The organism is Tropicibacter sp. S64 (genome assembly GCF_049803835.1).
Taxonomy (GTDB): Bacteria; Pseudomonadota; Alphaproteobacteria; order Rhodobacterales; family Rhodobacteraceae; genus Pacificoceanicola.
In genome coordinates, this window is record NZ_JBNAGK010000005.1 from 190,516 (window position 1) to 245,538 (window position 55,023).

Annotated in this window: 56 protein-coding genes, 1 pseudogene and 1 riboswitch (1 of these 58 only partly in view); of the genes and pseudogenes, 26 read left to right on the forward strand and 31 right to left on the reverse strand. The window is 65.7% G+C overall.

Annotation, left to right across the window (positions count from 1 at the left end; all coding sequences use genetic code 11):
• Positions 1–276: 276 nt before the first annotated feature.
• From ACP159_RS10075 to ACP159_RS10105, 7 genes are all read right to left on the reverse strand, one after another.
• Positions 277–603: a DUF1992 domain-containing protein gene (locus ACP159_RS10075; RefSeq protein WP_425099553.1), complete on the reverse strand. Its 327-nt coding sequence runs from the start codon at positions 601–603 to the stop codon at positions 277–279.
• Between the two features lie 171 nt (positions 604–774).
• Positions 775–1,281, reverse strand: coding sequence for a peptide-methionine (S)-S-oxide reductase MsrA (gene msrA, locus ACP159_RS10080; protein ID WP_425099554.1), 507 nt, complete (start codon positions 1,279–1,281; stop codon positions 775–777).
• Positions 1,278–1,727: a peptide-methionine (R)-S-oxide reductase MsrB gene (gene msrB, locus ACP159_RS10085; protein ID WP_425099555.1), complete on the reverse strand. Its 450-nt coding sequence runs from the start codon at positions 1,725–1,727 to the stop codon at positions 1,278–1,280. The genes msrA and msrB overlap by 4 nt, the downstream gene beginning before the upstream one ends.
• 61 nt (positions 1,728–1,788) lie before the next feature.
• A complete protein-coding gene (gene queG / locus ACP159_RS10090; protein ID WP_425099556.1) occupies positions 1,789–2,835 on the reverse strand; it encodes a tRNA epoxyqueuosine(34) reductase QueG in 1,047 nt (348 codons plus the stop codon).
• A gap of 53 nt (positions 2,836–2,888) precedes the next feature.
• Complete coding sequence (locus ACP159_RS10095) at positions 2,889–3,554, reverse strand: glutathione S-transferase family protein (RefSeq protein ID WP_425099557.1); 666 nt, start codon at positions 3,552–3,554, stop codon at positions 2,889–2,891.
• Between the two features lie 371 nt (positions 3,555–3,925).
• Positions 3,926–4,675, reverse strand: a complete 750-nt coding sequence (gene mtgA / locus ACP159_RS10100; protein WP_425099558.1) for a monofunctional biosynthetic peptidoglycan transglycosylase — start codon at positions 4,673–4,675, stop codon at positions 3,926–3,928.
• 84 nt (positions 4,676–4,759) lie between these two features.
• The gene (locus ACP159_RS10105; protein ID WP_425099559.1) at positions 4,760–5,533 is read right to left on the reverse strand and encodes a PEP-CTERM sorting domain-containing protein; all 774 of its coding nucleotides are present in this window, start codon (positions 5,531–5,533) and stop codon (positions 4,760–4,762) included.
• 296 nt (positions 5,534–5,829) lie between these two features.
• Between ACP159_RS10105 and ACP159_RS10110 the strand changes: the two genes are divergently transcribed.
• On the forward strand, positions 5,830–6,462 hold the full coding sequence (locus ACP159_RS10110; RefSeq protein WP_425099560.1) for a PEP-CTERM sorting domain-containing protein: 633 nt from the start codon (positions 5,830–5,832) through the stop codon (positions 6,460–6,462).
• Between the two features lie 234 nt (positions 6,463–6,696).
• Here the strand turns inward: ACP159_RS10110 and ACP159_RS10115 are convergent, their stop codons facing one another.
• From ACP159_RS10115 to ACP159_RS10135, 5 genes are all read right to left on the reverse strand, one after another.
• Complete coding sequence (locus ACP159_RS10115; RefSeq protein ID WP_425099561.1) at positions 6,697–7,428, reverse strand: PEP-CTERM sorting domain-containing protein; 732 nt, start codon at positions 7,426–7,428, stop codon at positions 6,697–6,699.
• A gap of 126 nt (positions 7,429–7,554) precedes the next feature.
• Positions 7,555–12,096 (reverse strand): glutamate synthase large subunit, encoded by a 4,542-nt coding sequence (gltB, locus tag ACP159_RS10120; protein ID WP_425099562.1) that lies wholly within the window; start codon positions 12,094–12,096, stop codon positions 7,555–7,557.
• Between the two features lie 116 nt (positions 12,097–12,212).
• Entirely contained in the window at positions 12,213–12,668 is a 456-nt protein-coding gene (locus ACP159_RS10125) for a GFA family protein (protein ID WP_425099563.1), read from the reverse strand.
• On the reverse strand, positions 12,665–13,396 hold the full coding sequence (locus tag ACP159_RS10130; protein ID WP_425099564.1) for a hypothetical protein: 732 nt from the start codon (positions 13,394–13,396) through the stop codon (positions 12,665–12,667). The genes ACP159_RS10125 and ACP159_RS10130 overlap by 4 nt, the downstream gene beginning before the upstream one ends.
• A gap of 242 nt (positions 13,397–13,638) precedes the next feature.
• Entirely contained in the window at positions 13,639–15,075 is a 1,437-nt protein-coding gene (locus ACP159_RS10135; RefSeq protein ID WP_425099565.1) for an NAD(P)-dependent oxidoreductase, read from the reverse strand.
• Positions 15,076–15,299: 224 nt separating this feature from the next.
• Between ACP159_RS10135 and ACP159_RS10140 the strand changes: the two genes are divergently transcribed.
• Entirely contained in the window at positions 15,300–16,103 is an 804-nt protein-coding gene (locus ACP159_RS10140; protein WP_425099566.1) for an undecaprenyl-diphosphate phosphatase, read from the forward strand.
• A gap of 254 nt (positions 16,104–16,357) precedes the next feature.
• Here the strand turns inward: ACP159_RS10140 and ACP159_RS10145 are convergent, their stop codons facing one another.
• The 3 genes from ACP159_RS10145 to ACP159_RS10155 form a co-directional block, all read right to left on the reverse strand.
• On the reverse strand, positions 16,358–18,238 hold the full coding sequence (locus ACP159_RS10145; protein WP_425099567.1) for an acyl-CoA synthetase: 1,881 nt from the start codon (positions 18,236–18,238) through the stop codon (positions 16,358–16,360).
• A 276-nt stretch (positions 18,239–18,514) separates the two neighbouring features.
• Positions 18,515–18,817 (reverse strand): DUF1992 domain-containing protein, encoded by a 303-nt coding sequence (locus ACP159_RS10150; RefSeq protein ID WP_425099569.1) that lies wholly within the window; start codon positions 18,815–18,817, stop codon positions 18,515–18,517.
• Between the two features lie 44 nt (positions 18,818–18,861).
• Positions 18,862–19,416: an NADPH-dependent FMN reductase gene (locus ACP159_RS10155; RefSeq protein WP_425099570.1), complete on the reverse strand. Its 555-nt coding sequence runs from the start codon at positions 19,414–19,416 to the stop codon at positions 18,862–18,864.
• Positions 19,417–19,595: 179 nt separating this feature from the next.
• Between ACP159_RS10155 and ACP159_RS10160 the strand changes: the two genes are divergently transcribed.
• Complete coding sequence (locus ACP159_RS10160; protein ID WP_425099571.1) at positions 19,596–19,994, forward strand: GFA family protein; 399 nt, start codon at positions 19,596–19,598, stop codon at positions 19,992–19,994.
• Positions 19,995–20,254: 260 nt separating this feature from the next.
• Here ACP159_RS10160 and ACP159_RS10165 read toward each other — a convergent pair whose 3' ends face one another.
• Positions 20,255–21,418, reverse strand: a complete 1,164-nt coding sequence (locus ACP159_RS10165; protein ID WP_425099572.1) for an AIPR family protein — start codon at positions 21,416–21,418, stop codon at positions 20,255–20,257.
• Positions 21,419–21,712: 294 nt separating this feature from the next.
• Positions 21,713–23,275 carry a bifunctional metallophosphatase/5'-nucleotidase gene (locus ACP159_RS10170; protein WP_425099573.1) on the reverse strand — a complete coding sequence of 521 codons (1,563 nt, stop codon included), beginning with the start codon at positions 23,273–23,275 and terminating at the stop codon, positions 21,713–21,715.
• Positions 23,276–23,477: 202 nt separating this feature from the next.
• Between ACP159_RS10170 and ACP159_RS10175 the strand changes: the two genes are divergently transcribed.
• Genes ACP159_RS10175 through arsC form a run of 3 tightly spaced genes read left to right on the forward strand, consistent with a single transcriptional unit; the run spans position 23,478 to position 25,206 of the window.
• The gene (locus tag ACP159_RS10175) at positions 23,478–23,816 is read left to right on the forward strand and encodes a DUF952 domain-containing protein (RefSeq protein WP_425099574.1); all 339 of its coding nucleotides are present in this window, start codon (positions 23,478–23,480) and stop codon (positions 23,814–23,816) included.
• A complete protein-coding gene (locus ACP159_RS10180; RefSeq protein WP_425099575.1) occupies positions 23,813–24,871 on the forward strand; it encodes a quinone-dependent dihydroorotate dehydrogenase in 1,059 nt (352 codons plus the stop codon). The genes ACP159_RS10175 and ACP159_RS10180 overlap by 4 nt, the downstream gene beginning before the upstream one ends.
• Positions 24,868–25,206 carry an arsenate reductase (glutaredoxin) gene (arsC, locus tag ACP159_RS10185; RefSeq protein WP_425099576.1) on the forward strand — a complete coding sequence of 113 codons (339 nt, stop codon included), beginning with the start codon at positions 24,868–24,870 and terminating at the stop codon, positions 25,204–25,206. The genes ACP159_RS10180 and arsC overlap by 4 nt, the downstream gene beginning before the upstream one ends.
• A 418-nt stretch (positions 25,207–25,624) precedes the next feature.
• Here the strand turns inward: arsC and ACP159_RS10190 are convergent, their stop codons facing one another.
• From ACP159_RS10190 to irrA, 8 genes and pseudogenes are all read right to left on the reverse strand, one after another.
• A complete protein-coding gene (locus tag ACP159_RS10190) occupies positions 25,625–26,287 on the reverse strand; it encodes a phosphoribosylanthranilate isomerase (protein WP_425099577.1) in 663 nt (220 codons plus the stop codon).
• Positions 26,288–26,360: 73 nt separating this feature from the next.
• Positions 26,361–26,717, reverse strand: a complete 357-nt coding sequence (locus ACP159_RS10195) for a LapA family protein (protein WP_425099578.1) — start codon at positions 26,715–26,717, stop codon at positions 26,361–26,363.
• Between the two features lie 10 nt (positions 26,718–26,727).
• On the reverse strand, positions 26,728–27,009 hold the full coding sequence (ihfB, locus tag ACP159_RS10200; RefSeq protein WP_136439552.1) for an integration host factor subunit beta: 282 nt from the start codon (positions 27,007–27,009) through the stop codon (positions 26,728–26,730).
• Between the two features lie 276 nt (positions 27,010–27,285).
• A complete protein-coding gene (locus ACP159_RS10205; protein WP_425099579.1) occupies positions 27,286–27,954 on the reverse strand; it encodes a hypothetical protein in 669 nt (222 codons plus the stop codon).
• 84 nt (positions 27,955–28,038) lie between these two features.
• A complete protein-coding gene (locus tag ACP159_RS10210; protein WP_425099580.1) occupies positions 28,039–28,632 on the reverse strand; it encodes a glutathione S-transferase family protein in 594 nt (197 codons plus the stop codon).
• A 181-nt stretch (positions 28,633–28,813) separates the two neighbouring features.
• A pseudogene (rpsA, locus tag ACP159_RS10215) lies at positions 28,814–30,508 on the reverse strand (30S ribosomal protein S1); the annotation flags it as partial.
• A gap of 193 nt (positions 30,509–30,701) precedes the next feature.
• Positions 30,702–31,340, reverse strand: coding sequence for an NAD(P)H-dependent oxidoreductase (locus ACP159_RS10220; protein ID WP_425099581.1), 639 nt, complete (start codon positions 31,338–31,340; stop codon positions 30,702–30,704).
• A 261-nt stretch (positions 31,341–31,601) separates the two neighbouring features.
• Positions 31,602–32,030, reverse strand: coding sequence for an iron response transcriptional regulator IrrA (gene irrA, locus ACP159_RS10225; protein WP_425099582.1), 429 nt, complete (start codon positions 32,028–32,030; stop codon positions 31,602–31,604).
• 189 nt (positions 32,031–32,219) lie between these two features.
• Here irrA and fabA point away from each other — a divergent pair, with 189 nt between their 5' ends.
• Entirely contained in the window at positions 32,220–32,729 is a 510-nt protein-coding gene (fabA, locus tag ACP159_RS10230) for a bifunctional 3-hydroxydecanoyl-ACP dehydratase/trans-2-decenoyl-ACP isomerase (RefSeq protein WP_425099583.1), read from the forward strand.
• Between the two features lie 49 nt (positions 32,730–32,778).
• On the opposite strand, the gene ACP159_RS10235 is transcribed toward fabA, so the two are convergent.
• Entirely contained in the window at positions 32,779–33,603 is an 825-nt protein-coding gene (locus tag ACP159_RS10235) for a hypothetical protein (protein ID WP_425099584.1), read from the reverse strand.
• Between the two features lie 187 nt (positions 33,604–33,790).
• Here ACP159_RS10235 and ACP159_RS10240 point away from each other — a divergent pair, with 187 nt between their 5' ends.
• Complete coding sequence (locus ACP159_RS10240) at positions 33,791–34,498, forward strand: hypothetical protein (RefSeq protein ID WP_425099585.1); 708 nt, start codon at positions 33,791–33,793, stop codon at positions 34,496–34,498.
• A 67-nt stretch (positions 34,499–34,565) separates the two neighbouring features.
• Here the strand turns inward: ACP159_RS10240 and ACP159_RS10245 are convergent, their stop codons facing one another.
• Together ACP159_RS10245 and ACP159_RS10250 are read right to left on the reverse strand one after the other, a co-directional pair.
• The gene (locus ACP159_RS10245; protein ID WP_425099586.1) at positions 34,566–34,784 is read right to left on the reverse strand and encodes a hypothetical protein; all 219 of its coding nucleotides are present in this window, start codon (positions 34,782–34,784) and stop codon (positions 34,566–34,568) included.
• A 126-nt stretch (positions 34,785–34,910) separates the two neighbouring features.
• Complete coding sequence (locus ACP159_RS10250) at positions 34,911–35,783, reverse strand: sulfotransferase (RefSeq protein ID WP_425099587.1); 873 nt, start codon at positions 35,781–35,783, stop codon at positions 34,911–34,913.
• 148 nt (positions 35,784–35,931) lie between these two features.
• On the opposite strand from ACP159_RS10250, the gene fabB reads away from it, so the two are divergent.
• Positions 35,932–37,161: a beta-ketoacyl-ACP synthase I gene (fabB, locus tag ACP159_RS10255; protein WP_425099589.1), complete on the forward strand. Its 1,230-nt coding sequence runs from the start codon at positions 35,932–35,934 to the stop codon at positions 37,159–37,161.
• Positions 37,162–37,216: 55 nt separating this feature from the next.
• On the opposite strand, the gene ACP159_RS10260 is transcribed toward fabB, so the two are convergent.
• Positions 37,217–38,254 (reverse strand): Hint domain-containing protein, encoded by a 1,038-nt coding sequence (locus ACP159_RS10260; RefSeq protein WP_425099590.1) that lies wholly within the window; start codon positions 38,252–38,254, stop codon positions 37,217–37,219.
• A gap of 232 nt (positions 38,255–38,486) precedes the next feature.
• Between ACP159_RS10260 and ACP159_RS10265 the strand changes: the two genes are divergently transcribed.
• Genes ACP159_RS10265 through ACP159_RS10275 form a run of 3 tightly spaced genes read left to right on the forward strand, consistent with a single transcriptional unit; the run spans position 38,487 to position 40,329 of the window.
• Positions 38,487–39,275, forward strand: a complete 789-nt coding sequence (locus tag ACP159_RS10265) for an enoyl-ACP reductase FabI (protein WP_425099591.1) — start codon at positions 38,487–38,489, stop codon at positions 39,273–39,275.
• A gap of 21 nt (positions 39,276–39,296) precedes the next feature.
• A complete protein-coding gene (locus ACP159_RS10270; protein ID WP_425099592.1) occupies positions 39,297–39,608 on the forward strand; it encodes a hypothetical protein in 312 nt (103 codons plus the stop codon).
• Positions 39,609–39,660: 52 nt separating this feature from the next.
• Complete coding sequence (locus ACP159_RS10275) at positions 39,661–40,329, forward strand: FAD-binding oxidoreductase (RefSeq protein WP_425099594.1); 669 nt, start codon at positions 39,661–39,663, stop codon at positions 40,327–40,329.
• Positions 40,330–40,344: 15 nt separating this feature from the next.
• On the opposite strand, the gene ACP159_RS10280 is transcribed toward ACP159_RS10275, so the two are convergent.
• A complete protein-coding gene (locus ACP159_RS10280; RefSeq protein WP_425099596.1) occupies positions 40,345–41,214 on the reverse strand; it encodes a hypothetical protein in 870 nt (289 codons plus the stop codon).
• Between the two features lie 162 nt (positions 41,215–41,376).
• Here ACP159_RS10280 and miaB point away from each other — a divergent pair, with 162 nt between their 5' ends.
• From miaB to ACP159_RS10300, 4 genes are all read left to right on the forward strand, one after another.
• The gene (miaB, locus tag ACP159_RS10285; protein WP_425099599.1) at positions 41,377–42,702 is read left to right on the forward strand and encodes a tRNA (N6-isopentenyl adenosine(37)-C2)-methylthiotransferase MiaB; all 1,326 of its coding nucleotides are present in this window, start codon (positions 41,377–41,379) and stop codon (positions 42,700–42,702) included.
• 202 nt (positions 42,703–42,904) lie between these two features.
• Positions 42,905–43,501, forward strand: a complete 597-nt coding sequence (locus ACP159_RS10290; protein WP_425099600.1) for an OmpA family protein — start codon at positions 42,905–42,907, stop codon at positions 43,499–43,501.
• A gap of 14 nt (positions 43,502–43,515) precedes the next feature.
• Positions 43,516–43,824: a hypothetical protein gene (locus ACP159_RS10295; protein ID WP_425099601.1), complete on the forward strand. Its 309-nt coding sequence runs from the start codon at positions 43,516–43,518 to the stop codon at positions 43,822–43,824.
• A gap of 145 nt (positions 43,825–43,969) precedes the next feature.
• Complete coding sequence (locus tag ACP159_RS10300) at positions 43,970–44,953, forward strand: PhoH family protein (RefSeq protein WP_425099602.1); 984 nt, start codon at positions 43,970–43,972, stop codon at positions 44,951–44,953.
• Positions 44,954–45,023: 70 nt separating this feature from the next.
• On the opposite strand, the gene ACP159_RS10305 is transcribed toward ACP159_RS10300, so the two are convergent.
• The gene (locus ACP159_RS10305) at positions 45,024–45,812 is read right to left on the reverse strand and encodes a VPLPA-CTERM sorting domain-containing protein (RefSeq protein ID WP_425099603.1); all 789 of its coding nucleotides are present in this window, start codon (positions 45,810–45,812) and stop codon (positions 45,024–45,026) included.
• 112 nt (positions 45,813–45,924) lie between these two features.
• On the opposite strand from ACP159_RS10305, the gene ybeY reads away from it, so the two are divergent.
• The 10 genes from ybeY to ACP159_RS10355 form a co-directional block, all read left to right on the forward strand.
• A complete protein-coding gene (gene ybeY, locus ACP159_RS10310; RefSeq protein ID WP_425099604.1) occupies positions 45,925–46,440 on the forward strand; it encodes an rRNA maturation RNase YbeY in 516 nt (171 codons plus the stop codon).
• Positions 46,441–46,489: 49 nt separating this feature from the next.
• Complete coding sequence (locus ACP159_RS10315; protein WP_425099605.1) at positions 46,490–47,428, forward strand: hemolysin family protein; 939 nt, start codon at positions 46,490–46,492, stop codon at positions 47,426–47,428.
• Between the two features lies 1 nt (position 47,429).
• A complete protein-coding gene (lnt, locus tag ACP159_RS10320; protein WP_425099606.1) occupies positions 47,430–48,950 on the forward strand; it encodes an apolipoprotein N-acyltransferase in 1,521 nt (506 codons plus the stop codon).
• A gap of 37 nt (positions 48,951–48,987) precedes the next feature.
• Positions 48,988–49,036: riboswitch (SAM-SAH riboswitch) on the forward strand.
• Positions 49,037–49,041: 5 nt separating this feature from the next.
• On the forward strand, positions 49,042–50,220 hold the full coding sequence (metK, locus tag ACP159_RS10325) for a methionine adenosyltransferase (RefSeq protein WP_425099607.1): 1,179 nt from the start codon (positions 49,042–49,044) through the stop codon (positions 50,218–50,220).
• 292 nt (positions 50,221–50,512) lie between these two features.
• Positions 50,513–51,229: a tRNA (guanine(46)-N(7))-methyltransferase TrmB gene (gene trmB, locus ACP159_RS10330; protein ID WP_425099608.1), complete on the forward strand. Its 717-nt coding sequence runs from the start codon at positions 50,513–50,515 to the stop codon at positions 51,227–51,229.
• Between the two features lie 146 nt (positions 51,230–51,375).
• On the forward strand, positions 51,376–52,722 hold the full coding sequence (gene aroA, locus ACP159_RS10335) for a 3-phosphoshikimate 1-carboxyvinyltransferase (RefSeq protein WP_425099609.1): 1,347 nt from the start codon (positions 51,376–51,378) through the stop codon (positions 52,720–52,722).
• A complete protein-coding gene (locus tag ACP159_RS10340) occupies positions 52,719–53,264 on the forward strand; it encodes a hypothetical protein (protein WP_425099610.1) in 546 nt (181 codons plus the stop codon). The genes aroA and ACP159_RS10340 overlap by 4 nt, the downstream gene beginning before the upstream one ends.
• Positions 53,261–53,881, forward strand: coding sequence for a hypothetical protein (locus ACP159_RS10345; RefSeq protein WP_425099611.1), 621 nt, complete (start codon positions 53,261–53,263; stop codon positions 53,879–53,881). Before ACP159_RS10340 ends, ACP159_RS10345 begins: the two co-directional genes overlap by 4 nt.
• 18 nt (positions 53,882–53,899) lie before the next feature.
• Positions 53,900–54,511 carry a (d)CMP kinase gene (locus ACP159_RS10350; RefSeq protein ID WP_425099612.1) on the forward strand — a complete coding sequence of 204 codons (612 nt, stop codon included), beginning with the start codon at positions 53,900–53,902 and terminating at the stop codon, positions 54,509–54,511.
• A gap of 67 nt (positions 54,512–54,578) precedes the next feature.
• Positions 54,579–55,023 carry the 5' end (the start) of an aldo/keto reductase gene (locus ACP159_RS10355; protein ID WP_425099613.1) on the forward strand. It continues 554 nt past the right edge of the window, so the window shows 445 of its 999 coding nt (coding positions 1–445); it begins with the start codon at positions 54,579–54,581; the stop codon falls past the right edge of the window.

The following is a 55,023-nucleotide window of genomic DNA, read 5'->3' on the forward strand; positions in this document are numbered from 1 at the left end:
GCCCCCGCCGCGCCGCCCGGCCCCGGGGGGCCCCCACCCCGCTGGGTGGCGGCCCCCGCGTCCATTGACAGGGCATAGCAGAGATTACCATGAGCGATCATTTCGCGTGCCGCAGTCCCGGACCTGATCCGGGACCTCCTGCTGCCAACGAGCATGCCGCGGTTGGTTTTCTGAAAAGGCGCAACGGGCGATTGGCCGTTCTCACGGGCCATCACATCAAGCCAGCTTGTGACAGACTCACCAGCCGCAGGGCCGTACGTGAGGCGAACACTCACCTCACCGCAGGAACTTCCGCCGCGCCTCTTCCGCCATCGCCTGCTTCATCTGAAGCTCCGCCAGCCGGGCCATCGCGGCCTTCCGCGCGTCTCCGGTCAGCCCGTCCATCGCGGCCTTCTGCGCCGCCACCTGCTTCTTGAGCGTGATCTCCTCGGGCACCACACCGGCCTGCGCCATGATCCGGAAGCCCGCCGCCTCCCCCGCATCGACAAAGGCATCGCCGGGCCGGTCAGGCAAAGGCTTCCCCTCGCCCGCAAGCCCGGACAGACCGCCTTCCAGCAGGGTCTTCAGGATGCGCCGTTCACTCAGACGGGACAGCCAGCTCATGGGTTCGTCCTTCCGATCGCGCCCGGACGCAGTTTCGCCGCAGGCAGCGTGACACCATCCCGCCAACCTTGCCACAAGGGTCCGGTGCTGCAAATGCGGCGTAGCTGCACAGGCCGCGCGGCCCGGGGCCGCAGGCGGTTTTCGCTGCCGGAAAAGCCCCGGGAACCCGGCCTACTCTGCCGCGTCGCGCTTCGGCAGGACCCAATCCGCGCGCGGGAAATGGCAGGTGTAGCCGTTCGGGATGCGCTCCAGATAATCCTGATGCTCCGGCTCCGCCTCCCAGAAATCCCCAACCGGCTCGACTTCCGTCACCACCTTGCCCGGCCAGTGCCCGGAGGCCTCCACATCGGCAATGGTATCCAGCGCACATTGCCGCTGATCCTCGTCGACATAGTAGATCGCCGAGCGGTAACTCATCCCGCGGTCATTGCCCTGCCGGTTCGGCGTGGTCGGATCGTGGATCTGGAAGAAGAACTCCAGCAGACGCCGGTACGAAATCCGCTCCGGATCGAAGAGGATCTCGATCCCCTCCGCATGGGTGCCATGGTTGCGATAGGTGGCGTTCGCCACATCGCCCCCGGTATAGCCCACGCGGGTCTTCTCCACCCCCGGCAGCTTGCGGATCAGATCCTGCATGCCCCAGAAACAGCCCCCGGCCAGAACAGCGCGTTCCATCATTCCACCTCCTCGACCTGATCCACATAAGCCCCGTAGCCCTCGGCCTCCATGTCATCGCGATGGATGAACCGCAAAGACGCCGAGTTGATGCAATAGCGCAGCCCGCCCCGGTCCGCCGGACCATCCGGGAACACATGCCCGAGATGGCTGTCCCCATGCCGCGAGCGCACCTCCACGCGGATCATCCCGTGCGTGGTGTCGCGCAATTCGACGATGTTGTCCGGCTCGATCGGCTTGACGAAACTCGGCCAGCCGCAGCCGCTCTCGTACTTCGACGCACTGGCGAACAAGGGCTCGCCGGAGACCACGTCGACGTAAATCCCCGGCTCCTTGTTCTTGAGCAAAGCGCCGGTGCCGGGCCGCTCCGTGCCGTTCTGCTGGGTGACGCGATACTGCTCCGGGGTAAGGCTCTCGATCACCTCCGGGCGGCGTTCATACTGTGCCATGGTGTCCCTCCTGTCGCTACGCCCCAGAATGTGGGCCAATCGGCGCGAATTGCAATCACGCTCACGCAAGCGTTTGTTTGAGTTTCAAAGCCGCCCACCGCGCCGCATCCCGCACCGCCGCGTCCGGATCGTCACAAAGCCCTTGCACCACCGGCAGCAAAGCGCCTTCGCCGGAGTTGCCAATGGCGTAACAGACGTTGCGGACAAAGCGATCCCGCCCGATCCGCTTGATCGGCGAGCCGGAGAACAGCGCCCGGAACCCGGCATCGTCCAGCGCCGCCAACGCCGCGAGGTCCGGCGCGACCAACTCGGGCCGCGCATGGTACTTCACCTCCGCAGCGGCCTGCGCGAACTTGTTCCACGGGCAGACCGCGAGACAATCGTCACAGCCGTAGATCCGGTTGCCGAGACCCGTGCGCAGATCCTCGGACACCGGCCCGGCGTGTTCGATCGTCAGGTAGGAAATGCAGCGGCGCGCGTCGAGTTGATAAGGCGCCGGGAAAGCCTGCGTCGGGCAAACATCCAGACAGGCCCGGCACGATCCGCAATGATCGACCTCCGCGCCATCCACCGGCAACTCCAGCGTGGTGAAAATGCAGCCGAGGAAAAACCAGCTGCCCAGACGACGACTGACCAGATTGGTATGCTTGCCCTGCCAGCCCAGCCCCGCCGCCGCACCCAAAGGTTTCTCCATCACCGGCGCCGTATCGACGAAAACCTTGATCTCGGGCGTCCCCTCCACGGCGTCGATGAGCCAGCGACCCAGACGCTTCAACCGCTTCTTCACCACGTCATGGTAGTCCCGCGCCTGCGCGTACACCGAAATCGCCCCGCGATCCCGCTGTTCCAGCACCGCCAGCGGATCGTGCGACGGCCCGTAATTCTCCGCCAGCATCACCACTGACCGCGCCTCCGGCCACAAGGCCTCGGGCGAGCCGCGCCAGCCCATGCGCTCGGCCATCCAGCCCATCTGCCCATGCCGCCCCCGCGCCACGAACTCCGCCAGCCGCGCCGCCACCTGCGGCACATCGGACGGCCGACACACCCGGCACTCGGAAAACCCGACGGCCAACGCCTCCGCCTTCAGAGCCGCGGCCAGATCAGACACGCCTCGCCCCTGTTTCTTCTTGGGTCAAATACCCAGGAATCCCCACGCCTGCCTCAGAAATCCAGATCGGCATAATGCGCGGGCGGCGGGAACCCCGGCACCTGGTCGGCGAGGATGGAGCGGAAAGCCGGGCGCGACTTGATCTTGGCGTACCAGTCCTTGACCACCGCCGAACGGTTCCAGTCCACATCGCTGATGTAATCCAGAGACGACAGATGCGCGGCGGCGGCGAAATCGGCCAGCGTCATGTTGTCCCCGGCCAGCCAGCGCCGGTGATCCAGAAGCCAGGCCATGTAATCGAGATGATACTTGATCGCCCGGGCCCCCGCCTTGACATTCCCGCTGTCCGGGAAACCGGCCTTCATCACCTTCTTGTTCACCCGCTCATAGAGCAGCTTCGACGTGACCTCGTTGTGAAACTTGTCGTCGAACCAGCCCACCAGCCGCCGCACCTCGTAGCGGGCATCGGCACTCTTGGGCATCAAGGACGGCTCGGGGTATTTCTCCTCGATCCACTCGCAGATGGCGGCGCTCTCCGCCATGGTCTTGCCGTCGATCTTTAGCACCGGCACCTTGGCGGCGGGGTTGCGGCGCAGGAAGTCGGCCTCCTTCTCCCAATAGCGCTCCTCGTGCAGCTTGCACTCGATCCGCTTCTCCGCGAGGCTCAGGCGGACCTTGCGGCAGAAGGGCGACAGGGGAACGTGGTAGAGCTCGGCCATGATGATCCTGGGTACGGGAGGGGGTCTCTCCCTAATTGCAGGGAATTGCGCCGAGGTTCAAGCAGGCAAGCGGGGCACAGCCCCGCCCTACGTCGGCTCGGCGCAAATCGGCGGGCATCCGCACAGATCCACAGGTCGATTGGGGGCGCCGCCCCCGCCGCGGCTGTGCGCCGCGACTCCCCCTGGCGGTATTTGGGGACCAAAGAAGATCAGGGCCAGCGCAGCATCCCGTAGGGCGGGGCTGCGCCCCGCACCCGTGCGAGGGCTAAGCGTGGCAATCCACAAACCGGCGCGGCGGGTCCGAGGCGCGACGACCCCTTCCGGATAGCAGGAAATCCGCCCGGCGGAGCACCGCCACAGCCGCTTCGACGTCACTCGAAACACTCCGCCCGCCCGTCCGCCGCAATCGTCGCAGCGCCGCTTTCGATGGCCTTCGCCCGCCGGGTCATCGACGCGGTGGGCCGGGCCGGGTTGCGCTGTTTCGGATTGGGCAGCGCCGCCGCGATCAGCGCCGCCTGACGGGCCGTCAACTGCCCGGGGCCGACGCCGAAATACTGCCGCGCCGCCGCCTCCACGCCGAACACGCCCTCGCCCATCTCCGCCACGTTCAGATAGACCTCCAGGATGCGCCGCTTCGACCACAACGCCTCCACCATCGGGGTCATCACCGCCTCCAGCGCCTTACGGACATAACTGCGCCCCTGCCAGAGATAGACGTTCTTCACCACCTGCTGCGAGATCGTCGAGCCGCCCCGCGCCGCGCCGCTGGCAATCGCAGCCCGGATCGCCGCCATGTCAAAGCCCCAGTGCTCGCAGAAGTTCGCGTCCTCCGCCGCCACCGCCGCGCGCAGCATCACCGGCGCAATCGCGTCCACGTCGACCCAGCTGCGCTCGACCGAGCCCAGTCGCTTCTGTTCGCTCCAGATCGTGTGCGTGGTCGGCGGGTTCACCGCGCTGAACAGCAGCACCAGCATCAGCATCACCGCCACGACAATCCCTCCCAGCCGCATCAGCCACTTGAGCAGCCAGCGCAGCGGGCGGACCCTCGGGCGATCCGGTGTGGCGCTGTCCGCCGCCTTCGCCTTTGCCGGTTTCCGGGCCGATGTCTTACGTGCTGCCATGGCCAAGGCTTAACCGCTTCGCGCCCAAAAGCAAATCTCCGGGCGCCGGGCCCGGAGAGTGATGCCGCACAGGGATCAAGGGTGTCAGCGCCGCTTGCGCCGCGCCGACAGCAGCCCGGCGAGACCGCCGATCAGCAGCAGGCCCGAGGCCGGGACCGGCACGGGAGAAATGACGGAACCGCCACCCGAGCCGCCGGGAATGTCCAACCCGCCGCCGCCGCCACTCGTGCCGCCGCCGCCCGCCGTGTTTTCGCCGCCGCCATCGGTGATGCTGCCGCCGGTGCCGCCGCCGATGGGCGTGCCGCCGCCGGTGCCGCCGCCCTCGCCCGGGGTGCCGCCGCCGGTCCCGCCGGTGCCGGAGCCATCGGTGATGACAAAATCCTCGAGGCTCACGCCGCCGCCGGTCAGAAGCGCCATCACGGACTCGCTCGAACCGGACCCGCTGAGGGTGAATTGACAGACCACCGGGTCCAGGGAGCACGTGCCGACGCTGAGCATCGCGCTGATGCCGAGATCGGTGCCGTCGATGTCATAGCGGGTGTAGCCCAGCAGCCGCAGCGCCTCCAGGAACTCCGTGCCGCCGAACGTGGCGCTGAAATGCAGGCCCGAGGCATCGCGGGACAGAATCTGCGGACCCGTCCCCTCCGCGCCGCCCATGCCGAAAAGCGCGTGGATCAGCCACACGAGCAGGTTGTCCTGCCAGTCGATGCCCTCCTCGCGCTCCCCCTCGGGTGGAACATAGGACGCCGGTGTGCCGGTGAAGGTCTCTCCCCCGGACAGTCCGAAACCCGTGGTCGCCGCCCCCGCCGGAGCCGAAACCGCCATCATCAGCGCTGCCGCTGCCATTGCTTGCTTCATCTATCCCACCGCTCTCGAGGCTTGCTGCCTTCTGTCTGCCTGCGGCCTGCACGTGGGGGCCGCATTTACGATTGTTGATAAATCGTAAACGATCGTGAGTAAACCAAAGGTTGACCTTGCGTCGGTTTTTTCCGGTTTGCGTGGCCCGGGTGATGCAGGTGCTCATGCAAGCGGCATCGGCTTTAGGGAAGCGCGGTATTCCACCGGGGGCCCGCGAAATCTCTGGACGGGTAAAAAGGTTAATCTATGATGTATCCAACACCGCCCGTTCCGGGTTCTTCAGAGAATCATTCCTCATGACCGCAGCTCTTCGTCTGGCGACCGCCGCCTGTCTGCTCGCGCTCGCCGCACCTGCCGCCGAAGCGGCGACCGTGGGCTTCGGCCTGACCGTCTCGACCAGCGGATCGGGTGGCGACCGGCCGCAGTTCACCTTGACCAACATCTCCGACAGCGCGTTGATCCAGACCTTTACCTTCGCGATCAACGCGCCGGGATACTGGTTCGATTACATCTATTCCCAAACGGTGCCTGTCACCCCGGTCGGCCAGACCCTGACCACGGGCCAGACCAACGGCAACGAGAACTCCGGCACCACGTCCGTGGCCTTCGGCTTCACCGCCTTCGACCCAAGCGACGTCTTCCAGTTCCGCGCCGATCTCGACCCGATCGGTGTCGCGGATGCCGCCACCAACTTCCGGTCCGTGTTCTTCAACAACGGCGGCCCCTCGGTACCGAACGCCACCGCCTCGGTGCTGTTCTCCGACGGCCGCACGCTCGCGCTGGAACTGTCCGGAACCGGCGGGCAGTCCGCCTATATCTACACCGCAGCGATCGTCGACGCGCCGGTGCCGCTGCCCGCGACCTTGCCGCTGGCGCTGGTCGGTCTCGGGGGGCTCGGCCTCATGGCGCGGCGCCGCAAGGCCGCCTGACCCCGGACGCGACACCGCTCCACTACAGCGTTTCTGGTTCAACCTGAAACATCGAGCGGCACGCATGTCCCGAGAATACGAAGTATGGCAGGGTATGCGTGCCTCAAGTTTAACCAGAAACGCTATAAAGATCAAAGGCGCCGCCGGTCATCCGGGGCGCCTTTTTCCGTCTCATGACTCTGGCGTTCGGCCGACCGGCCCGGACCAAATCGCCGGGCCGCCAATGCCGCCGCGTCAGCCCTTCCTGCGCCGCCGCAGCCCGAAAAGCCCCAGCGCGCCCGCCAAGAGCAGCCCCGACGCAGGCACCGGCACCGCCGCCACCGTATAGGTCACGCTGATCGCGAAGACATCGCCCGTCGCGACGCTGCCCCCCTGGTACAGCTGCGCCGTACCGGCATCCGCGTAGAAGAACATCCGGCTCGGATCGCCCGCGGGCTTGTTGTTGTTCTCCCAGACACAGGGCGAAGACACTGCCTCGACCACGACCATATGCCCGCTGTCGCTGCCGCAGCCGCCATAGGTCGAGTTGATGAACCAGCGCCGGCTGTACGTCCCGTCTCCGGCGGGGGAGAAGAAGTTGTGCGACGCCGAGGTGATGTCGCTCCAACTCGACGAGAGCACGTTGGCCACGTCAAAGAAGTCGGTTTTCGTCGTGCCCGCCGCGTCGAACTCCACATAGGCCTGCAACACACCGCCGTCGTAAATCCCGACCAGCACGGACAGCACATCGCCCCAGTTGCTCTCGACCCAGCTGCTCTTGTAGTCGATCCCGTTCGCCGTCAGGTCAGCGGCGCCGGACACGCCCTCGTTCAGGCCGCCGCCGCCGATCCAGGTCGTGTAGGCATCGGCCTTCGGTGCGCTGTAGCTGGCGCTGTCGCTCAGCTTGTAGACCACATCCGTGGCCGTGGCCGCCGACACCGTTCCGGCAAGCCCGGTCAGCGCGGCAGCAATCAGGTAAGTCTTCATGTCCAATAGCCCCCTCTTGCAATGCCCTCCTCATACACCCGCGCCCGATTCTCTCCAATATCATTGATGAAAACGCGACGGGGCGGCCCGCAGACCGCCCCGTCCCTGTTCAATCCTGCGGCAGAGTCACTCCGCCGGAACCTTCCGGTCCATGTCGATGCCCAGCGGATACTTGATCTTGTCGAGCATCTCGGTCGGGCAGACCTGGAGGAAGTGCGCCTTCTCCATCTCCCAATGCTGCAGGATGTCCTGACCCTTGCGGCTGTTTGTCTCCGCCACGTGGCGCTCGATCAGCCCCTTGAGCTCGGCCTCCCACTCCGGCGTGGTCACCTTGCAGGTCACCAGCCCCTCGGCGTTCATCAGCGCCGGGGCCAGCCCTTCGGGATCGTAGAGATACGCCATCCCGCCGGTCATGCCCGCGCCGAAGTTCGCGCCGATGGAGCCGAGGATCACCGCGATGCCGCCGGTCATGTATTCACAACCGTTGGAGCCACAGCCCTCGATCACCACCTTCGCACCCGAGTTGCGCACCGCGAACCGCTCGCCCGCGCGGCCTGCGGCAAACAGATACCCGTCGGTTGCGCCGTAAAGCACGGTGTTGCCGATGATGGTGTTTTCCGAGGCCACCAGCGGCGAGACCTGCGGCGGACGCACGACGATGAGACCACCGGAGAGACCCTTGCCGACGTAGTCGTTCGCATCGCCCGACACTTCGATCTTCAGACCCGGCGCGGCAAAGGCCCCGAGCGACTGGCCGGCGGAGCCGGTCAGCTTGACGTGCAGGTGATCGCTCTGCAGCGCGTTGCGCATGCCGAACTTGCGCACGATATGGCTCGACACCCGCGTGCCAACCGTCCGGTGCGTGTTCATCACCGCGTAGCTGAGCTGCATCTTCTCGCCGTCCTGCAGGAACCGCGCCGCATCGCGCACGATCTCCGCGTCGAGCGTGTCCGGAACCGGGTTCCGCGGACGGTCCCGGTCGTAGACGATATGCTCGGAGCCATCGACGTGGATCAGGAGCGGGTTCAGGTCGAGGTCATCGAGATGCTCGGAGCCACGCGACACCTGAGACAGCAGGTCCGCCCGGCCGATCACTTCCGACAGGCTGCGCGCGCCGATGGAGGCGAGGATTTCCCGAACTTCCTGCGCGTAGAAGGTGATGAGGTTGACCACCTTGTCGGCGTTGCCGGTGAACTTGGCCCGCAGGTCATCGCGCTGGGTACAGACGCCCACCGGGCAGGTGTTCGACTGGCACTGACGCACCATGATGCAGCCCATGGCAATCAGCGCCGCCGTGCCGATGCCGTATTCCTCGGCCCCGAGCATCGCCGCCATGACGATATCCCGGCCCGTGCGCAGGCCGCCGTCAGTGCGCAGCACGACGCGCGAGCGCAGGTTGTTCATGGCCAGAACCTGATGCGCCTCGGTCAGGCCCATCTCCCACGGCAGACCCGCGTATTTGATCGAGGTCGCAGGACTTGCCCCGGTGCCGCCGTTGTGGCCGGAGATCAGGATGACATCCGCCTCGGCCTTGGCCACACCCGCCGCAATCGTGCCGACGCCGGAGGAGGCGACGAGCTTCACCGTCACCTTCACCGTCGGGTTGATCTGCTTGAGGTCGTAGATCAGCTGCGCCAGATCCTCGATCGAGTAGATGTCATGGTGCGGCGGCGGCGAGATCAGCGTCACGCCCTTCGTCGAGTGGCGCAGACGGGCAATCAGGTCCGTGACCTTCATCCCCGGCAGCTGGCCGCCCTCGCCGGGCTTGGCGCCCTGCGCAACCTTGATTTCAAGCTCCTCGCAGTGGTTGAGGTACTCGGCGGTCACACCAAAGCGGCCGGACGCCACCTGCTTGATCTTGGCGGAGGGGTTGTCGCCGTTCGGCTCCGGCACGAAATGCGCCGGATCTTCGCCGCCCTCGCCGGAGTCGGACTTCGCGCCGATGCGGTTCATCGCGACGTTCAGCGTCTTGTGCGCCTCCGGGGAGAGGGCGCCAAGCGACATGCCCGGCGTCACGAACCGCTTGCGGATCGAGGTGATGCTCTCCACCTGCTCCAGCGGGATCGGCTCGCCCAGCGGCTTGATCGCCAGAAGGTCACGCAGATGGATCGGCGGGTTCGCCTGCATCGCGTTGGAATACTGCTTCCACAGCTCGAAGGACGCCCGGTCACAGGCGCTCTGCAACAGGTGCATGTTCTGCGCACCCCAGGCATGGGTCTCGCCACTCTTGCGCGCCTTGTAGAAGCCGCCAATCGGCAGCACGTCCTGCCCCAGGGCAAAGCCGAGCGCGTGCACCTCTTCCGCCTTCTTCTGCAGACCCTTGAGGCCGATGCCGGAAATCCGGCTGGTCATGCCCGGGAAATACTCGGCGCACATGGCACGGCTGAGGCCCACCGCCTCGAAGTTCAGACCGCCGCGATAGGAGGAAATCACCGAAATCCCCATCTTCGCCATGATCTTCAGCAGACCCTGATCGACGGCTTCGCGATACCGCGCCACCGCCTCGGTCAGACCCATGTCCAACAGGCCGCGCTTGATGCGATCCGCAAGGCTGTCCTCCGCAAGGTAAGCGTTCACCACCGTCGCACCGGCGGCAATCAGCACCGCGAAGTAATGCGGGTCGATGCATTCCGCCGAGCGCACGTTGATCGAGCAGAAGGTCCGCAGGCCCTTGCGCGTCAGGTGGCTGTGCACCGCGCTGGTGGCAAGGATCATCGGAATGGCCACCTTCGCCGCCTCCGAGTGCTCGTCGGTCAGCACGATGTGACCCGAGCCGGAGCGCACCGCATCCTCCGCTTCGCTGCGAATGCGGGCCAGCGCGTCGCGCAGCGCATCCTGTCCGCCACCCGCCGGGAAGGTACAGTCGATCTCGACGCAGGGCGCGTTGAACGCCTTCTTCAGCTCGGCAAACTGCGCGTTGCCGACGAAGGGGCTGTCCACCACGTAGATTTCCGTCTGCGCCGAGGACTCGTCCAGCACGTTCTTGAGGTTGCCGAAGCGCGTCTTGAGGCTCATCACGCGATATTCGCGCAAGCTGTCGATCGGCGGGTTCGTCACCTGGCTGAAGTTCTGACGGAAGTAATGGCTCAGCGGGCGATACTTCTTCGACAGAACCGCGCTCGGGGTATCATCCCCCATCGAGGCCAGCGTCTCCTTCGCATCCTCCGCCATCGGCGCGAGGATCTGCTCCAGTTCCTCGACGGTATAGCCCGCCGCGATCTGCCGCCGGCGCAGCTCCGCGCCTTCGAACAGCGGCTTCTCCTCGACCTTCGACAGCGTCTCGTCCAGTTCGGTGATCTTGCCGCACCACTCGCCGAAGGGCTGGGAGGCCGCCAGCGCGTCCTTGATCTCCACGTCGTGGTAGAGCTTGCCCGCCTTCATGTCGACCGCGATCATCTGGCCCGGCCCGAGGGCTCCTTTCTCACGCGCCGTCGCCTCGTCGGTCGGCACCATGCCGATCTCCGAGCCTGCGATCAGCAGCCCGTCCCCGGTCACGACGTACCGCATCGGCCGCAGCCCGTTGCGGTCGAGACCGCCGCAGACCCAGCGCCCGTCCGTCATGGCGAGAGCCGCCGGACCGTCCCAGGGCTCCATCACGGAGTTGCAGTAGGAATACATGTCGCGCCAGGCTTCCGGCAGCTCGATGGCCTGCTTGGACCAGCTCTCCGGCACCAGCATGGTCTTCGCCATCGGCGCATTGCGCCCGGCCCGCACCAGCACCTCGAACACCGCATCCAGCGCCGCCGAGTCGGACGAGCCGTTCGGAATGATCGGCTTGATGTCCTCCGCCTTCGCCTCGAAGACCGAAGACGCCATGCGGATCTCGTGCGACTTCATCCAGTTGACGTTGCCCTTGAGCGTGTTGATCTCGCCGTTGTGCGCCAGCATGCGGAACGGCTGCGCCAGCCACCACTGCGGGAAGGTGTTCGTCGAATACCGCTGGTGATAGATCGCGAAGGCCGATTCAAACCGCTCGTCCTGCAGGTCCGGATAGAACTCCGCCACCTGCTCCGCCAGCATCATGCCCTTGTAGATGATCGACCGGCAGCTCAGCGACGCCATGTACATGCCGTTGATGCCCGCCGCCAGCGCCGCCTTCTCGATCCGCCGCCGGATGACGTAGAGATCGCGCTCGAAGCTCTCCTCGTCCACGCCCTTGGCGTTGGAAATCAGGATCTGCTCGATCTCGGGCCGCGTCGCATTCGCCTTCTCGCCCAGGCAGGACACCTTCACCGGCACATGCCGCCAGCCGTAGATGTAATAGCCCATGCGCAGCACTTCGGACTCCACGATGGTCCGGCAGGCTTCCTGTGCGCCATGATCCGTGCGCGGCAGGAACACCTGCCCCACCGCCATCAGCTCGTCGCGGCGCGGCTTGTGGCCGGTGCGCTCGATCTGGTCATAGAAGAACTTCACCGGGATCTGCACGTGGATACCCGCACCGTCGCCGGTCTTGCCGTCCGCGTCGACAGCGCCCCGGTGCCAGACCGCCTTCAGCGCGGTGATGCCCGCCGCCACGACCTTGCGCGAGGGCTTGCCGTCGACGCTGACCACAAGGCCAACCCCGCAGCTCGAATGCTCCTCGCTCTCATGATACATGCCCTTCTCGGACATGAACGCCCGCTTGGCTTCCTCGCGGGCCACCCACGCTGCATCATACTTGGTCATGGTCATCGTCCTCCATGAGGGGCCGCTCGCGCAGCCATTGAATGCCTTTGTCCCCGGGTTTCTTCTTGGTCCAAATACCCGGGGGGTCCGGGGGGCGAAGCCCTCCGGCCTTCTCTTCAGTCTTCCGGCCCGCCGCCCTCCAGCACGCCGAACTTCTCGACACACTCGGCCCGCGTCAGCAGCCGCCGCCCCGCCTGCCCTTCAAAGGCATAGCTGTCGGGCTTGTGGTCGATGTAGATCTCGTTGGTGATCTCGAACCCGTTCGGATCGTCGAAAATCCCGACCGGCACTTCCGTATTGCCGTACCATTCATTCTCCAAAGTCACGCTAAAGTAGAGTCCCGACCCACATTTCCCGCAAAACGCGCGTTCCGCCCAGGCGCTCGTCTGCATCACGCGCAGGACCTCGCCGCTCCAGGTGATGCTGCCCGTCGGCACCGTCACCCCGATCAGCGCCGAGCCGGTCCAGCGGCGGCACATCTCGCAATGGCAGATACCCGCCTTGTCCGGCACGTCCGTCGCGACAAAGCGCACGGCGCCGCACAGGCACCCTCCGGTCCGCTCGCCGCTCATCCGAACACCGCCCCGGTGCGCAGCGCACTGATGACATCGCAATCGTACAACGGTTGCATGGCCGCGAAACCCGCCTCGCCCGGATAGATGAACTCGACCGGCGGGCGCGACCACTCGGTTTCGCGGCCGTCCGGCAGGATTTCCTTGACGTAGCCAGGGAAGAAGCGCCGATGCTTGCCCGAGACGAACTCGCGGCCCTCCAGCTCCCGCAGCACGGTGCCCTGCCAGTCGCGGTAGGTCGCGTAGAATTCCGTCTGGTACAGCGTCTCGCCGTCGATCACGACCTCGCCGACGATCCGGTCGAACCCGGTGATCCGTTCGATCATCCCGCCGGGCCGGCGCTGCGAGAAATCATAGGTGTCGAGGCCGCCGGCAAGCAACTCGTCGAGATTGCTGGCGTCGGCAATCGGACGCTGCGTGATCCATTGTGCCGGATCATGCGGCGGCCCGCTCTCGACCCATTGCGTCTGGTTGTCGATACGGCTGACAAAAACCGGGCCGGTTTCGTCGATGACCACGCGCCAGACGTCGTCGGCGTCGATCTGCGGACAGTGCCAGCTGTGCTCCACCCGGCAATCCCGGTTCTGCGTCGTCAGGTCGAGCGTGCAGCCTTCGGGCGCAACGAAGACATCGCCCGCTTGCGCCATGACCGGCAGGAGCACAGCCAGCGCCGCGCCGAAGGCAAAGCCCCGACCCTGCGCGTGTCCGTCTTTCCTGCGTTCAGACATTCTTCATTCTCTCACATGACAGGGTCAGCACCCCTGACCCGTTAACCTGTCTTAAGGCGCCTCCCCGGCCCCTTGTGCATTCGCGCACCGGGATCGGGGTATCTGTACGAAACTCGGGGAGTTTTGTACCAAACCCGCAAATCTCGCCCTGTCGGGCCGGTTTCCGGAGGGGGCAATCTGTACGAAGATCGCCCCGTTTTGTACCAAACTCTCCGAGACACCGCCCGCAAGCGGCGCAATTCTCACTCCGCGGCGACAGCGGCCTTTGCGTTAAGGTCCGTCAACAGGGCTTCCGCACAGTCGCGGCCATCCCGGATCGCCCAGACCACGAGGCTCGCGCCCCGCACGATGTCGCCAATGGCATAGACGCCCGGCATCGCTGTCCGCCCGGTGGTGAACTCCGCCTTGACGGTGCCCCAGCGCGTCACCTCCAGCTCCGGCTGGCCCCAGAGCGTCGGAAGCTCCTCCGGCGAGAAGCCCAGCGCCTTGATCACCAGATCGGCGGGCTCGTCATAGTCGCTGCCCTCGATCAGCTCGGGGCTCTGACGGCCCGTCGCATCCGGCAGGCCAAGGCGCATCTTCTCGACAACCACCGCACTGACAGGCTCACCCTTGAACCCTTTCGGCGCGGTAAGCCATTCAAAGACAACGCCTTCTTCCTCGGCGTTCTGCACCTCGCGCTGCGAGCCCGGCATGTTGGCGCGGTCGCGGCGATAGAGGCATTTGACGCTGTCCGCGCCCTGGCGGATCGCCGTGCGCACGCAGTCCATCGCCGTGTCACCGCCGCCGATCACCACGACCTTCTTGCCCTTGGCATTCAGCTCGCCGCTCTCGAATTCCGGCACGCTGTCGCCGAAGTTGGCCGCGCGGTTCGACGCCGTCAGGTAGTCGATGGCCTTGACGATGCCCTTCGCCTCGGAGCCGACGCCACCCAGATCGCGGGACTTGTAGACGCCCGTTGCGATGATCACCGCATCATGCTGTGCCCGAATATCCGCGAAGGCCATATCTTGCCCGACCGTGCAGTTCAGCACGAACTGCACCCCCGCCGCTTCCAGCTGCGCGACGCGGCGCATGACCACGTCCTTCTCCAGCTTGAAGCCAGGGATGCCATAGGTCAGCAGGCCCCCGGCGCGGTCGTACCGGTCGTAGACCGTGACCTGCAGACCGGCGCGGCGCAGCAGGTCGGCGGCGGCCAGACCACCGGGACCGGCCCCGATGATGCCGACGCTCTCGGAGCGCTCCTGCGCCGGAATGCCGGGCTTGACCCAGCCTTTTTCCCAAGCGGTATCCGTGATGTACTTCTCGACCGTGCCGATCGTCACCGTCCCGTGGCCGGACTTCTCGATGACGCAGTTGCCCTCGCACAGACGGTCCTGCGGGCAGATGCGGCCGCAGATTTCCGGGAAGGTGTTGGTCGCCTGGCTGACCTCGTAGGCCTCCTCCAGACGCCCGGTCGCGGTCAGCCGCAGCCAGTCGGGAATGTTGTTGTGCAGCGGGCAATGGCTCTGGCAATAGGGCACGCCGCACTGGCTGCACCGCGACGCCTGCTCCTCCGCCTTCGCCGCCGCGAACTCCGCATAAATCTCGTCGAAATCTTTGCTGCGCTCACCCGCCTCACGCTTCTCGGGCATCTTGCGCGAGACATCGACGAACTTCAGCATCGGTTGCTTGGCCATAGGGTGTGGCTCCATTCAGGGATTCCGGTTGCGCCTCTTTATACAAGGACGAAACGGAATAAAAGTCACTTATGCTGACCTATATTCCTATTTTTCCACCCCCTCAGCGATCAACTTGGCAAAAAACTCCGGTTTAAGGTATCAAACCGGACCTATATTTCACCTTTCACCACAGGATCAGGGGGTTATACAGGGGCATCCAAACCTGTCCGGACACCACCTCCATGACCTTCACCCACCTCCTGATCCTCGCATTGATCCAGGGCGTTACCGAATTTCTGCCCATTTCTTCATCCGGGCATCTGATTCTCCTCCCGAATCTAACCGGCATGGAGGACCAGGGACAGATTCTCGACGTCGCCGTGCACGTCGGAACACTGTTTGCCGTCATTTTGTACTTTTGGCGCGACGTGCGCGAGGCGCTGTTCGGCATTCCCGCCATGCTCCGTGGCCGCCTCGACGCCCCCGGCGCCCGCCTCGCCTTCCTGCTGCTGATCGCCACGATCCCGGTGATCGTCGCCGGGCTGGTGCTCAAGGTCACCGGCCTGAGCGACATGCTGCGCTCTACAGCCGTCATCGGCTGGACCATGCTGCTGTTCGGGCTGGTCCTCTACTGGGCCGACACCCGCGGCGCACAGGAAAAGGAAGCCGCCGACTGGAACACGGCAGACGCCGTGAAGATGGGCCTCTGGCAAGCGGTCGCCCTGATCCCCGGCACCTCCCGATCCGGCATCACCATCACCGCCGCCCGGCAGCTCGGCTATGCCCGCTCCGAAGCCGCGAAACTCTCGATGCTGATGTCGATCCCGACGATCATCGCCTCCGGAACCCTGCTCGGCCTCGAAGTCGCGGGCACCGCCAACGCCGCCGCCGCCCGCGACGGAGCCGTCGCCGCCCTGCTCGCCTTCCTCGCCGCGCTGCTGGCGCTCGTCCTGATGATGCGCCTGCTGAAATCGGTCAGCTTCACACCCTACGTCATCTACCGCTTGATCCTCGGCGCCATTCTGCTCTGGATCGCCTATTCCTGAGGGATTTCGCCCGGCTTGCGCCGGGCGACCAACGCTCGCTTCGCTCGCGTTTCGGGGGCTCTGCCCCCACGCCCCTGCGGGGCTCCCCCGCGGTATTTGGGGACCAAAGAAATCCAGGAGCGCGCTTCATCTTCTTTGGTCTGCAAATACCGCGGGGTAGGCTCGAAGAGCCGTAGGGGCAGAGCCCCTGCACGCGCCCGAAGGGCGCGTTGGTCGCGGCGCGCAAGCGCCGCGAAACCTCTCTCACGACTGCATCAGGCCGCCCATTCCCAAGGCCGGGTGAAGCTGCCCAGCACCTCGGCAACGCCCGCCTCGCCGCCGCCGTTGGGGGCGACCTGCGCCACGAGGCCACGCTTCTTGTCGTCGACCACCGCCACGACCCGCGCCGCCAGCCCCGCCTCTTCCAGCGCACCGTTGTAGACCCGCGTGATCGCGTGCTTGCGCAGGTCGGGCTTGAACACCTTGCCCACCGCGGTCTTCGGCAACTCGTCGAGGATCGTCAAGTGCTTGGGATGCGCCGCCCGTTCGTGTACGTGCCGTTTGGCGTGCTCGAGCAGTTCCTCGACGGTCACCTCCGCCCCGCCGACCAGTTCGACGAAGGCGCAGGGCAGTTCCCCCGCGTAGGCGTCCGGCTGGCCGATGGCGCCGGCAAAGGCCACCGCCGGATGGGCCAGCAGCGCCTCCTCGATTTCCGCCGGGTCGATGTTGTGGCCGGAACGGATGATCAGGTCCTTGGCCCGGCCGGTGATCCACAGGTAGCCGTCGGCGTCGAGCCGTCCGAGATCCCCGGTGCGCAGGTATCGTCCATGGAAGTAGAGGTTCGCGTTCTTCTCGCTCTCGGTGTAGGTGTTCCCGGCATAGACCCCGGGGTTGGAGACGCAGATCTCCCCGACCTCGTCCACCGCGCAGTCCAGCGCATCGCCGCCCACCTGCTTGATGATCTTCACATCCGTGTATGGCAGCGCGATCCCGATCGACCCCACCTTCTTGACGCCATCCGGCGGGTTGACCGAGACGAGGCAGGTGGCCTCCGTCAAGCCGTAGCCTTCGCAGATGGTCACGCCGCAGGCCTTCTCGAAGCGCTTGAACAGCTCCAGCGGCATCGGCGCGGAGCCGGAGAATGCCGTCTTCACCGATGAGATGTCCGCGTTCACCGGGCGCTGCATGAGCGCCGCAACCGCCGTCGGCACGGTGATGACGAAGCTGATCTTCCAGCGCTCGCAGAGCTTCCAGAAGTTGTCGAAGACCCCCTCCCCGCGATAGCCTGCGGGCGTCGGGAAGATCACATGCGCGCCCGAGCAGATCGCCGCCATCAGGATGACGTGGCAGGCAAACACGTGGAACAGCGGCAGCGGGCACATGATGTTGTCGGTCTCGTCGAACAGCAGCGTCGCGCCGAGCCAGCCGTTGTAGATCATCCCGCCGTAGCGGTGCTGCGCCACCTTCGGCATGCCCGTGGTGCCACCGGTGTGGAAATAGGCCGCGACCCGGTCGCCCGCGCTGTCGGCAAAGGTCAACTCACCCGGATGTTTCGCCGCCTCCTTGCGGAACGACTTGTAATCCGCATGGCGCAGCCCCTCCAGCTTCGGGCGCACGAAGGGCACGATCCAGCTTTTTGGCGGGGTCAGGTAGCGGTTCAGGTCCACCTCCAGCACCGTCTTGACACCCGGCGCGTGGCGCACCGCCTCGGCCACCTTCTGCGGCAGGTCGGTCTTGGGGAAGGGTTTGAGCGTGACCACCACCTTCGCGCCGGTCTCGCGCAGGATCGAGGCGATCTGTTCCGGCTCGAGCAGCGGGTTGATCGGGTTCACGATCCCCGCCACCGCGCCACCCAGCAGCGTCGCAATGGTCTCGTTGCAGTTCGGCAGGACGTAGGCGATCACGTCCGTCTCGCCGATGCCCAGGGAGCGGAACAGGTTCGCCGCCTGTGCGGTCTGCGTCTTCAGCTCCGCCCAGTTCAGGGTTTCCGCCTTGTCGGCCGGGCCGGATTGCAGCTGGTAGCTCACCGCCGGTCGGTGCGGGAAGGCCTCCGCCGTGCGGCACAGCTGACCCCAGAGCGTCGCGGGCACGTCCCGTTCCTCCCAGGGCATCGCATTCTGGATCGCGTCACGGTCCGCCGCGCTGGCATAGGTCATGGTTGTCCTCTCCTCCCCATGAGACATTGCATCATAGTGTGGAGAGGTCCGCCTCATCGCGCAAGAGAGGAGAACGCAACGGAAAATCGCGCGTGACGCGGCGTTCCCGGGGCGAAGGCGCGAGGCGCCCGGTGTGGCCGGTTGGGGCGGTCCCTTGCCCGGACCCCGGGGGCACTACGGCGTTTCTGGTTTGACCTGAACAATCGAGCGGCACGCATGTCCCGAGAACACAAGGTATGGCAGGGTATGCGTGCCTCAGGTTCAACCGGACACGCTTTACCCCCGCCGTTTCGCGATCTCGATGCGGGTCTCGGCGAGGGACATGTCCTGCAGGATGCGGCTGCGCGCCGTCCGGTCCGAGGTGTCCCGCAATTCGTCCCGCAGGCGGGCGAGTTCGCGGCTGAGCGCGACCACCTCCGGCACCGCGCCATTGTCGCGCAGGATACGGTTCAGGACGGCATCCTGCCCGTCGCCGTCGAGGGCAAGCGGCTTTCCCGCGCCGGGCAGGTTGTCGAAGGCACCGTCCCGCTCGGCGGCGGCGATCCTTGCGTTGATCAGGTCGATGAGCGGGTGATCCATGGCATCAATCTGCCATGGATCGGTGCGTCGGGAAAGAGGCTGGCTCAGGCGGCGGCGGCGACGGGTGCCAGCCGGTCCAGCAGCGCGTCGAGCGCGGCGCGGTCCTCGTCCCGGGTCAGGCTGCCGGTTTCGGCGTCCCAGGCCTCGCCCCAGGGACCGATGCCCTTGGCGCCGCGCAGGTCTGCGCCGAAGAAGGGCGCGACAAGCTCCTGGCTGGCGAGCACGTTCGCCCCGGCCCGCGGCCCCGGCGTGGCGGAGAGCATGACCAGCGGCTTGCCCTGCCAGACCTGTGCGTTGGCGCGGCTCATCCAGTCGAAGACGTTCTTCCAGGCAGCGGTGACGGTGCCGTTGTGCTCGGCGAAGGAGACCAGAACCGCGTCGGCCTCGCCGATCCGGGCAAGCAGGTCCTGCGCGGGCTGCGGCACGCCGCTCTCGGCCTCGCGGTCGACGGAGTAGATCGGCATCTCGTAATCGTTCAGGTCGACGTGGCTGATCTCGGCGTCGTGGTGGGCGCGGGCCAAGCGCTCCGCGGCGTGGCTGACCAGCGTGCGGTTGATGGAGGTGCGGCTGTTGGTGGCGGCAATGGCGAGGATTTTCATGATATGGTGCTCCTGTTCGGATGTGGCGTTGTCCTTGGGGAGAACATGGAGCCACGCACCCACGCACTCAATTCCGGGACGGCGAACAGGATTTCTGCACAGGCGCACAGCGGGATTTGCCTGTGCATGGGGCGCAGGCTCGGGCATGCTCCGGTTTGGAGACCTGAGAGGGATGGATCATGATCGAGGGACGGTGCCTGTGCGGGGCGGTGCATTGGACGTATGACGGCGTGCCGGAAGATGCGACGGCCTGCAACTGCACGGCGTGCAGGCGGTACGGGACGCTCTGGGCCTATGACTGGGAGGGGGGCGTGATTGCGCTCTCGGGGCCGGTGAAGGCCTTTGCGCGGCCGGTGGAGCATCCGGCGCTGGATTTCCTGTTCTGCGAGACCTGCGGCTGCGTGGCGGCCTGGCGGGGGCGGAAGGCGCAGGACAACGGCCATCTGCCCATCGCGGTGAACCTGCGGCTGGCGGAGCCGGAGGCGGTTGCGGGGATACGGATGCTGCGGTTCGACGGGCTGGACACGTTCGAGGATGTCGACCCGCTGGGGCGGAGCGTGGGGGATATGTGGTATTGAGGGGGTAGAAATGTTTCGCGCGCGAAACATTGTTTGTTAATAATGGGTTAACGCAACACCCCGCCGAACAGGCCTGTCCGAAGGCGCGTAGTAGCGAACTTGGACCACGTTAATGGTTCGGAGGGCGGAGATCTGCCGTACGCCGCGCAATGCACGAACAGGAGCAGTCTGCCGTTAATCACATTGCAAAAGCGTTATCCGGTTTCTTCTTTCGACGCCAGGACAACCCACAAGCTGCCCTGGCGATCATGTTTTCGCGTTTACTGCTGCAAGGTCAGGCGCGCGTAGATGCTCGTGACGGACATCAAAAGCGAATAGCACCCCTTGGTCTTGCCCATCGTCTGCGGGTTGTGGTTGGCAATCTCCTGATACGCTTGCGTCGCCGTGCGTATCAGGTCCGCGTCCGTCAGTACTGTGGGTCTTTCCATCCGCCAGCGCATGCCGTTGTGCCGCATGAAAACTGAATGAGCCGCAATAATCGGGAATATAAGTCCATCAGGCACCTCTTTGACCTTGCGGTCCTCGCGCTCGATGGAGCGGATGCCGGTCCCGATGAACCCCTGATGCTGCTTCCAGTCGATATAGAGCTGCCATGCAATCGGTGCCACGTCGAGGAAGCAGTCGTAGACTTCTTTGTTTTCGGGCTTTTCTACCAATTCTTGGAACAGCTTAAGGCAGCGCGTCTTCTGACTGTAAGAGAACACTTTGTTCTCCGGGTCCGATTGCCGCTTGAACTTTTCCATCATCTCCACGGGCAAAGCCGCGAAAGTGACCTGCACCAACTTCTCGGTGTCGAGTGTGCCTTCCTTGTCGTTCTGTTCGCTCTCGCTCTTTTGCAGGCGCACATCCGGGAAATGCTCAATCATTCGGGCTTCGAGAGCGTCGATGTGTCCGCGCCGCCCAGCGATGGACAGGGCGCGCACGTCGTTCTGGAAATTCCTTGCTATGGAAATCTCGGCAATCAGATCGTCATCGTCTGTGACTATGATCTCATAGCGAATACTCGGCTCCTGATAATCCTCGTTGAAAGTCTCGGCATAGAACCTCCGCAGCTCACCTTGGGTCTGCGAACCATTAATGATACTCGGCTTGAGCAGCGTCATCTTCTTGGTCTTGTCGTCTACTTCGGCGTCGCGGGCGACGATCACAATTCCACCATTCAGGATCGAGAAAAGTGGCGAATTGTCTTTTAGGGTTTTGCGGATCGCCTGATGAACGAGCGTGGGCGTCTTCTTCTGCTTGCCCTTCGCTTCGACCAAATACTCCCGGACATTCTCGTTATCCTCAAGTTCCAATACCGACCGTGCGGGGGCGGTACCAGCATAAACCTTGCGGCTCGCACTCGTGTCTTCGGGCGAGGAGATATTGCGGCAGTTATGGTAGGGGAATGCGAACAGTGTCGCGGCTGCTTCGGCAGTCGTCATGGGTAGTACCTCGATTTTCCGATGTCCGACACATTTGAACGGCGCGTCCACCTGGACGACCAAGACGAGACATCAAAAGAATGATGCCGAACAATACTCGTCCAGTCAATAAGGGCGAACGAAACGCAGCCTCACCTCGCTTTAGCTCAAAGTCGCAGGCGAAAAATACGAAAATCGGGTCCGCTTTAGGCTTACACCGATCATTCTAACCGGTCGGCGCAATGGGCCGCCCCCCAAACCAAAAAGGCCCCCGCTTTCGCGAGGGCCTTTCCTTCATTCAAACCCTTTAAAGGATCACTCCTTCACGGTGATCCGGCCGTCCGTGTAGGGCGCGTAGGGGCCCTTGGCGGCGAGGTATTCTGCCGTCACGTCGGCCAGGTCCGGGCCGAAGTCGTAGGCGTTCTGGGCGTCGACGAACATCTTGTAGCCGTCGCCGCCGTTGCGGACGTAGTTGTTCGACACCACGCCGTAGAGCTTCTCCGGATCGACCGGCGCGCCGCCGATCATCACGTCGGAGACGCGGCTGCCCGGCTCGGCGCTCTTGGAGAAGGAGAAGGTCAGGCCCGCGACCTGCGGGAAGCGGCCGCCGCCTTCCTCGACCTGGCTGACGCCGTTCTCCAGCGCCTCGACGATGGTGGCGCCGGTGACCTGGAAGGTCGAGAGGGTGTTCTGGAACGGCAGCACGGTCAGGACTTCGCCCATGGTCACTTCGCCGGCGTCGATGGAGGCGCGCAGGCCGCCGCCGTTGGCGATGGCGACCTCGATGCCCTGGTCCTTCACCCGGTCGAGCATGGCGTCGGCCACGAGGTTGCCCATCGGGCATTCCATGGCGCGGCAGACATCTCGGGAGCCTTCGATCGCGTCGGACGTCTCGGCGACGACCTTGTTGCGGATCTCTTCGAGCGGGGCGGCGGCCTCGGTGATGCGGGCCTTGGTGGCCTCCTCCTCGGCCACGGAGCCGTCGAGCAGGATCGGCTCGCCCTTGGCTTCCTTGATGTTGCCCTCGTCGTCGAAGGTCACGTTCAGCTCACCGAGGAACTTGCCATAGGCGTAGGCCTGCACGATGGCGGTGGAGCCGACCATCACGGGGTACGGGCCTTTCGCGCCTTCGATGGTGTTGGAGAGGAGCGAGTTGTCGTGGCCGCCAACGATCACGTCGACGCCGGTGGTGTTCTCGGCCACCGTCTTGTCGACGTTCAGGCCGGAGTGCGAGAGCACGATGATCTTGTTGACGCCCTCGGCGGTCAGCTTGTCGACTTCGCCCTGCACGGCTTCGGAGGGGTCGGTGAAGATGATGTTCTTGCCGGGGGAGGCGAGTTCGTCGGTGTCCTGCGGGGTCAGGCCGATGAGGCCGAGCTTCTCGCCGCCGCGTTCGATGATGGTGGATTTCATCAGGACATCGGCCAGCAGCGGCTCGCCGGAGACGTCGGCGTTGGACATCAGCACCGGGAATTCGACCGCGTCCATGAAGCCGCGCAGGACCTCGGGGCCGTCGTCGAATTCGTGGTTGCCCACGGTCATCGCGTCATAGCCCATCTGGTTCATCATCTCGGCGGCGAGCTTGCCCTTGTAGTAGGTGTAGAACAGCGTGCCCTGGAACTGGTCGCCGCCGTCCACGAGGATGTAGTTGTTGCTGCGGGCCTTGGCGTCGCTGATCGCGGTCTGCAGGCGCGCGGAGCCGCCGAAGCATTCGCCGGCGGTGTTGTCCTCGGCGGAGCAGCCGCTGTCGTACTTCGAGATCGGCTCGAAGCGGGCGTGGAAGTCGTTTGTGTGCAGGATGGTCAGCGAGTAGTCGGCGCTGGCCACGCCGGCAAGGAGGCTCAGCGCGGCGGCGCTGGACATCAAACGGAGCGACATGGTGAAAAACCTCTCTGTCAGTCTTTTGCTTGTGGCACCAGCAGACCCCTGATTTGGACAAGAGTCAAAGCCTGAAACGCGGTATCGCGGCGTCAGGTGACAGGGGCATGACAGGGCTGCAGGGAATTTGCGCAGGGCGGGTCCGGAAGGCTGGGGGCATCCGGCGCTTGACCCGCGGGTTCCGGCAGGGCAACAAGCGGGCATGCTGATTTACAAGATCCTCCGCGCCGACGAGTGGTCGGCCCTGCAAGCGCGCGGCGAGACCGCGGGCGCGCCCATCGACGTCGCCGACGGCTACGTGCATTTCTCCACCGCCGAACAGGCCCGCGAGACGGCGGCGAAGCATTTCGCCGGGGCGGAGGGGCTGCACCTGCTGGTGTATGACACCGAGACGATCGGCGAGGCGCTGGTCTGGGAGCCGTCCCGGGGCGGGCAGCTGTTCCCGCACCTCTACGCGCCGCTGCGGTATGACCGGATCGTGCGGCACATGCCCTTGCCGCTTGGCCCGGACGGCCATGTCTTCCCGGACGAGATCGCATGAGCGCGCTGGAGCAGATCGGCCTGCGCCTGCTGCGCGGCTGTGATCCGGAGCGGGCGCATGGGCTGGCCCTGAGTGCCCTGCGCAGCGGGCTGGCCCCTGCCCCCGGCCCGGTCAGCACGCCGCGCCTTCGGACCTCCGTTGCCGGGCTGGATCTGCCGAACCCGCTCGGCCTCGCCGCCGGGTTCGACAAGAACGCCACCGCCTTGCAGGGCCTGTCGAAGGCGGGCTTCGGCTTTGTCGAGGTTGGCGCGGCGACACCGCGTCCGCAGCCGGGCAACCCGAAACCGCGGCTGTTCCGCCTGACGGAGGACAGGGCCGCGATCAACCGTTTCGGCTTCAACAACGACGGCATGGAGGCGATCTGCGAGAGGCTGGCGCAGCGGCCGCGCGGCATGGTGCTCGGGCTCAACCTCGGCGCCAACAAGGACAGCGAGGACCGCGCGAAGGACTTTGCGAAAGTGCTGACCCATTGCGGCAAGCACGTGGATTTCGCCACGGTCAACGTCTCCTCCCCCAACACCGAGAAGCTGCGCGATCTGCAGGGCAAGGCTGCCCTGTCGGCGCTGCTCGACGGGGTCATGGAGGCCCGCGCCGGGCTGACCCGCCCGATCCCGGTATTCCTCAAGATCGCGCCCGATCTGGATGCGCAGGGCCTCGAAGACGTGGCGGAGGTGGCGCTTGCCTCGCGCGTGGCGGGCGTCATCGCCACGAACACCACCCTCTCCCGCGACGGGCTGCGCTCGAAGCACCGGGACGAGACCGGCGGCCTGTCGGGCCAGCCGCTGTTCGAGATGTCCACGCGGACGCTGGCGCGGCTGTACGATCTGACCGAGGGCAACTTGCCCCTGATCGGCGTCGGCGGCATCGGCTCGGCGGAGCAGGCCTATGCCAAGATCCGCGCCGGGGCCTCGGCGCTGCAGCTTTATACCGCGCTGGTCTATGGCGGCCTCAGCCTCGTGCCGGAGATTCTGGGCGGTCTGGAGCGGCTGCTCGCCCGGGACGGTTTCGAGACCGTCGCGCAGGCGGTGGGCACCGGCGTGGGGGAGTGGGCATGATCCTCTGGCACAACCCGCGCTGCTCGAAATCCCGTCAGGCGCTGGCGCTTCTGGACGCGCGCGGGGTGACGGTGACGGTGCGCAAGTACCTTGAAGACGCGCCCTCGCTGGAGGAGTTGCGGGCCGCGCAGGAGGCGCTCGGCCTGCCCGCCATCGGCATGATGCGCAGCGGGGAAGCGGCGTTTCGGGAGATGGGACTGAGCAAGACAGACAGCGACGCCACGCTCCTCGCCGCCATGGCCCAGGAACCGAAGCTGATCGAGCGGCCGGTGCTGTTTGCCGGGGGCAAGGCGGTCATCGGCCGCCCGCCGGAGTGCGTTCTGGAGTTGCTCTGACCCCTTACAGCGTTTCTGGTTCAACCTGAAACATCGAGAGGCACGCATGTCCCGGGAATACGAAGTATGGCAGGGCATGCGCGCCCCAAGTTCAACAAGAAACGCTTTAGCGTCCCGCCTTTTCCCCGAATACCCCTGCGACACAAATGTCCCGACAGCACCGCAGGTGCGACAGGGTAATTGTGGCTCACAGTCAAGGTGGGGCGCTACAGCGTCCCGCCTTTTCCGCGAATACCCCTGCGACACGAATGTCCCGATAGCACCGCAGGTGCGACAGGGTATTTGTGGCTCCGGTTCAAGGCGGGGCGCTTCTGGGTTTCTTCTTGGCAAAAATACCCGAATACAACGGCGGGTTCCGATCCCGGTCCCTTCCGGCGACACCGACAGACCGTAGGGCGGGGCTGTGCCCCGCTCCCGCTCAGAGCAGGGGCACCGCTTTCGCCCCCTGCGCCGCCGCCACGAAGCGCCGGATCAGCGCCGCGTCCTTGATCCCCGGCGCAATTTCCACCGCCGACGCCAGGTCCACCTGCCGCGCCCCGGTCATGCCGATGGCGGTGGCGACGTTGTCCACGGTCAGCCCGCCCGCAAGCATCCAGGGCCGGGCCCAGCGGCGTCCGGCGATCAGCCGCCAGTCGAACGGCAGGCCATTGCCGCCGGGCAGCACCGCGCCCTTCGGGGCCTTGGTGTCGATCAGCAGCTGGTCCGCCACCCCGGCATAGGCGTCGATCTTCGGCAGGTCTTCCGCCGTGCCGATCCCCAGCGCCTTCATCACCGGCAGGCCGTAGCGCGCCCGCACCGCGGCCACCCGGTCCGGGCTTTCCGCGCCGTGCAGCTGGATCATGTCGAGCGGCACCACGTTCGTGATCTCGTCCAGCAGCGCGTCATCGGGATCGACCACCAGCACCACCTTCGCCATGCCGACAGGTGCGCATGCCGCGAGGTCGCGGGCCCGCGCCGGGGTCACGGACCGCGGGCTTTTCGGGAAGAAGTTCAGCCCGATGTAGGCCACGCCCGCCTCGGCGCAGGCCTCCACGTCCGCCTCCCGCGTGATGCCGCAAATCTTGACCCGCACGTCCGCCATCTGTGGCTCTCCCCTGAGTTTGAAACGAAAACGGGGGCGCGCGGCCCCCGATCCCTGCAGACCTGCGCCCGGATCAGGCCTGGTCCAGCAGCGCCAGGACCTCGTCCTTGTCCTTGTCGCGCTCGGCCTGCGTCTTTTTCAGCTCGCGTTCGAGGTGGCGCACCTCGGTCTTCTTGCGGCTGGCCTCAGCGCGGTGCTTGTGCTCGCGGAACCATTCCCAGACGAAGCCGATCAGCAGGCCCGCGATGATCCCGCCGAAGATCACGAGGAACAAGGGCAGTTCCACCGTGTAATCCACCACCCCCGCACCCGGAATGGCACGCATGCCTTCCGGCAGGGTGTTGAGGACGACGCTCCCGCGGTTGGCGAGGGCCAGCGTCACCAGCACGATGGCCAGCGCCGCGAGAAGGGCATAGCGAATGTACCGCATCCTTATCCTTTTACTTTCCGTTCAGCCGGTCGCGCAGCAGCTTGCCGGTCTTGAAGAAAGGCACGTGCTTTTCCTCGACCTGGACCGACTCGCCGGTGCGCGGGTTGCGCCCGACGCGGGCGTCGCGCTTCTTGACCGAGAAGGCCCCGAAGCCCCGGAGTTCGACCCGGTCGCCCCGGGCCATTGCATTGGTGATCTCTTCGAAGATCGTGTTCACGATCCGCTCCACATCCCTCTGATACAGATGCGGATTGTCGTCGGCAATCTTCTGGATCAACTCGGACCTGATCATGAGTACGCATCCCCCTGTTGCGCTTTCCTGCGCTTTGTTATGAACGCCATTCACTCTGGACTATACCGCCGCCAAATCAATTACGAAACTGGCGTTTTCTCGGAAAAGCCAAGATTTGCAGCAGTTTGCGACTTTCCGCCGCTGCCGCCGCGGGTAAATCTCCCCGCCATCCTGCGCAGCATGTGGCGGTGGCCGCATGGTCATGGCAACGATTCGGGGCGGATTCGGGCCTCAACCTGACGCGACGGCAGGTCCGCGCGGCCGGGTTCGCGGGCGTCAGACGCCGCGCCGCCGCACGCCAAGACCGAGGCCACCCAGGCCGAGCAACAGCAGCGCTCCGCCCGCCGGGAGCGGCACGGCGGAGGGCGCGGTGGTCACGATGATCTCGATATTGTCATAGATGACCGAGGCCCCGCTCGACAGGCTGTTGGCGGTGAAGAAGCCAAACCGCAGGGTGTCCGCGCCGTCGGTGAAATCCGCAAACGTGCCGTTCGCCACACCGCCCGCGCCGATTCCGGGGATGTTGGCCGAGAGCAGCCCGTCCACGTCCAGCGTCTTCCATCCGCCGGTAAAGCCGGTGAGCTGGTAATTGATGAAATAGGAACCGCCCTGCTCGATGATCAGACCAAAGGCGTGCTGCCGGTTCTGGACGTTGTAGTCGATCTGGAAATCCACCGACACGATGCTTTCCCCAAGCGGCGTCAGGCTGGCGCCGCTGAGGAAATGGCCGGTGTAGGTGGTCGAATTGGTCGTGGTGGTCACCCCGTAAGTGCCGCCGCTGACGGCGGTCGCTTGCCCGCCCACCGGACCAACGGCGGCCTCGGCGATCATGCTGCCGGGCAGGAAATCGGTTTCGGTGAAGGTATAGGTTGCGGCTTCGGCCAGCGTGCCTAGGGTCAGAACCGCAGCGGTCAGGCCAAGGGTCTTGAGTTCGGAAATACTCATGAAAATGTCTCTGGATCGTGGTGTCCGGCGCACAATAGCGGCACGCCGAAGCCGATCAAACAGAAAACACCGCCGCGCCGGGGGTCATGGCTTTGGAAAGAAGCCCTCGGGCCTGCGCATCTGCGGCAGCGCTCGCATGGTGTCGATCCAGCGTGACATGGCCGCACCGGGAACCATGCCCGCCTCCTCCACCCATTGGACATAGCCCCAGATCGCGCAATCGCCGATGCCCGGTTTATCCCCGTGGAAGAACGGGCCATTCCCGAGCAGCCGGTCAAAATTGTCCCGGTCGATCTCGAAGCGTTTGGTGAGCCAGTCCACCACATCCGGCTTGAGCCCGCCGCCCTTGAGTTGCGGCAGGCACAGGCCGATGCGGTTCGCCTCCCACATCAGCAGGCTGCGGCCTTTTTGCAGATCGTGGGACAAAGCCTCGAAACGGTCGGCCAGCGCCATCAGGATCGCGCCGGACTGGAAAAACGCACTCCCGTCCATGACCATGACGGGCACCTCCCCCAGCGGGGCGACGGCCTGAAACTCCGGCTGGCGTTCATTGCGCGGCAGGTTGATGTCCACGAAAACCGTCCGGTGCGGCGCGCCGCTCAGGGCCAGCGCCAGCGCGGCCTTGCAGGCGTGGCCGCTCTCGGGAGAGCCGTAGAGGAGGATTTCGGCGTCGGACATGGGTGTTTCCTTCACAAGACCCGGGGATCGGTCCGAAAGGCGTAGCGAGGCACCTGCCCCGCGACAAGCGACTTGTCCTGATGGGCCTCATCACCCGGCGCGATGAGGCACCGGAAAAACGAAAAAGGCCCCGGACGCGATGCCGGGGCCTTCCTCAGATGTCAGATCGCTCTCGCGTGGCTCAGTTGTTCTTGAGCGCCGCGCCGAGGATGTCGCCGAGCGATGCGCCGCTGTCGGACGAGCCGTACTGTTCCACGGCTTCCTTCTCTTCGGCGATCTCGCGGGCCTTGATCGACAGGCCGAGACGCCGGGTCTTGGAGTCGATGTTGGTCACGCGCACGTCGACATGGTCACCGACCGAGAAGCGCTCGGGGCGCTGCTCTGCGCGGTCACGCGACAGGTCGGAGCGGCGGATGAAGGACTTCATGCCTTCGTATTCCACCTCGATGCCGCCGTCTTCGATCGCGGTCACTTCGACGGTGACGATCGAGCCGCGCTTCACGCCGCCGGTCGCATCCGCGAACTTGTCACCGCCCAGCGCCTTGATGGAGAGCGAGATGCGCTCCTTCTCGACGTCGACCTCGGAGACCACCGCCTGCACGATGTCGCCCTTGCGGTATTCCTGGATGGCTTCCTCGCCGCGCTGATCCCAGCTGAGGTCGGAGAGGTGCACCATGCCGTCGATCTCGCCGTCGAGGCCGATGAACAGACCGAATTCGGTGATGTTCTTGACTTCGCCTTCGACCTGGGTGCCTTCCGGGTGGGTCTCCGCGAAGACTTCCCACGGGTTGCGCTGGGTCTGCTTGAGGCCGAGGGACACGCGGCGCTTGGCACCGTCGATTTCCAGAACCATGACGTCCACTTCCTGGGAGGTGGAGACGATCTTGCCCGGGTGCACGTTCTTCTTGGTCCAGGACATCTCGGAGACGTGGACCAGGCCTTCGACACCGGCTTCGAGTTCGACGAACGCACCGTAATCGGTGATGTTCGTGACGCGGCCCTGGTGCACGGAGCCCAGCGGGTACTTGGCGCCAACCAGATCCCACGGATCTTCCTGCAGCTGCTTCATGCCGAGGGAGATACGGTGGGTGTCCTTGTTGATCTTGATGACCTGAACCTTCACGGTCTCGCCGATCGACAGGATCTCGGACGGGTGGTTGACACGGCGCCATGCCATGTCGGTCACGTGCAGCAGGCCATCGACGCCGCCGAGGTCGACGAATGCGCCGTACTCGGTGATGTTCTTGACCACGCCGTCAACGGCCTGACCCTCGGTGAGGTTCGAGATGACCTCGGCACGCTGCTCGGCGCGCGATTCTTCGAGAATCGCCCGGCGGGAGACAACGATGTTGCCCCGGCGGCGGTCCATCTTGAGGATCTGGAACGGCTGCTTGAGACCCATGAGCGGGCCGGCGTCACGCACCGGGCGCACGTCGACCTGGGAGCCGGGCAGGAAGGCCACCGCGCCGCCGAGGTCGACGGTGAAGCCACCCTTGACGCGGCCGAAGATCGCGCCTTCGACGCGGGCGTCGTCTGCGTAGGCCTTTTCCAGGCGGTCCCAGGCTTCCTCGCGGCGGGCCATCTCGCGGGAGATGACGGCTTCGCCACGGGCGTTCTCGGCGGCGCGAAGGAAGACTTCGACTTCGTCGCCAACGGAGATTTCCGGGGCTTCACCGGGGTTTGCGAATTCTTTCAGATCAACGCGGCCTTCCATCTTGTAGCCCACGTCGATGATGGCCTGGCCCGCTTCGATCGCGATGACCTTGCCCTTGACGACAGTGCCCTCATCGGGCGTGTCCATTTCGAGGCTCTCGTTCAGGAGGGCTTCGAATTCTTCCATTGTTGCGTTTGCCATGTGGCGTTTCATTCCTTTTTCAACGGTTTTCTGGCCATGCGGTTGTCTCCGCCGGTCTTGACGTTTGGTCGGCCGGGTCGCCGCAAAACAAAGAGGGCCGGATGGTCCCGACCCTGCTCGCTCGTTTGTCCTGCGGTGTTTTCACCTTACCCGACAGGCGGCTCTATAGCGAAGAGCCCCCTGTCAGGCAAGTCTTAAACGGGTTTTGCGGTGCTCAGGCGACCTCGGTGACGAAATCCGCGCGCGGCTTGCGCACTTTCTTCATGTTCACCAGCCAGTCGTTTTCCTCCTCGCGGTAGCCCAGCGGCAGGAGGATGACCGAGTGCAGGCCCTTTTCCTTCAGCCCGAGGATCGCGTCCACTTTGTCCGGATCGAAGCCTTCCATCGGGGTGCTGTCCACTTCCAGTTCGGCGGCCGCGGCCAGCGCGAAGCCCAGCCCGATGTAGGCCTGATGCGCGGCATGGGCGTGGTTCGTTGCGGCGTCGCGCGGCAGGTAGAGTGATTTCAGGCGCTCGTAGTAGGCGGACAGCGTCTCGCTCTTGCCGCGCTCGGCCTCCATGTGGCGCACCACGTCGTCGATGCGCTCCTCGGAGTAGTTGTCCCATGCGGCGAAGACCAGCAGGTGCGAGCCGTCGGTGATCTGGGTCTGGCCGTTGGCGGCTTCCCTGATCTTCTCGCGCACCTCGGGGTTGGTCACGACGAAGAGGCGGAACGGCTGGGTGCCGGAGGAGGTCGGCGCCATGCGGACGGCCTCGACGATCTGGTCGACCTTCTCCTGCGGCACGGGGCGGGAGGGGTCCATCTTCTTGGTGGCGTAGCGCCAGCCGAGTTTGTCGAAAAGTGTGGTGGTCATGGGACGTGTCCTTGTCCGTGAGTGATGTCTTCGGACAGGGGACCTATGCTCTTCACGGACCGCCACAAGGCGCGGGGCCTGTGCGATTTTGCATGGCGGCCCTGCATCCCTGCGCCCCTTGCCATCGCGGCGGCGGCGACCAGGGCTTTGCCCGACACGCTCGGCCGCCCTCCCCCGCGATCGCGCGAAGTCAAGCGCCCGCGCTGCCCGAGATGGCAGGACGGACCGGGCCGAAGCCCTCACGCTGTTTTGGATCAGGGGTCAGGAGCCGCCGGACTTCCTGCGCAGACGGATCACCACGTCGACGGAGGCGATTTCCATGCCGTCCGGGGCTTCCGGCAGGCGGACGATTTCCAGCTGCTCCGCCGGGGCATCGGAGAGCCGCGCATCGTCTTCCCAGAAGAAATGCGGGTGGTCGTGGGTGTTGGTGTCGAAGTAGCTCTTGGAGCCGTCGACGGTGACTTCCTGCATCAGCCCGGCATCGCAGAACGCCTTGAGCGTGTTGTAGACCGTGGCGAGCGACACGCTCTCCCCGGCCTTGCGCGCGGCGTCGAACAGCCCTTCGGCGGTGACATGGCGATCCCGACCGTCCCCGACCAGCAGGGCCGCCAGCGCCACACGCTGCCGCGTCGGACGCAGATCCGATCTGCTCAGCCATTTCTGACCGCGATCTACCGCCTGCTGCATCATGCCTGTGGCTCCCTCCGCCTCGAGTTCCACCCTATATAATGTATCCCGGGGTCCGATTTCAAACGGATTTGCCTGCATTTACGGCGAAACCGCCGGGAACGCGCCCCCTTGCATGGCGTGAGTTCAGGGTGATAGTGGGGGCCGGACCTTTGGAAATGCCACGAAAACCACATGGGGAGCCTGACCGACATGGCCGATTTTCCGACCAGCTTCAGCAAGGAAGACCTTCTGAAATGCGCCGCGGGCGAGCTTTTCGGCCCGGGCAATGCCCAGCTTCCGGCGCCTCCGATGCTGATGATGGACCGTATCACGGACATTTCCGGCGATGGCGGGGCACATGGCAAGGGCCATGTGATCGCGGAGTTCGACATCACGCCGGACCTGTGGTTCTTCGAGTGCCACTTCCCCGGCAACCCGATCATGCCCGGCTGTCTCGGCCTCGACGGGCTGTGGCAGCTGACCGGCTTCAACCTTGGCTGGCGCGGCTGGCAGGGCCGCGGCTATGCGCTGGGGGTCGGTGAGGTGAAGCTGACCGGCATGGTGCGCCCGGACCGCAAGATGCTGACCTACAAGATCGACTTCACCAAGGCGATCCAGACCCGCCGCCTGACCATGGGCGTCGCCGATGGCATCGTCGAGGCGGACGGCGAGGTGATCTACCAGGTCAAGGACATGAAGGTGGCGCTCAGCGAGAGCTGAGCCGTTTTCCCGGGGGGCGGCGGATGGTGCCATGACGGACCGCCGCCTCTCAGGTCCGCTCCGAAGCGCCCCTTGCCTCGGCCAGCATCGCCGCGCCGAAGAAGATCAGCAGACTGGACTGGAAGGCCATTTCCGGCGCGAAGAGGCCGTGGTAGCCGTCGATCCAGCCGTCATCGAGCATGTACTCGATGCTCGCGCCCATGAAGCAGACCGCGATCCCGAGGCAACAGACGTTGCGCAGCGTCCAGAACGAGGGCACCGCGCCCTGATAGCCGTAGCGCCGGGCGTTCTGCACCAGTTCGATGGGCTGCCAGTCGAAGCACAGCAGCATCAGCAGGAACGACAGGACGACGCTCGCCCCGAGGTGGATCTCGTTGGCGCTCAGGTGCAATCCGGCAAAGGCGAACTGCAGGTGATGCATGACGCCGATGGTTTCGGGGTGGGCATAATCGAAGTGATAGAAGGTGACGCCGGTGTAATCCCCCCGGGCACAGCCGTCGCCCGCAATCGGGAACACCGCCATCAGAACGACCATCACCGCCGCAGTCCGGTAGACCAGCTTGCGCACACCGGAGGCCGGTTGCAGCAGGGCCATGGTGAAGGCGATGGCCATCAGCCAGCCCACCAGCATGTTCCCGGCAATCGGCACGTAGTAGTAATGGCTGAGCGAGCTCATGCTGCAGACCGCGAGCACCGCCGACAGGGCGACCATCACCACGGGCAGGGCGATGCACAGCGTGCCAAGCACGGTCAGCACATGCGACTGCGTCAGCACGATGGTGGGAGAGGCCTGGCCGGCACCGTGGAACGCCCGCGCGCCCCAGCTGTCGCTGTCGTGATGGCCTTCGGCCCGTTGATTCTGAATCCGGAACATCATGCTTCGCACCCTGGGCGCGGAAATGGGCCAAACCGGGGCGGAACGCGGGCGTTCGCGCGACATCCCGCGGTTTGCACCAAGCGCCCGGCGCGCCGCCGGTTTGACGTCCGCGCCCTATTGACGTAACGTAAACAGACGATTTCCTGCCCACCGCGATTTTTCAGCCAGATTTTTGGAGTCCGTCATGTCGACCACGTTGACCCTCATCCGTACTGCCCTGATCGCCCTCACCCCGGCCCTTGCCATCCTCGCCAGCCCGGCTGCACAGGCCGCCACCCATGTCATCCTGATCGGCGATGACGACGGCTTTGGCGGCACCCACGGGGCCGTCGCCGCACCCGGCGCGAGCTACAGCAACGCCGCCGCCGCATCCCTCGGCACCATCGCGCCGGGCACCTACCTGAACGAGGCAGGGCTCGACGTGAACACGGAACTGCCCTGGGCGGTCTACAATTTCGTCTTCACCTTTGCCTATGACCTGACGGGGTTCGGCCCGGTGACCGATGCGGTGATCGACATCCAGCACGGCTCGCTCGGCAAGCGCTCCTCGGGATCGCCGGGTTACGGCTATGCCGTCGTCACCGGCAGCACCGGCGGGCCGGACGTGGGCCTCGGCGATTTCTACGGCGCCATGACCGGGTCCGCGGGCAGCCTGGTCGAGGAAACCGTGAAGTTGAGCAGTTTCACCGTCACCGGCCTGCTGGGCGGCGGCGGCTCCGGCCTCCTGACGCTCACGATCGACGGCAGCGGGATCAGCCCGAATCCCGAGGACCTGTTTGCCATCGACTATGCCCGCCTGACGATCCAGACCGCCAACGTGCCGCTCCCGGCGACGGCCGGGCTGCTGCTGCTGGCGTTGGGTGGCCTGCGCTGGTCGCGCCGCTGGGTCTGAGCCGTCCCGCACGCGAACAGCCCCGGCTGGGCGGCCGGGGCTGTGGGTAAGGGTCTCGGATGCCCTGTCAGAGGATGAAATCGAATCCGTCGGTGAAATCCGGCGGCACGTTGCCATCCCAATGCGTGTCCGTGGCCTGCACGTCGCGCGCCTGCATTTCCTGATCGAACGCCATGTAGGCGCCGATGTCCTTGTTCAACTGGGTCCAGGTGTCGTCATAGGTCGTCTTGTCCGTGCCGCCACGGGTGGTGATGAACTGGAAGCCGATGTCGCAGTCTTCAGCCATGGGTCCGTCCTCCTGATTGCGCCCCGTGATCCTGTGGGTCGGGGCTGGTGAAATCATGGGGACAGGATACGCCTCTTACGTTGCGTCAACAGTCCGGAATACCTCCTTAAGGTATTCCATGCCTTTTCAGGCCGCCCAGCTGTCCGGAACCGCCGCCCCGAACCTCTCCCGGCAGAAGACGTATTGCGGGGCAAGCCGGTCTTGCAGCGCCTCGGCGAGCCCTTCGGGCATGGCGGTCTTCACCCGGGTTTCGTTGTGCCTTTCCTTGGGGTTGCCCGGCGCGAAGGTCAGCCCGGCAAACTGGCAGAGTGCCGTGAGGCTGGCCTCCCCGAACAGCGACTCGTAGAACAGGCAGAGCCGCTCTTGCGGGGCAAAGACCTGCTCCATCGCCGTGACGATCCCGGCATAATCCGCCCGCGCGGCCAGCGGCGCAGAGACAATCGCCTCGCGCCAGCGCTGCCCGATGGCGTTGGCCGGGTTCACCTGCTCAAGGTGCCGCAGCTGCGACCACATCCGCGCCACCGGATCACGCATGACGAAAAGCACGCGCAGGCGCACGTCCTGTGACTGCGCGAAGCGTTTGATTTCCTTGAAGCCCTCCACCCCGATGGCCGAATAGCCAGGGGTGATGTCGCAGAACGCCCGGGTTTCCGGACCGCAAAGCCGCGCGAAATGGCCGAAATAGGCGTTCTCGTCATAGCCCATCTGCACCCGGTCGACGCTGGCCCGATAGGTCGGGCTGTCCAAAGCCTCCCCGCCCTGCTCCAGATGCCATTTGAGCCGCATCCGCGCCATGCCTTCCATGTCGCCCAATGCCGCCTCGGGGTATCTGGTATCGAAGAAATGCACCTCCTTGAGCGGCGAGACCACCGCGCCTGCAAGGCCTCCGAGATAATGATGGAGCCAGCTCGTCCCGCATTTCGCCGCGCCGATGCAGAGGAAGAAGGTCTTGCCGTCCAGTTCGGACCAGCGGCGGAGAGGGCGGGACGCGCTCTGCATGGTTTTCCCTTCGCTCCGCGCCGGAAATCAGGGCGGTTGCCCGGTCAGAATGCCACGCCCCCTGCCCCGGCTCAACGCAAACCCTATTGCCTTGCACGCCCCCGCCCCCATGCCCTAGACAGGACCCAACAAAACGAAGGGAGGCCCTATGCGCCGCGTCGTCGTCACAGGTCTGGGGGTCGTGTCCTCCATCGGGAACAATGCCGAGGAGGTGCTCGCCTCCCTGAAGGCCGGGAAATCCGGCATCACCGCCAATGAGGCGATGAAGGAGCACGGCTTCCGCAGCCAGATCGCCGGGGACATCAAGCTCAACGTCGCCGACCATATCGACAAGCGCACGCTGCGGTTCATGGGTCCGGGCGCGGCCTATGCCTATATCGCCATGGATCAGGCGATCAAGGACTCGGGGCTTGAAGCGTCGGATGTCGTCAACCCGCGCACCGGGCTTGTGGCGGGCAGCGGCGGGCCGTCGACCTCCGCCATGCTGACTGCGCATCAGACCGTGCTGAGCACCGGCGCGACGAAGCGGATCGGGCCGTTCGCCGTGCCGAAGTGCATGTGCTCGACCGTCTCCGCGAACCTCGCGACGGCGTATCAGATCAAGGGCATCAACTACTCGATCACCTCCGCCTGCTCGACCTCGCTGCACTGCATCGGCAACGCGGCGGAACAGATCATGCTCGGCAAGCAGGACGTGATGTTCGCGGGCGGCGGCGAGGAACTGGACTGGACGCTGTCCTGCCTGTTCGACGCCATGGGCGCGATGTCCTCGAAGTACAACGACACGCCGGAGAAGGCCTCGCGGGCGTTTGACGCCAACCGCGACGGGTTCGTGATCGGCGGCGGCGGCGGGATCGTCGTGCTGGAGGAACTCTCGCACGCGCTGGCGCGGGGCGCGAAGATCTACGCCGAAGTCACCGGCTATGGCGCGACGTCTGATGGCGCGGACATGGTGGCCCCGTCCGGCGAAGGCGGCGAGCGGGCGATGAAGGTTGCGCTTTCCACGCTGCCGGAAGGCCGCAAGGTCAGCTACATCAACGCGCATGGCACCTCGACGCCGGTGGGCGATGTCGGCGAGATCGAAGCGGTGCGCCGGGTGTTCGGAGACGGCTCCACGCCGCCGGTGTCCTCGACCAAGTCGATGACCGGGCACTCGCAGGGGGCCACAGGCGCACAGGAGGCGATCTACTGCCTCTTGGCGCTGGAGCATGACTTCATCATCCCCTCGATCAACGTCGAAACGCTGGACCCGGCGTTGAAGCCCGAAGAAATCGCCACGGTGCGGGTGGACAACGCGGGGCTGGACTCGGTGATGACCAACTCCTTCGGCTTTGGCGGCACCAACGGCTCGATGATCCTGTCGAGGTTCAACGACTGAGGTCGCCCGGGCCTGCACGCGATTCGTCCCGTGCTGCCGCAGGACCGTATGCGCCTCACTCGAACAGGCGTCTGGCATTCTTCGAATGCCGGGCAACCAGTTGTTTCGCCGCATTGCCGCGCACCAACGGACGCGCAATCGTGGCCTCCGTCTCCGGCGCGGCGAGCCGCAGATCAGGACCGGGCACCCCCCCGGTCCGGGTCTTGCGTACCTCGCCGCCCAGAAACAGGCTTTCGACCCAGGCGCCGTTGGCGAGGATGATCTCGTGCCTGTCCAATAGCAGGTGGTGGAAGGAAACCGCAGCAATCCTGTCGCACAGGGCAATGCCGTCATAGCGCAGCAGGTTGACCGCCGGCACCAGAACCTCGCTCTCGGCGAACATGCGTTTCGCTATGCGTGATCGCACGAGGATGCGGTGTTGCCGCGAGACCAGCAGGTCCCGGCCCGGGCGGGCCTGTCCCAGACCGCTCGCCGGGATGCGCACCGGGCGGACTTCGGGATTGCGGATGAGGTCCAGCGGGCCGAAGCGCTGCACGCCAACCCAGCGGATCTCCTGAAGCCCGTTGTCCCGAGTGCGGACCTGGTCGCCGGGCTCCAGCTCCTCGACAGGTCTGACCTTGCCCCCGGCGACCCCGATCTTCGTCCCGGCGCAGAGGCAGACCACCTGAACGGCGTTGTTCGTGGTCCCGATGACCGCAGCATCGTTTCCGGCGACATGCTGAAGGGTTCCGGTGTTGATCGCCTGAACGTTGAAATCTCCGTAGCTGTCGTTGGGCAGCACGAAATATCGCGTCACGGCACCGCTGGTCAGGGTCAGGAACATCACGTCGAGGTTGCTCTCGCTGCCGGGGCCGAAGCCCGTGCTCGACCCGTCGCCCAGCTGGAACGTCCCGGCGCTTCCCGGTTCCTGGATGTACGAGACCGTGTAGGTGGTGCCGCCGAAGGTGATCAGGTCCCCCTCGTCGAATTCGCCGTCGTCCAGATCGGTGGAGACAGCGCCATCGACGACGCCCACGAGACCCCCGTTCGCCTTGGAATAGGTCGTGTTCGCAGCGAGGCTCGTCACTTCCAGAAGGTCGTAAATGGTTGCCATGTCCAAGCGTCTTTAGAGGCAGTCATCCCTTGTCCGGCCAACATGCTGCCGTGCCCCCCCCGGTGTCCGGCGGGCAGAAGGCGTCGGGAGCGGGCATTCGGAGTTACCGATAGCCCCGATTGCTTGAGAATTCGTTGCCTGGCCTCCGCGTCCGCCCGGCATGTTTCTCAGGACATTGTCTTGACCAATTGTCGCAATCCGTTCAGGTAAACCCAAAACGCCGGAGGGGCACATGACGATTTCACTGAACGGCAAACGCGGCCTGATCATGGGCGTGGCGAACGAGCGCTCCATCGCCTGGGGCATTGCCAGGGCCTGTGCCGAGGCCGGAGCCGAGCTGGCGTTTACCTATCAGGGGGAAGCCTTCGGCAAGCGGCTGGAGCCGCTGGCGGCCTCCGTCGGGTCCGACTTCATGGTCGACGTGGACGTGACCGACGATGCCTCGCTCGATGCGGCGTTCGAGGCGTTGGGGCAGCGGTGGGACCGGCTGGATTTCGTTGTGCACGCCATCGCCTTCTCGGACAAGACCGAGTTGCAGGGCCGCATCCTCAACACCTCCCGCGCCAATTTCAAGAACTCGCTTGATATCTCCTGTTTCAGCTTCATCGACATCGCCCGCCGGGCGCATCCCCTGATGACCGCAGGCGGCACGCTGCTGACGCTGACCTACATGGGCTCGACCCGCGTGACGCCGAATTACAACGTGATGGGCGTGGCGAAGGCTGCTTTGGAGTCTGCCACCCGCTATCTCGCCAATGACCTCGGCCGCGACGGAATCCGCGTCAACGCCATCTCTCCCGGTCCGATGAAAACCCTTGCGGGCGCGGCCATCGGCGGGGCGCGGCGGACCTACAAGCACACGGACGAGAATGCGCCTCTGGGCAGCAATGCCACGCTGGAGGCCGTGGGTGGCACCGCTGTCTGGCTGATCTCCGACGCGGGCGCCTGCACCACGGGCGAGATCGTCCGGGTGGACGGCGGCTACCACGTCCTCGGCATGCCGCAGTACGACAACCTCTGACCTGATCCGAAAGGAAACGCCATGCTCCGCCTGACCCTCACCGCCCTGACCGCCCTCGCGCTCACCGGCTGCACCGAAGGTCCGGCGGGCGGGTCGTCTCCTGCCACCGCCGCCGCCTCCGGCCTGGCCCGGCAACTGACACCCGGCATGACCGAAGAGCAGGTCTTCACCATCGCCGGGACAGAGGCGGGTTACGAGCGCAACCCGGACAATTGGGATCAGGCCTGCCTGAGCTATGGCAGCGAAGGGTCCTACACCCATGCGACCTTCGAGAATGGCGTGCTGCTGAGCGCCAGCGACGGGCACGCGACGCTCTGCACCTACGGCGGCTGACGGAACCGCGTTGCGGGCCCCGCGTTCTCCCTGCAAACGACAGGAGACCGCAATGACCCATACGCTGACGCTGCAATCGCGCGACAAGATCACCCACGACGTCAACCGTTTCGTTTTCGACAAGCCCGAGGGCTTCGATTTCACCCCCGGACAGGCGACCGACCTCGCCCTGGACCGGGACGGCTGGCGGGAGGAAAAACGCCCCTTCACCTTTACCAGCCTGCCGCAGGAAGACCGGCTGGAGTTCACCATCAAGTCCTACCCGGCGCACGACGGCGTGACCAGGCAAATCGCGTCTCTGGAGCCCGGGGAGCGGGTTCTGATCGAGGACCCCTGGGGCGCGATCGAGGACAAGGGCGACGGCACCTTCATCGCCGGTGGCGCCGGGGTGACGCCGTTCATTTCCATCCTCAGGGCCAAGCTGGCGGACAAGGGGACGCTGGACGGCAACACGCTGGTGTTCTCGAACCAGAGCGAGGCGGACATCATCCTGCGTGACGAGTTCGAGGGCATGCCGGGGCTGCGGACCTTTTACACGGTCACGGACGAACCGCAGAGCGATCTGGCCCGCGGCATGATCGACGCGGATATGCTCAAGGGGCTGGTCGGCGACGGCCCCTGCTACGTCTGCGGTCCCGATCCGATGATCGAGGCCATGCAGACGGCGCTGGACGAGATCGGCGTGCCGGAGCGGCGCATCGTCACCGAGGACTTCGGCTGACACCCCGGGGCCGGGTCAGAACCACTGGCCCGGCTCCATCAATCCCAGATCGAGCAACTGCCGCGAGTGCCATTCGAACGGCACGGAGTTGTGCCACTTGAAGGTCGGGATGTCGAAGGTGCTGCCCGGGTTGGTCTTGAGCGCCTTGGCGGTGCGGAACGAGACGATCGCCGCCGTCAGGTTGTTGTGCCACGGGCAGGCATAGGTGTTGTATTCCTCGTCCGACAGGGTGTGATCCTCGCGCAGCCGCAGGCCCGGCTTGGCCCGGAACAGGGCGATGCGGTCGATCTTGCGACGGTCCTTCGGGATGTGCTCCTCGTAGCGCCAGCGCAGGCCGCCGTAGAAGTCGAGCTGCCGCTCCTTGGGGTGATTGTGGTTCTCCGGATCGGTCCGGGCCAGCGCGTAATACCCCGAGCGGTCGATATGCGCGTCGTCGAGGGACACCGCCAGAGGCCAGCGGTGCAGGTCCCCGGCGTAGAGGTCGACCACGTAGGTCAGCATCGCGTCCCGCCGCTCTTCCGCGTGGAAGGCGAGCAGTTCCGACACCCGCCGCGTCTCGCAGAAGGGGTAGAACAGGTATTCGGCGTTGTAACAGTAATAGAGCCACTGGCCCGGTGCGGCGGCGTTGATCTGGCTCACGCAGTCCTGCACGATGCCTTCGGTGCGGGGGTTGAAGTCGATGCGGATGACCTTCTGGCGCAGGTCAGCCGGAAGCGCATAGCGGCCTTCCATGAAGGCAATCGTCGTCTCGAAGCCAAGCTGCCGGTGGTGGCGCAGGGTGGTGGCCAGTTCCACGTCATCCTCGGCAAAGATCATGGCAACGGGCCCACGCGTCAGCGCGGCCCGGTCCGTGTCGAGGAAATGTCGAAGCGTGGAATATCGCATGGCGGCTCTCTTGCCCGGCGTTCTGGCACAGACTCCGTGAAAATCTCGTGCATTGCAAGAGACCGGGGATTCGGGGTATCTGCGGCCCCTGACATCGCCGGTGCGCATGATCTTGGTCTGAAATCATGCGCACCCTCCCGCCGCCGACCGACAGGACACGCCATGACCAAGAAGCTCTTCATCAAGACCTATGGCTGCCAGATGAACGTCTACGACAGCGAGCGCATGGCCGAGGCCATGGGCGGAGAGGGCTATGTCCAGACGGACAGCCCCGATGACGCGGACATGATCCTGCTCAACACCTGCCACATCCGCGAAAAGGCGGCGGAGAAGGTCTATTCCGAACTGGGCCGGTACAAGGGGCTGAAGGCCGCAAAGCCCGACCTGAAGATCGGCGTGGCGGGCTGCGTGGCACAGGCGGAGGGAGAGGAGATCATGCGGCGTCAGCCGATGGTCGATCTGGTCGTCGGCCCGCAGAGCTACCACCGCCTGCCGGAGCTGACCCTGCGGGCGCAGGCCGGGAAGAAGGCGCTCGACACCGAGTTTCCCGAGGAAGACAAGTTCGAGCACCTCAAGGCCCGCCCGAAGGCGAAACGCGGCCCGACCGCGTTCCTCACCGTGCAGGAAGGCTGCGACAAGTTCTGCGCCTTCTGCGTGGTGCCCTATACCCGGGGTGCGGAAGTCTCGCGCCCGGCGGCGCGGGTCATGGCGGAGGCCCGCGATCTGGTGGAACGTGGCGTGCGCGAGATCACCCTTCTGGGGCAGAACGTCAACGCCTACCACGGCCACGACGGCGGGCTTGCGGGCCTGATCCGCGAGCTTTCGACCATCGACGGCCTCGCCCGCATCCGCTTCACCACCTCGCATCCGAACGACATGGACGACGCGCTGATTGCAGCGCATGGCGAATGCGAGAAGCTGATGCCCTACCTGCACCTGCCGGTGCAGGCGGGCAGCGACAAGATCCTCAAGCGGATGAACCGCTCGCACACCGCCGAGCAGTATCTGCGGCTGATCGAGCGCCTGCGCGCCGCCCGTCCGGACCTGCACCTGTCGGGCGATTTCATCGTCGGCTTCCCGGAGGAAACGGAGCAGGACTTCCAGGAAACGCTGGCGCTGATCGACGCGGTGAAATACGGCTCCGCGTTCAGCTTCAAGTATTCGGAACGCCCCGGCACCCCTGCCGCCGAGCGTCCGCAAGTCCCGGAAGCGGAAAAGGACGACCGCCTGCAACGGCTTCAGGCCCTGCTGACCAAGCAGCAACGCGACCTTCAGGACGCCATGGTCGGCCGCGACGTCTCGGTGCTCTTCGAAAAGCCGGGCCGCCTGCCGGGCCAGATGGTCGGCAAGTCGGAATACCTGCACGCGGTGCATGTCGCCGCAGAGGGTTTGCAGCCCGGCGATCTGGCACAGGTGCGAATCGTCTCCTCCGGGCCGAATTCGCTCAAGGGTGACCTGATCCGCGCCGTGGAACCCGCAACCGCCTGATCCGCAAGCGGGCTTGGGATTGTCCACAAGGCGGGACACGTAGAGCCGGAAATGTTTTCGATTCCGGCTCCCGCGCCCCTGCTTTTCGCTTCACACGCGGGTATTGTTTGCTAATGTGTTGATTATAGTAAATTTGCGTGCCCCCTGCTGCCAATCGGGGACCTGCACGCAGGGGGAAACACATATCAAGAGGACAGAGGCTGTGGCGACACGTTTTTCCAAGGCCATCGGTGCGCTTGCGCTTGCGGCCCTGACGGGGATCTCGGCCGCGCCGGGCTTTGCCGAAGGGACCACCGGGCGCACACCGTTCATTTCCACGCAGAACGCCACCAGCGGCGATGGCGAGCAGTACATCCCGGGCATCTGGATCGACCCGGACGGCTGCGAGCACTGGGTCATGGATGATGGCGTCGAAGGCTACATGGACGCGCACCTCGACCGCAACGGGCTGCCCGTGTGCAACCGCGGCAACACCTGCGGGGTGATGAACACCGACCAGTTCTTTGCCACCGACAGCTACAAGATTTCCAGCGCCGGCAAGGCCAAGCTTGCGGAGTTCTTCCGCTCCGCCGCGGCGCAGGCCTATGTCATCACCGGCCATACCGACAGCCGCGCCTCGGACGATTACAACATGCGGCTCAGCTTCAACCGTGCCATGGCCGTCGCCCGCGTCGCCAAGGGCGTCGGGGCAAACGTGGTGGACGTGCGCGGCTATGGCGAACGCTGGCCCGTGGCCTCCAACGGCACCCGCGCCGGCATGGCCAAGAACCGCCGTGTCGAAGTCATCTGCATTCGCTGAAGGGACCATTTTCCATGACCATGTTCAAACCCTTCGCCGCGCTTGGCCTGATCGCCGCGCTTGCCGCCTGTGACCCGGTCGGACCGGACAAGAGCCAGGACCGGCAGTCCTTCGACCGGGACGGCCTGAGCAAGATGCAGGCCGGGATCTGGGTCGATCCGAACGGCTGCGACCACTGGATCATCGACGACGGCGTCGAGGGCTACCTCTCCGCCCGTCTCGACAAGTACGGCAAGCCGGTCTGCTCCGGCACCGCGCCGCCGACCTACATCAAGGGCGACTTCAAGCAGGGCTCGACCAGCATCATCGGCGACCCGCTCTGATCCGCTCACATGCTTGTTTCGAAGGCCGCGCAACCAATGCGCGGCCTTTTTCGTTTCAAGAGCGTGACAATCGGCGCTCAAGCCTTGCGCGACTCTCGCGCACTTGGCACCATATCTAGACAAACACCCCTCGCAGGAGAGATGCGTGACCACGGCGACCCTGACCGAAGCCATCCTTGAATTCCCTGACAATCGTCTGCTGATTGATCTGTGCGGCGAGTATGACCGCAACCTCACCGACATCGAGAGCCGGACCGGCGTGCAGATCCTGCGGCGTGGCAACATGCTCGCGGTGCATGGCGAGCCCGAGGCCCAGGCCGAGGCGACGGAGGTGCTCCGCGCCCTCTACGAACGCCTCGAACAGGGCCGCGAGGTCGGTTCGGGCGAGATCGACCGGCAGTTCCGCCTGCATGACGACGACGACGATGCGTCCGGCAGTCAGCTGGAAATGTTCGGCGGCGGCAAGGTCGAGATCAAGACGCGCAAGAAACTGGTGGAGCCGCGCACGGACGCGCAGAAGGCCTATGTCCGGTCCCTGTTCCAGAACGAGCTTGCCTTCGGCATCGGCCCGGCGGGCACCGGCAAGACCTATCTGGCGGTGGCTGTGGGCGTGAACATGCTGATCACCGGCGCGGTGGACAAGATCATCCTGTCCCGTCCGGCGGTGGAGGCGGGCGAGAAGCTCGGCTACCTGCCCGGCGACATGAAGGACAAGGTCGATCCGTACATGCAGCCGCTCTATGATGCGCTGAACGACTTCCTGCCCGGCAAGCAGCTGGCGAAGATGATCGAGGAGAAGACGGTGGAGATCGCGCCGCTGGCCTTCATGCGCGGGCGCACGCTGTCGAACGCCTTCGTGGTGCTGGACGAGGCGCAGAACGCGACGTCGATGCAGATGAAGATGTTCCTGACCCGCCTCGGCGAGGGCTCGCGCATGGTCATCACGGGGGACCGGACCCAGATCGACCTGCCGCGCGGCATGCCCTCGGGTCTGGCGGATGCGGAACGGCTGCTGAACAGCATCCCGAAGATCTCGTTCAACTATTTCACCTCGAAGGACGTGGTGCGCCATCCGCTGGTCGCCGCCATCATCGAGGCCTACGAGAAGGACGCCGAACGCCCGGCCTGAGGCACGGTGTCACCGGAATCGAAAAGGCGCACCCGACACGGTGCGCCTTTTGCGTTGTCCGGGGTGGCGCTCAGCCCCGCCGGCGCCGCGCCACAAGCCCGAGGCCGCCAAGACCGGCCAGCAGCAGCGGCAGGGCGGCGGGCAGCGGCACCACCGCTTCCTCGGTGATCCCGGCATAGCGGACATCGTCCTGCGACGAATTGTAGAAGCCGAACGCCCCGGCCGTGAACGCCGCGCCGTTCATGGCACTGGTGTAGCTCAGCTCGGTCACGCCGTTCACCTTCACCTCGATCAGGGACGAGGTATAGGTCAGCTCGAAGGTGTAGGTGGTAAAATCATTCCACCCGGTCCCGCCGAGGGACGATCCGCGCTGCACTTCCGTGACCACCTCGTCATGCCCCCAGAGCCCGCCGTAGGTGCTCGTGGTGGCCGCGATGTTGCCGGAGACGTGGCTCAACGCAAGCCCCGCGGGCGCGTTTCGGGACACCCCGGAATCATTGATGGTCTGGGCGATCTGCTTCCAGTCGATGACCCAGAAATCCGCGCTGGTGGAGTTGAACTCGCCGTCGGAGTAGCCCAGCACGAAGCCGATGAAGTCGTCGTCGGCGCTGGTGTTGACGAAGATCGTGCCCGCCAGCGTCTGGCCAAGCGCGTTCGATCCCGGATCGAAGAAGACGGTCGGCGCGCCGTTGGTGGATTGATAGACGCTGTCATTGTTCACGCCCTGCACGGTCCAGTCGCCGGCGCCGTTGTTGCCGCGCAGGCCGTTCTCGGTCCACCCGGAGAGATCGACGGTGGCCGCCTGTGCTGCAACAGGCAGGAACGCAATGGCCGCCGCTGTCAAAGATATGTATTTCATCGCTATGCCCTCGGACAAAAGAATCGTTATGCGGGCCGAATGGTTACCCGACCCGTCAAGACTATCCCGAAGGGCGGGCCATGACAAACAGGCCGCAGCCGAAAGGACATCCATGCAGGACCACGCGCTGACAGACACCATCCTCGAGGATGCCCGCTGGGAGGCGGCGGCGCTTCCGGCGCTGGCGGAACGGGCTGCACGGGCCGTCATGGACCACCTCGCCATCGAGACCGGGCACGAGATCGCCGTGCTCGGCTGTGACGATGCCCGCATCGCCGAGCTGAATGCCCAGTTCCGGGGCAAGCCGACGCCGACCAACGTGCTCAGCTGGCCATCCGAGGACCTGAGCGCCGAAGAGCCCGGCGGCGATCCGCTCGAACCGGAGATGGACGAGCTTGGCGATATTGCCATCGCCTTCGAGACCTGCGAACGCGAGGCGCAGGAACAGGGCAAACCCCTTGCCGATCACGTGACCCACCTGATCGTTCATGCAGTGTTACATCTGCTGGGCTATGATCACGTCCGTGACGCGGATGCCACGCTCATGGAAGGGCTGGAGGTCGCGATACTTGGCAAGATGGGCCTGCCGGACCCATATAGAGAGACGGACGGCCCGCAGGGGCTGTAGAGAGACGGCCCGCGGGGCCAGAAAACCGAAACGGACAAGAACAGGACCGATGGGCGACAGCGACGATTCGTCTAACGCGGCGCAAAGCGCGCAAGACACGAGTGACCAAAACGAAACCGACGCCGGCAGCCCCGGTTTCCTGCGGCGGCTGATGGGCTGGGTCGGAGGCGAGGCCGAAACCGGCCCTGGCACCAACGGCACCGCCACCTACGTTCCGCAGCCGCCCCGGCACGGGATGATCAACCTCCGCCGCATGCGCGTCGAGGACGTGGCCATCCCGAAGGCCGAGATCGTCGCCGTCCCGGTGACCATCACCAAGGACGATCTGGTGCAGGTGTTCCGCGACAGCGGGCTGACCCGGATTCCGGTGTTCGACGGCACGCTCGACAACCCGATCGGCATGGCCCACCTCAAGGATTTCGCGCTCAGCCACGGCTTCAACGGCACCGGCCAGCGCTTCAACCTGCGCCGCATGGTGCGCCCGCTGCTGTTCGTGCCGCCGTCGATGCCGATTGGCGTGCTGCTGACCAAGATGCAGACCGAGCGGCGGCACATGGCGCTGGTGATCGACGAATATGGCGGCGTGGACGGGCTGGTGACCATCGAGGACCTGATCGAACAGGTCATCGGCGAGATCGAGGACGAGCACGACACCGAAGAGGCGGACCTCTGGACCCGCGAGAAGAGCGGCTGCTACCTCGCGCTCGCCAAGACCCCCCTCACCGATTTCGAGGCGGAGCTGGGCATGACCCTGACCGAGCACGAGGAAATCGACGAGGAGGAGATCGACACCCTGGGCGGGCTGGTCTTCATGCTGGCCGGCCATGTGCCCGCGCGCGGCGAGGTCGTCCGGCACCCGGAGGGCATAGACTTCGAGGTGGTGGACGCCGATCCGCGCCGGATCAAGCGGCTGCGCGTACGCCTGCCCGGCACCCCGGTCCCTGCGGCCCAGACCGCGCCCCGACCTGCGGATCGCCCCGAGGCCTGAGATGACCGACACCGCCCCGGGCCGGCCGCGCCCGCTCTCGCGCTGGATGCGGCTGCCCCTTGCGCTGGTGTTCGGTGTGCTCATGGGGCTGGGGGCTGCGCCCTACGACCTGTGGTATGTCGCCTTTGCCGGGCTGACCGGCATTGTCTGGCTGTTCACCCGCAGCGCCACGAGCGCCACCGCCGCCAGCACCGGCTGGGCCTTCGGCCTCGGCTTCTTCGGCCTGTCGATGGGATGGATCGTCGAGCCGTTCTTCGTCGATGCCGCCGAGACCGGCTGGATGGCACCGTTCGGGCTGATCGGCCTTGCGGGCGGGTTGGCGCTGTTCTGGGGGCTGGCCTTCTGGGGCGCGGCCCAGGCCCGGCACCACCGCACCGCGAAGCTGGTGCTGTGGTGGAGCGCCGCAGAACTCGCCCGCGCCTACGTGCTGACCGGCTTTCCCTGGGGGCTGGTGGGCTACGTCTGGGAGCCGTCCCCGGCGATCCAGTGGGTGTCGGTGATCGGCCCGCACGGGCTGACCCTCGCCACGCTGACCGCCGCCGCGCTCGCGGCCCGAGCCTTTGCCGCGCCCACGCTGCGGACCCTCGCCGCCCCGGTGCTGGCGCTTGCCCTGCTGCTCGGCGGCGGCCTCTCGCTGACACCGCCGCCGCAGGACCTGACTGGCCGACCCGGCGTCCGCCTGATCCAGCCCAACGCGGCCCAGCACGAGAAATGGAACCGGGACCTGATCCCGATCTTCTTCCAACGGCAACTCGACTTCACCGCTGCCGCGCCGGCAGACGGCGGCCCGCGCCCGTCGCTCATCGTCTGGCCGGAAACCGCCGTGCCGACGCTGCTGCACAACGCCTCCGGCGTCTTCGCCGAGATCACCGAAGCGGCGCAGGGTGCGCCTGTGATCGTCGGCATCCAGCGCACCGACGGGGTGGGCTGGTTCAACTCCCTCGCCGTCCTCGACGGATATGGCGACGTGGCTCAGGTCTACGACAAGCACCACCTCGTCCCGTTCGGCGAGTATATGCCTGCTGCATCGCTCTTTGCCCGCTTCAACATCATGGGCCTCGCCGCCCGCGCCGAAGGCGGTTACAGCGCCGGGCCCGGCCCGCAGATCATCAACCTCGGCCCGCTCGGCAAGGCGTTGCCGCTGATCTGCTACGAAGCGGTGTTTCCGCAGGACGTCCACCGGGCGCCGGAGCGGCCGGACGTGTTGCTCCAGATCACCAACGACGCGTGGTTCGGCACGCGGTCCGGACCCTATCAGCACCTCGCGCAGGCCCGCATCCGCGCCATCGAGCAGGGCCTGCCGCTGCTGCGCGCCGCCAATACCGGCGTCTCGGCGGTGATCGACGGCGGCGGGCGCATCCTCGCGGCGCTGCCGCTGGGCGAGGCCGGATACCTCGACGCAGCCTTGCCGCCCCCGCTCCGCGTGACGCCCTACGCGCGCACGGGCGACCTGCCGTGGCTTGTACTCCTCATCGCCGCACTGGGATCGCTGTTTCTCGCCGAATCCCGCAAATCCCGTTGACCCCGCCGCGCCACCCGCGTAACGCATCCACATTCAAATCCCGTCACAACGGCTTCCTGGCGTGACGGAGAACCCCCAATGGAGCACTTTCATGTCCCGTCAGAATTACACCTTCACGTCCGAGTCCGTCTCGGAGGGCCACCCGGACAAGGTCTGCGACCGCATTTCCGATGCGGTGCTCGATGCTTTCCTGGCCGAAGATCCGCTGGCCCGGGTCGCCTGCGAAACCTTCGCCACCACCAACCGCGTCGTCATCGGCGGTGAGGTCGGCCTGACCGACCAGGACAAGCTGACGGAGTACATGGGCAAGATCGACGAGATCGCCCGCGCCTGCATCAAGGACATCGGCTACGAGCAGGACAAGTTCCACCACGAGACCGTGGAAGTCACCAACCTGCTGCACGAGCAGTCGGCGCATATCGCGCAAGGCGTGACCGGCGAGCGCGGCGACGAGGGGGCCGGCGACCAGGGCATCATGTTCGGCTACGCCACGAACGAGACCGAGGCGCTCATGCCCGCGCCGATCCAGTACGCCCACGCGATCCTGCGGCGGCTGGCCGAAGTGCGTAAATCCGGCGCCGAACCGGCGCTTGGCCCGGATGCCAAATCCCAACTCTCCGTGCGCTATGCGAACGGCAAGCCGGTGGGCGTGACCTCCGTGGTGCTCTCGACCCAGCACCTCGACGAGGCTCTGTCCTCGGACGACATCCGCGCCATCGTCGCGCCATACATCACCGAAGTCCTGCCGGAGGGCTGGCTGACGGACGAGACCGTCTGGCACGTCAACCCGACCGGCAAGTTCGTCATCGGCGGACCGGACGGCGACGCCGGGCTGACCGGACGCAAGATCATCGTCGACACCTACGGCGGCGCGGCTCCGCACGGCGGCGGCGCGTTCTCCGGCAAGGATCCGACCAAGGTGGACCGGTCCGCCGCCTACGCCGCCCGCTACCTCGCCAAGAACGTCGTGGCCGCAGGCATGGCGGAGCGCTGCACGGTGCAGCTCAGCTACGCCATCGGTGTCGCCCGCCCGCTGTCGATCTATGTCGACACCCACGGCACCGAGGACGTTGCGGCGGCGGCCATCGAAAAGGCGATCCCGCAGGTCATGGACCTGACGCCGCGCGGCATCCGCACGCACCTCGAGCTGAACAAGCCGATCTACCAGCGCACCGCGGCCTACGGCCACTTCGGCCGCGAGCCAGACGCGGACGGCGGCTTCTCCTGGGAGCGCACCGACCTTGTCGAGGCGCTGAAGAAAGCCGTCTGACGACCACGAAGGGCAAGGGGGCTCCCGCCCCCTTCCCGACCTCCGGCCGGATCACCCCCTGAAGGTCCCGGGAGCGAAGCCCGCCCGAAGGAAACGGGGCAGCAGCAGCCCGCCGCTGCGGGGGCATCGCACCCTCCTTCACCAGGGCCGCGCACAACGCCGGACGCCGAGCCGCAACCCCTGTTTCTCTGGTCCCCAAATACCTCGGCAGCACCGCGCCAATCGCACCGCCGGACCGGCCACCACAGGCGAGCCTTGCCTCCCGCCCCTGCCCCGGGCTAAGAGCGCCGCCATGACCACGTCCAACAAACATCCCGATGCGCCCTGGCGCAATTTCTATGGCCGCATCAAGGGCAAGACCATGCGCCCCAACCAGGTGCAGTTCCTCGAGGAAGACCTCGACGCGCTCTCCCCGGGGCCGGTTGATTGGGACGTGAACCCGGACCGCAAGCCGCTCGACCTCGCAAAGCGCTTCGGCGGCAGGCCGGTCTGGCTCGAGGTCGGCTTCGGCGGCGGCGAGCATCTGGTACACCAGGCGCAGACCTACCCGGACGTCAGCATCATCGGCTGCGAGCCGTTCCTCAATGCCGTCGCCATGTTGCTGACCAAACTGCGTGACACCGGCGTTACGAATGTCAGCGTCCACCCGGGCGACGTGCGCAACCTCTTCGACGTGCTGCCCGAAGCCTCGCTCGACAAGGCCTTCCTGCTCTATCCCGATCCCTGGCCGAAGAAGAAACATCACCGTCGCCGCTTCGTGACGCCCGAGCATCTGGGGCCGCTGCACCGCGCCCTCAAGCCCGGCGCGGAGTTCCGCGTGGCAACGGACATTCCCGACTACGTCCGCCAGACGCTGGAGGAAGTGCCGAAAGCCGGATTCGAATGGCTGGCGAACGGTCCGCAGGACTGGCGGCAGCCCTGGTCTGACTGGACTTCGACGCGCTACGAGCAGAAGGCCCTGCGCGAGGGGCGCGTGCCCCATTACCTGACATTCCGCAAGCTCGGCTGAGCGCGGGGAAAATTTTTCGGGGAAAATTTTCTTTCGGGGGCTTTGCCCCCGGAGCCCCCAGGTATTTGCGGACCAAAGAAGACGCGGTCTCTGGACGCTCACACGCGCAGCGTCTATCACGCCCCGGAGCAGTTTGAGGAGGTTTCATGTCTGCGCACGGCACACCCATCCCGATGACATCGAGCAAGAGCGGCCCGCTCCGGGGCGAGGCGCATGTGCCCGGTGACAAGTCGATCTCGCACCGCAGCCTGATCCTCGGCGCGATGACCGTCGGCGAGACGAAGGTGACCGGCCTTCTCGAGGGGCAGGACGTGCTCGACACAGCCAAGGCGATGCAGGCCTTTGGTGCGGCGGTGGAGAAGAAGGGCGGGACCTGGCACATCCACGGCGTCGGCGTGGGCGGATTTGCCGAGCCGTCCAACGTCATCGACTGCGGCAACTCCGGCACTGGGGTGCGGCTGATCATGGGCGCGATGGCGACCTCGCCCATCGCCGCGACCTTCACCGGCGATGCCTCGCTCAACAAGCGGCCGATGGCCCGGGTGACCGATCCGCTGGCACTGTTCGGGGCGCGCGCCTATGGCCGCTCGCAGGGCCGTCTGCCGATGACCATCCTCGGGGCGAAGGACCCGCTGCCCGTGACCTACACCACGCCTGTGCCGTCGGCGCAGGTGAAGTCCGCCGTGCTGCTCGCCGGACTCAACGCGCCGGGCGAGACCGTGGTGATCGAGCGTGAAGCCACCCGCGACCATTCGGAGCGGATGCTCGCGGGCTTCGGCGCGACGATCTCCACCGAGACCACGCCCGACGGCCATGTCATCACCCTGCAAGGCCGCCCCGAGTTCCGCCCGCAGACCATCGTCGTGCCGCGCGATCCCTCTTCCGCCGCCTTCCCGGTCTGTGCCGCGCTGATCACCGAAGGCTCGGACGTGCTTGTCCCGAACATCGGCCTGAACCCGACCCGGGCCGGGCTGTTCTTCACCTTGCAGGACATGGGCGCCGATCTCACCTTCGAGAACATGCGCGAGGAAGGCGGCGAGCCGGTGGCCGATCTGCGGGCGAAATTCTCCCCGGATCTCAAGGGGATCGAGGTTCCCGCCGAGCGCGCCGCGTCCATGATCGACGAATACCCCGTGCTCTCCGTCGTTGCCGCCTTTGCGACCGGCAAGACCCACATGCCCGGCGTCAAGGAGTTGCGCGTCAAGGAATCCGACCGCATCGACGCCATGGCCACCGGCCTGCGTGCGGCGGGAATCGCCGTCGACGAGGGCGAGGATTGGTGGACGGTGCACGGCCGCGGCTTCGGCGACGTGCCTGGCGGCATCACCGCCGAAAGCCACCTCGACCACCGCATCGCCATGTCGTTCCTCGTCATGGGTCTCGCCACCGAGGCGCCGATGTCCGTGGATGACGGTCAACCCATCGCCACCTCCTTCCCGATCTTCGAGACCCTCATGGCCGACCTTGGCGCGATCATCGAGCGCAGCGGATGACGCCGAAGCCCGAAGACCTGCGCGTCCACGCCATCGGGGCGCTGGCGCTGGTGGTTCTGCTGGTCCAGTGGATCACCCTGTATCGCCTTGTCGGGCCGCTCACCGGGTATTTCCTGCCGCAGATGCACTTCGGCAGCTACACCTCCGGGCAGTTCTTCGCCTTCACCCTGGCGCTTTACGAGGCCCCGGACAGCTTCGATCTGTACCTCGGGCTGCTGCAATGGGTCGATCCGGTGTTCATCCTGCTCTATTGCCTCTGGCTCCTGAAGGCGACGCGGCCGATGTGGCTCTGTATCCTGTCGATCCTCGCCTATGCCGGGCTCGATCTTGCGGAGAACGCGCTCTTGCTGACCTACCTCGGGGATCTGCGCGCGGCGCTGCCGCTGACCGACGCCGCCACGCGGGACAGCGCGATGGCCGATCCGGGCGTCCTGTCCCTCTCCACCGTCACCTCGGCCAAGCTGGTGGTCGGCGCGCTCACCGCCGCCTACACCTTTGGCCGGGTTCTCCTGATCCGACGCCGCACACAGGCCGCCCCATGACCCCCTATTACGTCAGCCTCCACCTCCATGATCCGCTTGGCCCGCTGCAGACCGCCGAAAGCGGGTCGTATGGCGGCGATGCCCGGCTCTTCGTGCACTATGCCGAAACGCTGGCCGAAGCGCTGGAGGAGGTGCTGGAGGTCATCGCGGACCAGAGCTGCCGCCTGCTGCGGATCGGCCATGCCGGGCCGCTCGCCGATTACCTCGACGAGCATTTCCCCTTCCCTGCCGACATCGCGGACCTCACCGCGCAGGCGAAGGACGGCCCGGTCAGCACCCCCGCCTACAGTTTCGAGCCTTGGGGGGCGGATGTGGCCTCCGGCGTCAGCGTCGCCGTGCTGGACGTTTACGACCCGTCCATGGAGGGCGGCGAGCCCTACGCGGGCGAGGTGACCCTCGCCGCCTGCCCCGGCACGCCGGAGGAGGCGCTGCGCACCTTGCTCGACGTGCTGGCGGAGAGCGATGTCCGCCTGAAGAAACTCGAAGACCTGCGCGAGAGCGCGGAGGCCAGCCCGGACGAGTATGACGATGACTGGCCGCTGCTGGAGATTGTCGCGGAGGCGGGCAAGACCGGTGGTCCGAGCTTCTCCCCGGCCTTCGTCTACGACGCCGACTGACACCGGAAAGGAGACGCCATGCGCTTCACCATCGCCATCGACGGCCCCGCCGCCGCCGGAAAGGGCACGATTTCCAAGGCCGTGGCCGCGCATTACGGCTTTGCCCATCTCGACACCGGGCTGCTCTACCGTGCCGTGGGGCGCAAGGTGCTGGACGGGGTGGAGGCCTTGGCCGCCGCCGAGGCGCTGACGCCGGAGGACCTGTCGGACCCGACCCTCCGCACCCCCGACGTCGCACAGGCGGCGTCGAAGGTGGCCGCCATTCCCGAGGTCCGCGCTGCCCTGACCGACTTCCAGCGCGCCTTCGCCCGGCGATCCGGCGGCGCGGTGCTCGACGGGCGCGACATCGGCACGGTGATCTGCCCGGAGGCGGAGGCCAAGCTCTTCGTCACCGCCAGCGCCGAGGTCCGCGCCGAGCGCCGCTTTCGCGAGTTGGTCACTGGCGGGCACGACACCCGCTTTGACGACGTATTGCGCGACGTGAAGGAGCGTGACGAGCGAGACATGAACCGCGCGGACGCGCCGCTGAAACCGGCGGTGGATTCGGTGTTGATCGACACCTCGGCGCTGAGCATCGAGGACGCCATCGCCGCCGCCATCGCGGCCATCGACGCGCGGAAAAACGCCTGACGGCCATGGACGCCCGGCGCGCCGCGCCCTACCCTCCGCGCAAACGACAATCCCCGGAGACATCCAGATGAGACAGGTCACGATCGGCCAGGGCGGCCCCGAAACCTCATGCCTTGGCGTTGGCGCCATGTCCTTTGCCGAGTTCTACGGGCCGACGACCGAGGAAAACTCCTGGGCCATCCTGGACGCGGCCATCGAGGCGGGCGTCACCCATATCGACACCTCCAACGTCTACGGCAATGGTCGGTCGGAAAACGCCATCGGCGCCTATCTGAAGGACAATCCGGCGGCCCGCGATCACTTCCACATCGCCACCAAGGGCGGGATCACCACGGACAAGGACGGCAACCGCTGCTTCGACAATTCGCCGGAGCATCTGGAAGCCATGCTGGACGCCTCGCTGCAGCGGCTCGGGATCGACTGCGTCGACCTCTACTACGTCCACCGCCGCGACCCCTCCCGTCCCATCGAGGCGGTGGCGGAGACCATGGGCAGGCTGGTGGCCAAGGGCA

Excerpts from the sequence above, each read along its gene's own strand:
- ACP159_RS10105 (WP_425099559.1), bottom strand. The coding sequence starts at position 5,533 with ATGAAGCAAGCAATGGCAGCGGCAGCGCTGATGATGGCGGTTTCGGCT.
- ACP159_RS10175 (WP_425099574.1), top strand. The coding sequence starts at position 23,478 with ATGCTGATTTACAAGATCCTCCGCGCCGACGAGTGGTCGGCCCTGCAA.
- ACP159_RS10155 (WP_425099570.1), bottom strand. The coding sequence starts at position 19,416 with ATGAAAATCCTCGCCATTGCCGCCACCAACAGCCGCACCTCCATCAAC.
- ACP159_RS10170 (WP_425099573.1), bottom strand. The coding sequence starts at position 23,275 with ATGTCGCTCCGTTTGATGTCCAGCGCCGCCGCGCTGAGCCTCCTTGCC.
- ACP159_RS10135 (WP_425099565.1), bottom strand. The coding sequence starts at position 15,075 with ATGGCCAAGCAACCGATGCTGAAGTTCGTCGATGTCTCGCGCAAGATG.
- ACP159_RS10220 (WP_425099581.1), bottom strand. The coding sequence starts at position 31,340 with ATGACCACCACACTTTTCGACAAACTCGGCTGGCGCTACGCCACCAAG.
- ACP159_RS10260 (WP_425099590.1), bottom strand. The coding sequence starts at position 38,254 with ATGGCAACCATTTACGACCTTCTGGAAGTGACGAGCCTCGCTGCGAAC.
- ACP159_RS10315 (WP_425099605.1), top strand. The coding sequence starts at position 46,490 with ATGGGCGACAGCGACGATTCGTCTAACGCGGCGCAAAGCGCGCAAGAC.
- ACP159_RS10075 (WP_425099553.1), bottom strand. The coding sequence starts at position 603 with ATGAGCTGGCTGTCCCGTCTGAGTGAACGGCGCATCCTGAAGACCCTG.
- ACP159_RS10095 (WP_425099557.1), bottom strand. The coding sequence starts at position 3,554 with ATGGCCGAGCTCTACCACGTTCCCCTGTCGCCCTTCTGCCGCAAGGTC.
- ACP159_RS10345 (WP_425099611.1), top strand. The coding sequence starts at position 53,261 with ATGACCCCCTATTACGTCAGCCTCCACCTCCATGATCCGCTTGGCCCG.
- msrB (WP_425099555.1), bottom strand. The coding sequence starts at position 1,727 with ATGGCACAGTATGAACGCCGCCCGGAGGTGATCGAGAGCCTTACCCCG.
- ACP159_RS10130 (WP_425099564.1), bottom strand. The coding sequence starts at position 13,396 with ATGTCTGAACGCAGGAAAGACGGACACGCGCAGGGTCGGGGCTTTGCC.
- ACP159_RS10350 (WP_425099612.1), top strand. The coding sequence starts at position 53,900 with ATGCGCTTCACCATCGCCATCGACGGCCCCGCCGCCGCCGGAAAGGGC.
- ACP159_RS10190 (WP_425099577.1), bottom strand. The coding sequence starts at position 26,287 with ATGGCGGACGTGCGGGTCAAGATTTGCGGCATCACGCGGGAGGCGGAC.
- mtgA (WP_425099558.1), bottom strand. The coding sequence starts at position 4,675 with ATGGCAGCACGTAAGACATCGGCCCGGAAACCGGCAAAGGCGAAGGCG.
- aroA (WP_425099609.1), top strand. The coding sequence starts at position 51,376 with ATGTCTGCGCACGGCACACCCATCCCGATGACATCGAGCAAGAGCGGC.
- irrA (WP_425099582.1), bottom strand. The coding sequence starts at position 32,030 with ATGATGCAGCAGGCGGTAGATCGCGGTCAGAAATGGCTGAGCAGATCG.
- ACP159_RS10280 (WP_425099596.1), bottom strand. The coding sequence starts at position 41,214 with ATGCGATATTCCACGCTTCGACATTTCCTCGACACGGACCGGGCCGCG.
- ACP159_RS10295 (WP_425099601.1), top strand. The coding sequence starts at position 43,516 with ATGACCATGTTCAAACCCTTCGCCGCGCTTGGCCTGATCGCCGCGCTT.
- ACP159_RS10125 (WP_425099563.1), bottom strand. The coding sequence starts at position 12,668 with ATGAGCGGCGAGCGGACCGGAGGGTGCCTGTGCGGCGCCGTGCGCTTT.
- metK (WP_425099607.1), top strand. The coding sequence starts at position 49,042 with ATGTCCCGTCAGAATTACACCTTCACGTCCGAGTCCGTCTCGGAGGGC.
- miaB (WP_425099599.1), top strand. The coding sequence starts at position 41,377 with ATGACCAAGAAGCTCTTCATCAAGACCTATGGCTGCCAGATGAACGTC.
- lnt (WP_425099606.1), top strand. The coding sequence starts at position 47,430 with ATGACCGACACCGCCCCGGGCCGGCCGCGCCCGCTCTCGCGCTGGATG.
- msrA (WP_425099554.1), bottom strand. The coding sequence starts at position 1,281 with ATGATGGAACGCGCTGTTCTGGCCGGGGGCTGTTTCTGGGGCATGCAG.
- ACP159_RS10340 (WP_425099610.1), top strand. The coding sequence starts at position 52,719 with ATGACGCCGAAGCCCGAAGACCTGCGCGTCCACGCCATCGGGGCGCTG.
- ACP159_RS10275 (WP_425099594.1), top strand. The coding sequence starts at position 39,661 with ATGACCCATACGCTGACGCTGCAATCGCGCGACAAGATCACCCACGAC.
- ACP159_RS10195 (WP_425099578.1), bottom strand. The coding sequence starts at position 26,717 with ATGCGGTACATTCGCTATGCCCTTCTCGCGGCGCTGGCCATCGTGCTG.
- ACP159_RS10140 (WP_425099566.1), top strand. The coding sequence starts at position 15,300 with ATGACCTTCACCCACCTCCTGATCCTCGCATTGATCCAGGGCGTTACC.
- ACP159_RS10240 (WP_425099585.1), top strand. The coding sequence starts at position 33,791 with ATGTCGACCACGTTGACCCTCATCCGTACTGCCCTGATCGCCCTCACC.
- ACP159_RS10150 (WP_425099569.1), bottom strand. The coding sequence starts at position 18,817 with ATGGATCACCCGCTCATCGACCTGATCAACGCAAGGATCGCCGCCGCC.
- ybeY (WP_425099604.1), top strand. The coding sequence starts at position 45,925 with ATGCAGGACCACGCGCTGACAGACACCATCCTCGAGGATGCCCGCTGG.
- ACP159_RS10145 (WP_425099567.1), bottom strand. The coding sequence starts at position 18,238 with ATGACCTATGCCAGCGCGGCGGACCGTGACGCGATCCAGAATGCGATG.
- ACP159_RS10115 (WP_425099561.1), bottom strand. The coding sequence starts at position 7,428 with ATGAAGACTTACCTGATTGCTGCCGCGCTGACCGGGCTTGCCGGAACG.
- gltB (WP_425099562.1), bottom strand. The coding sequence starts at position 12,096 with ATGACCAAGTATGATGCAGCGTGGGTGGCCCGCGAGGAAGCCAAGCGG.
- ACP159_RS10180 (WP_425099575.1), top strand. The coding sequence starts at position 23,813 with ATGAGCGCGCTGGAGCAGATCGGCCTGCGCCTGCTGCGCGGCTGTGAT.
- ACP159_RS10250 (WP_425099587.1), bottom strand. The coding sequence starts at position 35,783 with ATGCAGAGCGCGTCCCGCCCTCTCCGCCGCTGGTCCGAACTGGACGGC.
- ACP159_RS10110 (WP_425099560.1), top strand. The coding sequence starts at position 5,830 with ATGACCGCAGCTCTTCGTCTGGCGACCGCCGCCTGTCTGCTCGCGCTC.
- ACP159_RS10160 (WP_425099571.1), top strand. The coding sequence starts at position 19,596 with ATGATCGAGGGACGGTGCCTGTGCGGGGCGGTGCATTGGACGTATGAC.
- arsC (WP_425099576.1), top strand. The coding sequence starts at position 24,868 with ATGATCCTCTGGCACAACCCGCGCTGCTCGAAATCCCGTCAGGCGCTG.
- ACP159_RS10235 (WP_425099584.1), bottom strand. The coding sequence starts at position 33,603 with ATGTTCCGGATTCAGAATCAACGGGCCGAAGGCCATCACGACAGCGAC.
- trmB (WP_425099608.1), top strand. The coding sequence starts at position 50,513 with ATGACCACGTCCAACAAACATCCCGATGCGCCCTGGCGCAATTTCTAT.
- fabA (WP_425099583.1), top strand. The coding sequence starts at position 32,220 with ATGGCCGATTTTCCGACCAGCTTCAGCAAGGAAGACCTTCTGAAATGC.
- fabB (WP_425099589.1), top strand. The coding sequence starts at position 35,932 with ATGCGCCGCGTCGTCGTCACAGGTCTGGGGGTCGTGTCCTCCATCGGG.
- ACP159_RS10245 (WP_425099586.1), bottom strand. The coding sequence starts at position 34,784 with ATGGCTGAAGACTGCGACATCGGCTTCCAGTTCATCACCACCCGTGGC.
- ACP159_RS10270 (WP_425099592.1), top strand. The coding sequence starts at position 39,297 with ATGCTCCGCCTGACCCTCACCGCCCTGACCGCCCTCGCGCTCACCGGC.
- ACP159_RS10205 (WP_425099579.1), bottom strand. The coding sequence starts at position 27,954 with ATGAGTATTTCCGAACTCAAGACCCTTGGCCTGACCGCTGCGGTTCTG.
- ACP159_RS10210 (WP_425099580.1), bottom strand. The coding sequence starts at position 28,632 with ATGTCCGACGCCGAAATCCTCCTCTACGGCTCTCCCGAGAGCGGCCAC.
- ACP159_RS10305 (WP_425099603.1), bottom strand. The coding sequence starts at position 45,812 with ATGAAATACATATCTTTGACAGCGGCGGCCATTGCGTTCCTGCCTGTT.
- ACP159_RS10165 (WP_425099572.1), bottom strand. The coding sequence starts at position 21,418 with ATGACGACTGCCGAAGCAGCCGCGACACTGTTCGCATTCCCCTACCAT.
- ACP159_RS10265 (WP_425099591.1), top strand. The coding sequence starts at position 38,487 with ATGACGATTTCACTGAACGGCAAACGCGGCCTGATCATGGGCGTGGCG.
- ihfB (WP_136439552.1), bottom strand. The coding sequence starts at position 27,009 with ATGATCAGGTCCGAGTTGATCCAGAAGATTGCCGACGACAATCCGCAT.